Source organism: Nocardia sp. GP40 (assembly GCF_050434125.1).
GTDB lineage: Bacteria > Actinomycetota > Actinomycetes > Mycobacteriales > Mycobacteriaceae > Nocardia > Nocardia albiluteola.
This window is the reverse complement of sequence record NZ_JBNPVW010000007.1, coordinates 55,394-113,064: the sequence shown is the minus strand read 5'-3', so window position 1 is coordinate 113,064 and position 57,671 is coordinate 55,394. Positions and strand designations below refer to the sequence as shown.

The window sequence follows — 57,671 nt, the reverse complement described above, 5'->3', positions numbered from 1 at the left end:
CTGGTCCGTGCAAATGACCCGCGTGTAGAACTCAGCAGCGTGGGCTGGATCGTCGGTGTCTACGACGACGGCGCATTCGTCGCCGCAGGTTTCGACCCGGACCTGCGGGCGGCCGTCGCAGCCGCCTTCGAGTCGCTCAGAACAGGCACAGCAATCGGCTCCGACCCGGAGACCCGACAAACACTCGAGGCCACTTTCGAACGGCCAGGATCCGGGCCGAATCGACCGTGACGCCGGAGCGAGAGGCGCCGGAAACCCTCGGCAACTCGCCCCGTCCCCGGGGAGCCGCGCCGACGCGTCCTTGCTCTCGTCGATCACAACCCAGTGAGCCGACCTCATCGCTGTTCGTGCTCGTCGGTGATCGAGCCGCCCGACCGATCGAACTCGTCGACGCTGCTCCCGCTGCGATCCGGCTGGAGTGGGTACCGGGCATGCACGGCTCGAGAGAAGCCGCACAGGAAGGGAGGCCGTCTTCTGGCTATCGACGATGTGATGCTCGTTCACGCCCTGGACTACGCCTCTGCCGGATTCCCGGTGCTGCCGCTGGCTCGACGCGGCAAGGTGCCGGTCACCGCCCACGGCAAAAACGACGCCACTACCGACCCCGACGCCATCCGCGCATGGTGGAGTGCTTATCCGTTGCGCAATATCGGCATCAGGCCACCCGAGGGCGTCTTGGTCCTGGATGTGGATCCTCGCGCCGGAGGCAATCTTGAGACCCTCGGTCCGCTGCCCGAAACCTGGACCGCCGTGACCGGCGGGGGAGGCTGGCACCTCTGGTTCCGCTGCCCGGGGCGGATTCGAGGACGCTTGGGCAACACCTCCGGGGTCGACATCAAATCGCACACCGGCTATGTCGTCGTTCCACCGAGCATCCACCCGTCCGGAACCGCGTACACCTGGCTCAACCACACGCGAATCCAGGCGCTACCCGAACGCCTGAAGTTCAGAGCGCAGATCCGGTTCCCGGACACCACCCGTCTGTTCCGTCACGACGGTGTCCGCGATGGTGAGGGCCTTGTCGGGTACGTGCGGCGCGCCCAGCCAGGTCATCGCAACCAGGCTCTGTTCTGGGCGGCCTCGCGCGCGTATCGCGAGCGCGCGAACCAGAAACTCCTCGATGACCTCGTCGCCGCAGCATCGGACATCGGACTGCCGCACAACGAGATCCACCGCACGATGCGCTCAGCGCAACAGCGATCCCACTGAAACCCGCCACCCTCCGTCTGTGCACCACCGAGCGTCTCGACTGGAGAGTCCCGGCGCGTCTGGAGAGATCATGTCCCGCATCACCACCGATCGCGATCCGCACGGCCGACTGTTCGTCAGGGCCCGGTCGCGGTACGCAGATGGCCATGTTGTCGTGCTCGAGGACGGCCAGGTCGTCCTCACCGGCGACTTCGCCGAACCCACATTGCCCGCGGCTGTGCTGGATCTGCTCATCGAGACCCTGCGCGACACCAGGCGCTACGTCACCGCACCGCAGATCCCCGACGACGCGGTACTCCTGGCGCGATGTGTCACCGACGACAGTGTCTGGGCGACAAGCGAAGACTTCGCCGACCCTGAGCTCGCCGAGGAACTCGCCGGGGCGCCGTCTCGCCCGAGCGCCGATATCGCCGTCACCGTCCAAGGCGCGGACCGCACGCTGGTCGCCGCCTACACCGTGCACACCAATCCGCTGTCTCCGATCGGAGAAGATCCCGTCGATGTGCTCGAACGACATGGATGGCGCGTGGTGACCGATCGTGGCCTGGACGAATGGGGCTACCGACATCTGGTGGTCGAACGGTCCGTCGCCTCGGCCGACAACTGACCCGGCCCACCACGATCGCATCCCGTAAATACAGCCGGGGCACACATCCGACAACGTGAATTCCTCGCCACGCCAACCGAATCGGTGAACCGCGTCGAGCCCACTGGGCAGCGGTGCCCAGTGGGCTCGCGCGCTGTGATCCATTCGTACCCGCCATTGATTACCGCAACGTCCGATCCCGACCTCAACGGCTTCGCGCCTGCCCGCCGCGACCAGATCGTATGGGCCCGGTGCGGCGGGCTGAAGAAAGCCGTGATCGGTAATCATGCTGTACAACACCGTATTTCACCACAGAACAACATCGAGGACAGGACATGCATCATGGCGATCGAGTTCATGGCCGTGCCGCCGGATCTGTACCGTGCGGCCGAACCCGAGGCGGGCACCGTGTTGCCGCCGGCGACCGGCCGGTACAAACGGCAGCGCCCGACCGAGCAGTTCGACCCGAACTGGGAATTTCTGTTGACCGGCCGCGCATCCACGACAGCGGTCGTGGCGTGTGTGACCAACCGCTGGGTCGATGTCCCCGAGCGGGTATGGCCCGAGATCCTGCGGCTGTACTGCCCGAAAGCATGGGCGATGCTTGCCGGTGCCGGCGTCTCGTTCGAATCCTGGCAGGTAGGGTACTGCCCCGCTCCGCTGCGCGGCCAGGTCTCCGCAACCGCCAATATGGAACTGGGCGGCTACGCGGTCTTCGTCGTCATGGATCTCCCCGACCTGGAGACTTTCCTCGTCGATGCCTTCGGTCAGCTGCCTCACTTCGGCTTCTAGCCACCGACCGTGGCAACTCGCCACGCTCTCACACCACCAGTTCCGAACGTCGCGGCGGATCCGTCGCACGCACACAGGCGGTACCCCTCATGGCACAGATCCCGAACAGTGGTGACCGGGTCCGGATCACCGGCCGATTGGACGACCCCCTGCCCTTGGAGATCGGGGAGGAGGGCACCGTCACCGCCGTCGTCGCTCATTCCTGGGGGACCCAGATCTTCGTCTCCTGGGACAGCGGCCGTCACCTCATTCTGGTCGAAACCGACCCCTTCGACGTGCTGTGATCTGGACTTTTCCGCCGACCTCGGATCCCGTCGAACGCGCCTGATCCGGTGAAAGACCCAGTGCCTCAAAGGGGAAGGAGCCCGTGCGATGACCGGGGCCAGAACGCGCCGCGCGCGCCGGGTGGCCGAGGCAATACCATTGGCCTCCGCGTTGCGTGCGCACGGCGCCGAGTGTGACAGCAGTCCGATGACTCGCCGCGCCAGCTCCCAGGAGTGGTTCGAGCTCACCACGCCGCTGACCGTCGATGACCGAGGTGACACCCCCACCGCGGAATCGAACTTCGCCGTCGCCGAATCCCGCATCAACGCCGCCTCCGCGTTCGGCGTCGCCTATCGATACGACCTGTGGCCTGGTGGAACCCTCCGCACTCTCGTAGTCCGCGCCGACGATGCCGGCGCGCTGCGTGCACTCGATGCCGTGATCACCGCCCTGGAAAACTATCCCGTCCTCGATGACCAGGATCTTTCGCGGCGCGAGTGGGACCAGAACCATCCCGACGGTGGCGAGCGCGAATGCCACGCCGACCACGACTGCCGATGCAGCTACAGGACCCACCAGCACAGCGTGGACGTCCGCGAGGATGGTTGTGCCTATCCCTGGTGCAGCGCCTGCTACCAGGATGTCCAGGACTGGAACCCCGACCGCTTCGACCATCGCGACCCACGACCGGAACAGGAACACCGGGCCTTCGGCGAGGCGTATCTGCTGTCCTTCGCGTAACCCGTTCCGCTGCAACACAATAAGGAGCATGCCAGGTGACTCTCACGCATGATCCCGCGTTCGATCGGTGGCTGGAGGCCCTCGCCGCCGCCGCCGATGCCACGACCGGTCATGACGTTCAACAGCACCTTGCTCACGCCCACCGCGTCGCCGAAGTACACGCTGCGCGCGCATCCAGGCACTGGGCGCAACTGTGCCGCTCCCTTCTCCAACGATCCGGATCCCACCCGGACGATGTGCTCGCTCCTGAGACCACAGGGTCACGCATTCCCGGGTGCGGGTCATGACCAGCTACGGTTCCCGCCGGGCGGCTGAACCCGAGTATCGGCTGGTTGCCTCGACGACCGGTGCGGTGTTCGGTTGCCGGATGGTTCCGGGATGGCTTCCACCGCAACCATGGCATGCCCATCACGGGCCGCGGGCATTGACTGTGCTGAGCGACCGAGGCCACGGCTACCGCAGCGCCCATCGCCGCGCGGCGGCGACATGGTCGGGGTTCGGCATCCCGCGCAGGTCCGTAAATACGTGACCGAATCGACCTGCTCGCTCGATGGCGTCCTGCAGGTGCGCACCTTCTGGCGGCCGACCGTGCCCGTCGACCGTGACTGGTGGCCCGAGTGCTGACCCACCACACGCCTGGCAACTCTCCAGCGACCGTCACTCTCGCCGTGCCAGGCCACCGACTTGCTCCATCGCTTCGCCCGCCCGATGCGAGATCTGTTCGATCGCATACCGATCCGGGTGATCTGCGAGCAAGTCGGTCCACGGGTGTCTTCCCGGCGCGGCCATCACCCCGGTAGCCGAGGCGGTGGCACTGGACATCCGCACCGTAGAAGACCCAGTTCCGGCCCCGGCTCCTGCCGTCGTCGTACGAGGCACGCACATCCCGGAGTCCGGCTGGCCGAAAACTCGCTCCGGCCGCGCTGGGACCGTCGGGGTGGTGATCGGTCCAGCCTGCGCGCCGCCGCGCCTGACTCCGACGTACCACTGTGCTGCCCCACCGGACCCTCGCTCATCGCTCGGATGAGACCCGAAAGGTTCGCTCCATGAACACAATTCAGCACCTGTCCTGGTGGGCGCGACTGCTGACCGGCATCGTTCTGGTCCTCGTTGCCCTCATCGCCGAACTGGTCAACGATATGCGCGACGACGACTCGGCCCTTCTGACCGTCTTCAGCGTCGTCGGCGGAATTGCCGGGGTCACGATATTGCTCTCGCTGCTCGTCTAGCTGCTGGCTGGCGGTAAACATGTTGTGCTGCAACACCTTCGCACCGCCAGTCTCGTGTGTGGGGGCTCAAGTGATGCCCGGGGATCGTTGCTTGCACGCCAGGGGAGACGGAGCGTCGGCGCCACGGAAGGTGCGCTCGACCTCGAGATCGCCCCTGGTGCAACGACCTCACCGCCACTGGCTGTGGGACCACTTGCCGTGGCGGCCGAATCCCTGGACATGCCAACACTTTCGGGATGTTATGGAAGCCGTGCTGCCACCGCCAGCGAGGCGGGCGGCCCGCCACTGATCCTCATCCCGTTAGGAGCGACGGCCATGTCCAAACACGCCGAAGATCGGTCCGCCGTGCCGGCCCCGTTACAGATTCCGTCCCGGTCGACGCGTTATGCCGTGGTGACGAACATCTACCACAACACCTCACCCTCGGCAGTGACCGACGGCTATTCCGCTGACACCGACCAGGTCGCCGAGGTCTACTCCTATTACCAGCACGATGTCCCCAACAGTGTGTCCGACCTGGACATCGCAGAGCAGATCATCGAGACGTTCGGTGTCGTGCCCGATCCCACCGACCGAGCAACCGATCATCGCCTCGCCAACTACGTCGATCGCGGCAACCGCCCGCTCGCACGCGGCGACGTGATCGCCATCGATCACCGCTATTACGCCCTGACCGGCAGCGGCACGGGTCTCACTCCGATCGCCCGCCCCCGCACCGCACCTGCGGGACAACCGCTGCCACCGGGAACCACGCAACTGTAAGGCCAGATCCGCTCTGCGGCTCCACCCCCTCACCCGCCCCACACCGTCCCACACCGGCGTCCCACTCCGCGCCCGACTGCCATCTTCCACGGGGATGCTCGCCGAAGGACCCAGGGCTGTTCACGGAATCTTCAGACCCCCCAAACACCGTCGCGACCGCGGTCCGCCACGTCCGCATCCGGCAGCGCAACAAAACAACCGGCTGGCCCGGGACCGTCTCACTCCTCCATCCCCGGTGACGTACGACTTCGCCGCGGAACGTCATCATCAGCGCACGAACATCGAGGAGACGGTCCCGGGCCGACCGGGCTATGCGCCGGAATATTGATCGCGGCCGGTCTTCGCTTTGAGCGCACCCGCAGTACGGTGGCACTCTCGGCGATGCCGGTGCCCCGCCGCATCAGCCTGCACATCATCGGCGCCCGCGGGCGTAAATGATCGCCAATGTCGCACGGGTCCAACGCTATTGACGGCGCAATCGGTCAACGTGAGGCTGATCCTCGGTAACCGACCGGCAGTCCGGACGCGGTCTGCGGCCCGAGAACAGTGCGGCCGCGCATGCTTTCGGCCATTCGCCGTCACCTGAGCACGGAGGAAGTATTCTCATGGGTGTTCGCCTGTACCCCGCGACATCTCGCGAAATCGACGTCTATTACCGACCCGACAGCGGCGATCTGGAGTTCGTCCAGAACGACAATGTCCGGCTCGTTCTCCCCGCCGTCGCCCCTGTCAACGACCTGGCCGGGGCCGTGGATCTCGTCGCGGACCTGGGCTGGCGTCAGACCACCGAGTTCGTGTGGAGTGCCCAAGACCACGACTATGTCGCGTCGGTGATCCGTCACGCTGGTGCCGATCTCGATCTACCACGGCTTCTGCACCGAGTCGCTGACGTCGACATCGACGCCTACCGTAACTTCTACACCGAGTGATCCGAGAGTTTCTATCCCCTAACGGAATTCGTCGATCACTATCGTTCCCGGTCCGCTTATCCTGCTACAGCTGATCAGAACAACACCAGCCAGCCTGCACTCGGGCCACCCGCTCATGCTGGCAGTCCCCAGCGGGCGCGGCCATGGAAGTATCCTGATTTCTGAATTACCGGATCATTTGTCCACCAACAGAAGTCAGTCCGTGGTATCGACACCCGGCGAGCGGTTCTGCCGTGCCGATCCTCGAGTGCGCTCGATCCGCAGCGCACCCGCGCAGTTCACCGCATTGTGAATCCACCGCCACAGCGGCCCGTACCCGCGACGGGGACCGCGAATTCGATGAGACCGCTCCCCGGGGGCGATGGCCGGAGAGTGGATCGTTTTCCACACCGCCCGACGGCACGCAGTGAACACGCCTGCGCTGCCGGACTTCCGATACGACACCCCGATCCTTTACGGGCCGAATCACCCTCCGGTCTCCCGGGAGATCCGGCGCCACCGTCGCCGAGTGTTCTCCCTATACCAGCTCTCTCGTTCATAGCCGAGTATCGCCGAAATATCCACGCAAAACCCACAATTCCGGCCCCCGGGCAGCGGCACCCTGCCCGCCGCCTCAACAACACCCTCCGGTATCGATCGCTGCCGGGCTGCGGTCGGCGGATCGGGTTGTGGCCTGAAATCCCGAGGCGCATATTCTTCGTCAAGGAGCCATCTGATGGGGCACCGCCCGAAATTCGATGTCGATGCCGTCTACACCGCTGTGATGGGTGTGGTGGCGCGCGACCCCGATCATCGCGATGCCTACCTTGCAGCGGGACACTCGCCCCGCTACCAAGTGCACGGTGCACCGAGCTGCTTTGTGGCTGCCGTTCTCACCGAAATGGGTTGCTCGGCAGGGGTTCTGCGAGAACTGGATCATGAAGCGGGCCACGGAAAGCACCGTGGGCCTGTCGAGTTCGGGTCGTCTCGTCACCGATATCTGCAACGATTCACCCCGCCCGCGCGGGCCCTGCTGGATTCGTTGCAACGTCACCAGGACACCGGAGTGACGTGGAGGACCGCTGCCGATCGTGCGTGCGGGCCAACCCTGCACTGGCGCGACGCTCGCCATCACCCCTTCGGCCGGCCGTGGATACCGCAAGACTCCGACCAGATATCCGTTCGGTGGCCGCTGCCTGCCCAGAACCCGTACCTTTCGCGCCTTTAGCGCCACAGCGAACCGAATAACCGACGCCCCTCCCATCGAGGTCGGTGCCACCGCCGTTGAACCAAGATGCCCGCCGTCGCCGGTACTAACGGGGCCGGTCCAGTGGTCCCTGTGTGTATTCCCCTTCTGTTGTTGCTGTTTCCGTTCTCATTACTCGGGAGTTGTTGTGACCGTTGCTGTTTCACCTGTCGCCGCCAGCTCGGCGGTACCCGCGTCTACTGACGCGGTCATGCGTGCGATCGTGTCCGAGCTGTCGGATCGGTTCTATGAGCGTGGGGAGGTGGTCCGTGCGGTTGTCGTGGCTGTGCTGGCCCGGCAGCACTCGTTCCTGCTCGGCCCGCCTGGCACCGGGAAATCCGAGTTGTGCCGTGCGCTGACTCAGCGGATCACCGGTGCTCGCCAGTGGGAGATGCTGTTGTCGAAATTCACCTCGCCCAGCAAAATGTTCGGGCCCATCGACGTCGGCGCGCTGGCCCAGGGCCAGTACCGGCAGATCCTGGACGACCACGCCGCCACCGCCCATATCGCATTCGTCGACGAAATCTTCAAGTGCGGCGTGGGTGCGTTGAATGAGACGTTGTCGTGGCTCAACGAGCGCCGCTATTCCCCGGAATCGGGTGGGGCGCCGATCGAGTGCCCGTTGATCTCCGCGGTGACCGCCTCCAACGAGCTGCCCGACGGCGAGGAGACTGCCGCGATCTGGGACCGGCTCAGTGTCCGCATCCAAGTCGATTACCTGCAAACCGAGTCTACGTTCATCGACTTGCTCAAGGCCGAGCAGTCCGGGTCCGGACCTGTCACCACGGTTGATCTGGACGCGCTGTTGCACGCGGTTCGCATCGAGGTACCCGCGGTAGCGGTGCCCGACGCGATTTTCGAGACTGTCGCGAGGTTGCGTGCCACGCTGCGCGAGGATGGCATCGTCGTGTCGGATCGACGCTGGAAACAGAGCGTCGGGTTGTTGCGGGCTTCGGCGTGGCTGGCCGGGCGTGACCGTGTCGAGGACACCGATCTGATCATCCTGACGCATGTGTTGTGGTCCACGCTCACTGAACGGCAAACCGTCGCCGAGCGCGTCCTGGAGGCGGTCAATCCCGACGAGCGTGAGGCGTTGACCGCCGAAGAGGCGATCACCGAGCTCGGCCGCGAGTTCGACCAGAAACACGCCGACCTGTCCCCGGACGACCTGTGCGTGTGGGTGATCAAGGAGGCCAACAGCAAACTCAACTCCCTGAAAACGACGCTGGCGGATCTGCATACCCGTGCAAGCTCCGCGGCGCGCTCCACCGGCACCATCGACCGGGTCGAGTCCATTCGCGCGGATCTGCACGCACGAATGATGTCCCAGCTACTCAACGCCCCCACTCAGGCGAACGGGACACAGCCGTGAGCGCGCCGCAATCGCAGCCGCACACGACGGTCGGTGAGCTCGCGGGGCGGGCAGCACGCTGGCTCGGGCTGGGCCACCCCGCCCCGCAGTATCGCCACGCCGTGGTCGGGGACCGGCTCGACGAACACACCTGGACCCAGACCCGCGATGAAGCCCATGCACTGGGCGTGCTGGAGAACCGGATCAGCGACGGTCACACCCACCCCGGCGACCTGCTGCACGATTTGTTCCTGGCCGCCTACAAGGCCCAGCCCCGTATTCGTGATGCCGAGGACATGCTGATGTCCCGGCTGCCCAATCACGCGGTCGTGTCCTCGATCACCGAGACTCCCGAATGGCGAACTCTGCACCGGCACACCGTCGGTGACCGGCATGCCGCCGCGATGGCCGTGCTGGCCCACGCCGACGCCTTGGGATCGTGGTTGGCAGACAGTGACCAGGCGCAATCGGTTGCCGATGACGCGGACCGGCATGCCCGCGAGGCTCAGGACGCCACCGATGCGGTCACCGCCGCGTTCGACGACGCGGCCGCGGGACGGGATCTGTCCGACCCGGTCCCGGATCAGCAGGTCGACGCTGTCGATCAGGCCATCGCCGATGCGTCCGCCGCCGCCCGGACAGCGGCCGACGCGGCCGCAGACGCGCAGCACGCTGCTGCCGAGGTCGGGGCCGCGCTGCGGGCGGACCTGCGGGCTGCGGCCGATAAGGCCGCCCAGGACGCTGCCGCCGAGCACGCCTTGATGGCGGCGTGGAATATCGCTGACGAGCAGTTGGAACGGATGTCGTTTCGGGAGCGGACCGCGTTGGCGCAGCGGCTGCAGTCCGGGCGTTTGGGCGAGTTCGCCGATCTGATCGGCCGGTTCCGGGTTTTGGCCGCGGGCATCTGGGCGCGCCGTAGCAGCCACGGCCACGACGAGGTCATCGGTGTCACCCTCGGCGATGACCTGTCACGGCTGATCCCGTCCGAGCTGGCCGCGATCGGGGTGCCCGCGCTGCGGGCGGTGTTCGCCGCCAAATATGCCGAACAGCAACTCGCGACCTATCAGACCATCGGCCCGCAGCCCGAGAGCCGGGGAGCGATCATCGCGTGCATCGACTGTTCCCCCTCGATGCACCAGCGTCACCCCGGTCCCGGCGGCCGGGAAGTGACCCGCGAAGCGTGGGCCAAAGCCTGCGGGCTGGCGCTGCTGGACCAGGCCCGCCGCCAGCGCCGCGATTTCGTCGCCATCATGTTCGCCGCCACCGACGACGTCTCGGTCTACCGATTTCCCGCCAGCGACGACCCGCTCCTGGACCAGGTGCTGGCGTTTGCCGACCATCCCACCGGCCACGGCACCGACTTCCGGGCTCCCTTGGAACGGGCCGCGGACATTCTCGCCGGCCAATACAACCGCGACGGTACCGCCAAAGGCGACATCGTGCTGATCACCGACGGCGAAGACCACCTCGCCGACACCTGGCTCTCCGCGTGGCGAGATCGCAAGACCCGCTTGGGATTCCGCACCTTCGCCATCGCCATCGACACTGCCCCGACCGACACGCTGACCGCCCTGGCCGACCATCTCACCCTCGTCGACGACCTCGTCCCCGCAGCCGCGGACGAGGTGTTCGCCTTCCTGTAACCCCGCAGAGCTCTGGCCCGCAGAGCCTCGAGAAGGGAAAACACCACCGTGACCGCTCTCGCGCCCTTCTACGTCGCGCCCGCCGTCAATCACGATCCGCTGGCCGCCTACACCGACCAGACCAGCCGCAACCCGCTCCTGGGGTACATCGTGGTCTACAGCGTGTTCCGCGGCCAGATCACCCTGGCCGACGCGACCGCGCAGTTCCAGGATCTGGGTTTGAACACCGACCTGTTGCCCGGACCGCTGCGCCCGGACGATGCGTTCCTGCGTGTCACCGGCGCCGACGGCATCCGCGACACCTACCGGTTGGACACGCTGCGTGACGACGGCACCGATGCCCCTGTATCCGGTGCGCCGAGCCCGGCCGGTCCCGTGCGGTCGGCCAGCCTGATGATCCGTCCCGTGCGCCGCGACAGCCAGCGCATCGTGCGCCACATCGTGCGTGAACTGCGCGACGAATCCGCCGCCACCCTCGCCTACGACACCCACCTGGGTGAAGTCGTCTTCGAACGGGACAGCGCATCGAGCATGTCCGGCCAACTGGTGATCCGCCTGGACCACGCCGCGATCGCCGAACTCGCGCCCGCCGAACAGCAGCGTGTGCACGCTCTCGTGCCCGCGATTCAGGAGCAGCACCGGTGGCAGTGCGAGTATCTGGGGGCCGACCGGATCCGCACCCTGCTGCGGGACTACATGCACCGGCTCGACGCGGTGCCGGTACGTCCCTCCGGCGGCGTGTATTTCATCACCGCCGACCACGCGGCCACTCTCGAGGGTTTGCACGAGTTCATCGAGGGCATTGGGCACCACAGCACGTTCGCCCGCATCCCGCTGCCCGACGAGACCGAGATGCGTCAGCTGATCATCACCTCGTTCATCGCCTCCTCCAAGGACGCCCTCCAGAAGCTGTCCGCGGACATCGCCGCCGCCCAGCGCACCGCCGTCACCGACAACAAGCGCAAGGCCCTGTTCGACCGGTTCCGCACCCTCAAACACCAGGCCGCCGACTACTCCCAACGGCTCGAGACCAGCCTCGGCGACACCAGCTCATCGCTCGATCTGGTCGAAACCCAGCTCACCGCCCTGCTGCAATCGCAGTAACCGGCACCGCACCGCCGACTCGGGCCCGCCACCAAGCGGGCCCGCCGCCCACCGACACCGCCGTCCGCTCCACCCGTGACGAGTGAGCTGCCCACCCACCAGCCGCCCGCTCGCCACGTGCGTCGACACCGATGGCGGTGTCGGTAACGGTCACGGACCCGGCGATGTGAACCACAGTGCCTCAGTCCATGTAATTCACAGTTGCACAGAGGATGTGATGACCGTCCAGACGAGCGTTCGACATCATCCAGCGCCCCGGCCGCACGATCGCGCACCGAGCCACCGCGGCGACACCGACTCGCGTCGTGCGGTGACCGAGGTGCTGCGGGGCCATATCGATGAGTCCTCGGCGGTCATCGATCGCGACCACCCGTACGGGTTCACCCGAACCACGATGTTGTCGTGGGTGGACAAGGGCCGCAACGGATTCGACCGCTACTACACGCGCAGCCTCAACCCGTACACCCGGCAGTGGAACACCGCGCGGCGCAACTTCACCGCGCCGCGCGTCTTTCTGGTCCGCCGGCACACCCCGCGCGTTGTCCCGCAGATGTTTTCGATGCACCGGTGGACCTCGTGGCCGGCGTTCTACACCTCGGGGATCTGGCCCCTGCTGAGCACCGCCGAACGACAAGACATCGCGCACATACTCCACACGGCCCCGATCTGGAACCCGATGCGCGAATCGGACTGGGACCCGATCGTGGCCGCGGTCCGCTACGGGCACCTGGCCACTGCGCACGAATGGAACCGCGGTCTGCCCCAATGGAGTATGACTCCCCTCGAATTCGGCAGCCTTCGCGCCTACATCGGCATGAACGGCCCCGACCTACGCCTGCGCGGCTGGTGGACCCTGCGCCCACCGCGCACACCATCCGCCTCCCGCGTGCCCTCGCCGCACCGATGACACGCCACCGCCTTCCGGCAGGCCTGCGTCCACACATGCCACCTCGTCCGGGTGAGGAATTGTGATGCTTCCGTTCCGTCGCCGTGCGCGAGATCGTTTCCATACCAGAGGTTCTCGCACACTTCGCCGTGTCCAGCACACGGGGCGCCGCGCTCAGCGGCTGGCCGATGTCGAGCGCGCGAGCCTGCTCGTCGTCATCGCCAGGATGTTCCCCTCGGTCATCGCCTACAACGATCCCGCCGCGCGCGGCTGGGCCGTGCTGTATGTGAACACTCCGCACGGCCAGATCAGCTACCACATTCACCACCGCGATGTTGCGATGTTCCGGGCCGCCGCCGTGCCGATCGTGCTCGCCGCGGATCCTCGAGCGATCTGGGACCACACCGGCAGACACACGCATAGCCGGCGTCTGCAAAACCCTCGCGCTCGCGATCGCACCAGGACACCTCGACATGCGTGGCATCGCGCACGCCGCCGATCCACTCGATGCCCCGGCGATCGGCCATGCCTGGCACCCGGCGGTGTTGGTGACCGGCCAACGACCGGGCATCGCCGCCGATCATGACACCGATATCCGCCTGAGTAACGGCCTGCGGATCGTGGCCAGCCACGACGCATTCGTCCTGTCCACCACCGACGGCCGCCGCCTGTCATTTCTGGACAACGTCGATATCGACGACACCCACGAATTTCTCGATTTCACACTGGATCCGGCCTGACCACCAGCGCGGTCAGTGCCCCGACACCAGATCACCAGAGGTATCTCGAGCACGAATCGCCTCGGGCAACCCACCGCAGCTGGCCCTCGTGGCGCCGACGCCGATCACGGTCTGCCTCACATCGTCCTGCTCGCTGGGGCCCACGCCCGTGTTCGAGCACTCAGCCAGCATGTACCCCGTCCGTCCTTCCGCCAGGAGTACGCCATGAGCGCCACACATGGTGCATCGCAATCGATCCCGTCCACGGTCTCCCCGGATGACCGGACCCCACCCGCACCCCTGAGCACCGAAGAGAAAGAGGAGCTGATGATGCTGGTCAAGACTCCCGACCTCACCCCTGCGCAAATCGAACGCATGATCGACCTATCCAGGCGTCATACAGCGGCCGCGATGACCACGATCCGGGACCGCTGACGCTCCTGGAACCTTCGATGCCACCGCACAGTCGAAGTACAGGTGACACCCCCGCAGAATTGTGTCGGTTGGTCGTGGACCGAGCGGGTTCGCCGAAACAACCAGTCTATGCCTGTACCCCGAGAGGAAACGCCGATCCCGCCGCGATCCGCACCATAGGATCCGGCAGCCCGCGCCCAACTCCGCGGCGTCCTGAACAATTCGGTCTCCGGAGGGAAGCAACGACTCCGATGGCCGAAATATCAACGGCCGGAACGTCATCCCGCGTCACGAGCGAATCAGCCCGGGGCTCCAAACCCGCGATGTGTTCGCTGTACCGCCTATTCACACCGACCTGGAGTAATTCTCATGCCTCACTTGTTCACTGCGTCCTGGATCGATGACTCCGAGGATGTCTGCGCGTTGGCGGACGGGGTCTTCGACGCGTGGGTCGAGGTGAAGTCCGACGCGGCGTACGGGTTTCTCCGGTCCTCCCGGCACACCTCCGAATCGCCTGGCCGGCTGTCGTTCCGGGCATGCCTGACCGAGACGCTGCGGGACGGCACCCGGGAGACGACAGAGGTCGCCGCGATGCGCAGCCGCGATCGGCTCGACGATTCGCCGTCGGGATGGCTCACGGTGGATGTGCACCGCAGCGGGCAGGATCTGCACGAGTATCTTCCGTCGCCGTGGCTGGTGCAAGAGTTGATCGCGCGCGGTGTGCGGCCACGGTTCGCGGGTGATCCGCTGTCGGTGTCGCCGATCATGGTCCGTGGCCGCGACGGGGGAGAAGCCTTGGCGGCGCGGGTGACCGAGTTCGAGCGCCGGATCCCGGTGGTCGTGCTCAGCAGCGAGCCCGAGTTGTTCGCGCGGTTACGGCGCGAACGCAGCAACCTGGCCGACATCGCCGCGGACACCGCGCGGTCGTGCGCGGGATTGGCGGCCGTGATTCTGGTCGATGAGGCCGCGCGCGCCCAGTTCAACGATGCCCTCGGGCCCGGCATGGCCCTCGCTCCGGGCGGGCTGCGGGTGTTCCGGCCCGACGCGGACCCTGCCGTGGACGCCGATGCGCGCCGGCACCCGCACCGCCGGGCCGAGACCTGGTATCCCCACCCGGCCGCAGCGCCCGGTTTCGTCGGTCGGCTGCTGGCCGCGGATGCTCTGATCGCCGCCCGCGCCACGGTCACGGTCTGAGTACCCGATCCGTTGCCGCCCGCCGCGCCCGCAGGCCGGTCCTGGGATGTGAGGATCGGAGTGAATCATCGTGATTCCGGCCGAGGTTCCCTTGGCGCTGCTGGCGCTCGGCGCCCTCGTCGCGGTCGTGGTTCTGGCCAGATTGCTGCGCGAGGACACCAGTAGGTGTGGTTGCGGCGCCGACACGCGCAGTCGATGCGGCGATCCTGTCGACGATCGCGATCGCGTGGTCATCGTGATCGTGCCGCACTGCGCCGCAGCGGGCCTCTGCGTCGTCGTCATGGCCGCGCCGGCACCGACTACCACCTGACCGGCGCCTATTCCGGTGTCCGGCCCTGTCTCCTATTCCGGGAAGGCACTGTTCATGGTTACCCTCGAAGAGCTGTACGAGACCGCCCGTCGCTGCCTGGACCCCGCGCCGTCGCCGCAGCCCATTCTCGCCGCCTCAGCGGTGGCCGATCTGATGGATGCCCTGCTCTGGCATGTCGCCTGGTCCGATCACCGCGACATCGATCGAGCCGGTCCCGCGCGCTCACGGCGCGGAGATATGGTGGATCCCGCGGCCGTGGTCGCAGTGATCGCGCGGGTGCTGATCCGCAGCGGGGTCACTCTCGGGCGGGCCGACGGCACCGTCATCGACGAGGTCGACCTCCACCTCGTTCGAGACCTCCCGATCCCGGCACGCCCCGCGGTGGCCGGGCAGTATGTCGTGGCGCGGGGCCGTCCGATCGCCGGGCACGCCGAGCCCGGCGACACGGTGCACTTCCTGGCACCCGACTGTCTCGACGAGGCCCCGTACCTGGTCCTGGAATCTTTTGAGGCTTCCCTGGCCGTCACCGCCGACGGCGGCGAGCCGCCGCTACTGCATTGCCTGGACCTGTACCGGTTGCGTGAACTGGACTCCGACCGGGAAATCCTCAGTGATCTCGCGGGCCGCGGGTGGGCTCACGCCGAGCTGTCCGCGCTTGCCGCCGATACCGACTTCTTCACCCTGGGCCGTAGTGCGCACACGCACGGCATGCCCCCGGTTCCGGTGCTCGATGCCAACGTCGTGCGCGCCTACAGCAGCCTGGTGCCCGCGCTCGGGGACTCCTTCGCGGCGCAACTCAAACATGACTGGCTCGACGGGTGGAGGTGGGGCGAGATGCTCAATCCGGGCTCGAGTCACCGGTGAGGATGCCCAACACGACCGGATCGTTGCGTCACCACTGGTTGTGGGGCCACTGACAGTGGTGGCCAAACCCCTAGACACGCAAGTGGTTTCAGCGATCTGATGGAGGCCTGGTTGTCGTCGCCGAGGCGGTGCACAGCCCGCCATCCTCCCTCGACGAACTGGAGTGACTCACCGTGTCCGACCACCTCGATTTCGGCTATCCCTTGGTCCCGGACCCGCACGGGGGCCTCCGCTCGGAGGTGACCGGGCACCGGGACGCGGCGTTGCGTCAGCTGCGCCTGGCCGGTGCCGGGGACGATGCGGCGTCCCGGCTCAGCGCTGCGACAGTTCATGCCCTGACCGCGTTGACGCTGCTGATCGCCGACGATCTCGAACCGAGCGACACCGACGCCACGATGCCCACGCCGACGATCATGCCGCGCAGCTCGCGGTACTCGGTGACCGTGTCGGTGTTCCACAACACGAACCCGGCCCCCGCGAGCACCGGCTATGCAGCCCACGGCGACGAGGTCATCGAGGTCTACGGCTACAGCGATCGCGATGTTCCCGACAGCGTGTCCGATCGCGACATCGTGGGGCGGGTGATCGGCTTGTTCGGCAGCCAGGCCGACCCGGTCGCGTATGGCGCCGATCACCGTGTCGCGAACTACCTCGATCGCGGCAACCGTGCCTTGGCGTGCGGCGACGTGATCGCGGTCGATCACCGCTACTACACCCTCACTGCCACCGGTCTTGCGCCGATCGGTCACCCCCACATGGCAGTTCCTGGATTGCCCCTGCCGACCGGCACCACACAGCTGTGAGCCGCGACGACCAGCGTAGGGCTGCGTGCTGCGGCCTCCTTCCGGAGAGATTCCGCGTGTGCTGGCTTTGCCCATATCAGGACCGCACCCTGGCCGACTATCTGACCGAGGTCGAGACGATCGTGGCCAATAAAGGCTGGCATATCCAGAGCATCACCGAGAGCCCGAACTCGTTCCCCATTGCCTACACCGTTGGGTTGACCCTCCAGCACCGGCCCGAACTCGTCATCACCGGCCTGCCAAACGGGCGTGCCGCGGACATCCTCACCGCGGCTGTCCAGTTGCCCGCCACGCTGACCGCTCCTGGACTACGGATGATGGTCGCGGGGCAGCCGGTGGAAACGGTCGCGGTTCTGACTCCCACACCCGGGTTGTTCGTCGCCGAAGCGCTCTACGGCCCGAACATCGAGGCCGTGCAGCTGGTTCACCCGAACCGCGATGGATCCTGGCCCTGGGACCCGCGATACTCGGGCCACCAGCCTCTGCTGGGTCTGCCGGCGCACTGACCGCTCCCACCACACCACTTGGTGCCCACGAGAAGGGACACCTATAGCCCCCTCGAGCATTGCCCTGACATCGTCGCGGTCTCCCGCCCTGCACGCCCGTGGGTTCCCGGTGATCGAGACCGCCGTCCTGGCCGGGCTGCCTCAGCGGGGGTGAATCTCGGTCGATGACCTCGCCGACGGGCTCGAACGATCCGCCCGCTCAGTGCTTGTGGTGTGGGACGAGCCCGATGGTGGTCTTTCGGGCCGAGGACCGGGACCGCCACGGCACCCTCCTCGGTGAGCCCAACTACGTCTGTAACGCGCTGTCCCGTCGGTGGCCGATGCGGTGGACACCCTCGCCGCGATCGCGTTCCACCAGAGCGCCCAGCCACGATTCCGTGCGGACACCACACCGACCTCGACGATCTCACCGCCCAGCTTCAGCATGCCGTGCGCTGACCCGTCTTCCGCTCGTCCCTTGATGAGAAGTATTCACCCACACCGCAAGTCGCGATCCGCATCGCGTGACCGCACCGCATCGTGTCCGGCACGGGACGACCGTCATTCGGTCCACGCCGTCGGGCGCAGCATCGGCGCGAATATCGGCCCGAGCGGGTGATTCTGATTCGAGGGAGTCCGAGATCGTGAATGTCATCGACTGTTTCCGTGGCGAGTTCTTTCTTGTCGAACTTCGCTGTGCACCCGGCTGTCTACGACGGGGGGGAATCGGTTCCGACTTTCCTGCGTCCTGATCCCGAGTACCTGGGGCGGACCGCATCTGGTCCGCCCCAGCAGGGTGTGCCCTGGCGAAGCCGAACACACGGTGCGGCCCGCTGGAGGACCAACACGACGTCGTCACCGGCTCCCGCCTGCGCGGATGATCCAGTTTTCTCCCCAGACGCCACTGTCGAATGAGGTCCAATGAGTGTCCAGGACACCGGCCGTCGCGGCCATCACGTCACCATCGATCTCAGTCCCGCACCGCACACGCTGGAGCTGAGGCTTTGCGGGGCTGGCCTTTTCAGTATCGACGCGCCCATCAAGACCAAACCCACCACCGAACCCGAGTTCCGCACCTGGCTCACCGAGGTTCTCACCGAGCATCTCGGTCACATCGTCGACCATCTCGCCACGATCTACCGCTGTGCTCAGGACAGTCCCGGCATTGAGCCACCCTTCTGAAGCCGGTCGAAGTATTACGTGGCTCTTGATCACTGTCAGTGCCTTCCTTATCGGCGTCCGACCCTCGGAATTAGTTGTGCCCGAAGCACACTGGCGTGATCACGACAACAGCGGACTATCGCCCCGCGATCCCGTACTGCGTCCGCAACGCATCACCGCGGACCTGCGGTGACCACGATCCGCCGTCTCGTGTCGTAGCTGCCAGATAGCTATTACGGCAGCCGGGCAGGTCCCAGCGGTAACGCTGTGATCCACAAGCGATCGCGCAGTGTGCGTATTCGCCGTCCTGGGCACCGTGATTCCCCTTGTTCGTCCCATCGCGGCGCGTTCCCTTGCGGACCGGCCGTGTGAGTTCGTCGCACCGATTTCCGGCGCGAATCCCCTTGTGCCGAAACATTATTGAAGGAGTGCTGTCATGGCTGAAGATACCTACATCACAATCATCGGGAACCTGACTGCGGATCCGGAGCTCCGGTTCACCCCCAGTGGTCAGGCCGTCACGAATTTCACTGTCGCGCAGACGCCGCGGATTTTCGACCGTACCACCAATTCGTGGCGGGACGGTGAGGCGCTGTTCATGCGGTGCAACATCTGGCGCGAGGCCGCGGAGAACGTTGCCGAGACCCTCGTGCGCGGCGCGCGGGTCATCGTCACCGGCAAGCTGGTCTCGCGGACGTGGGAGACCCGCGAGGGTGAGAAGCGCACCACCGTTGAGCTTCAGGTCATCGAGATGGGCCCGTCGTTGCGGTTCGCGACCGCGCAGGTCACCAAGATCACCCGCAACGGCGCATCGGCACAGTCGGCTCCGGCCGCAAGCGATGATCCGTGGCAGAACGGGAACGCCGCGCAGAGCCCCGTGCTCGCCGGAGTGGGAGCCCGAGCTCAGGACGACGAACCGCCGTTCTGATCGGCCCGCTGCCGACCCCTGGATGCTGGGCCCGCTCCCGCGAGAGCGGGCCCAGCGCCAAGCGCTGTGGTCGCGACTTCTCCTGGGGCTCGTTGCTTCCCTGCGTCGTTCGGCTCTGTGACAGACAAGGGAGGTGGTTGTGGAGGCCGGGCTGTTCGGCCGGCCGCTCGACCAGCCAGCCCGAGGGCTACCGGGTCACGGTGCCACGCCCGAGGGTCCGCGCCCGGCGCAACCGCATTTCCCGGCGCGACGCCCCAGCCTCCCGCTCACGTCGTGTGGTGTGCGCGGAAATCCGGCCGCGCACGCCCCGGCGCGTTCCCTCCAGCGCGGCACCACGACCCGGCCCAACGCCCCTCGGCTGGTCGAGCGACCAGCCGCCCATCCCTCCGGTATCTGCGTGTGCCGGAGGGGAGTTCGCTTTCCGTAGAAAGGACCTTTCCGATGTCGCAGTCCATGACGCTGACCGAAGCCATCACCGCCGCAGGCGGCCTGTTCGACGCCGGTGATCCGGCCGCTGCCCGCCGCCAATTCGCCCAGGCCATCGCCGAGATCGCCGCACCCGACGAAATCGCCCTGATGATGCAGATGGTGCGGATCTTCGAAGGCGACTTCTACGCCGTCGCACTGACCGACCTGCGCACCATGTGGAGTTCGCGCCCGCACGATCGGCACCTGCTCGAGCTGTGTGTCCCGCACAGCGACCCGCAGCTGTACTGCCCGCCCGCGTACACACCTCGCACGGTCCCGACCGAAGAATCCAGCGAACCGGTGACCACCGCGCGGGAGTCCGACTGGTTCGACGACACCGACCCGTCCGCCGGACCGCGGCGAGTGCGGCTCCAGCATCGGGACGAGTTCTACCGTCGGCCCAGCAAGGCCACCAAGGACGCCGCGTCGACCGACTCGCAGCGACTCGAGGCCCTGCGTGCTGCTCGGCGGCCGTGGGTCGAGGAGCGGCGGGAGGTACTCGAGTACTTCGCCACCCGCTACATGCAGGACGACGACCCGGAGCACCTGCCGGTGCGTGACGACACCGACACACCGGCGACCAAGCCCGCCTACGCGGTTCAGCGCGACGTGCCGGTGGGCTACGGGATCGACTTCGACAAGGCGGCCATGTACCCGGTCATCGGGTGGCGGTGCGTGTCATGCTTCCTCGAACGCGCCGTCGCCGACGCGCACCCGCTCGATCCTCGCACCGGTGAGCGCCGCAGCGACGACGGCCTGTGCGACAGCTGCCGCGACGCCGCGATGCCCGGCATCCCGGCACTGGATCCCGGATACAGCTGGGACGACGAGGTTCTGGCGTTCTGCTGCCACCTCACGCTCACCTACCCGGCCGCAGCGAAGGCGCTGCTGCGTGAGCAGTACCGGCGCTCACCACAGCATGTGCGGGACGTGATCGAGGCCTGGGTCCTTGCCCACCCGGAACCGATGAACAACTGGGACCCGTCCGGCTCGGCCCAGGCCGACGACGATCACCCGGCCGTGGACGAGTCGTTGCTGACCCCCGCAGCCTGACCTGCTCACCCCGTCCGGCCGTCCCGCACCCTCGGGACGGCCGGACGGCCCGCGGCTTTGAACCAGCCGCTACGACACCGAACCCACACCAGAAGGGGACCCGCCCATGGACATCACCGGTAACGCTCCCGCCGCGCCCGAATCTTCTTCTGCGACAGGAGGGATCGTCTGGTACGACTCCCAGACTCGCACTCTCACGCTGTGGCTGGACGAGGAACGCACCGACACCGATGTCGTACCGCAGGACACTCCAGAAGCGGTCGATGCCGTGCTCGCCCACCGCGGCTGGGCCCGGCACAGCGGCTTCGCGTTCGCTGCCGACTCCGACACCGTCCGCTACGCCGCCATCGGCCCGATCCCCGACTCGGCTCCCACCGGGCCCATCAGTTCGGCGACATCGTCTCCGGCGGCTGCCCGGTGAGCGCCGCACCCGAGGTGGCCGAACCTGAGCCCACCGAACTCGCCGTCGAGGCCGCCCTGCGCCGCGCCCACCGAGCGCTCGGCGACGCGGCCTACCTGATCACGACCGCCAACGGGCAGGACGTTGCCCGGGTATACGGGTGGTTGTTGGACAACGCATTCCAAGCGGTGGAAACCCTGCTGGTCGTCCGCGCGGGCGATCGCGCGCGCACCGCCGCCCGGTTCGGGCCCACAGCCCGATAGCCGCCTTGGGCCGTTAGGTGTGTCGGCGCGGCAAGCACGAAGGCTTGCCACTCGTAACCTTCCGGGTTCGCGTGGCCGGTCAAGACCGCGCCGACACCGCGTCCGATCGGCACAGGGACAGTAACAACCCGCGACCGGACGCTCACCGCCACTGTAGACGCCGCACTCCAGGGGCGTCCCGGACCAGCCGGGAACACCGGAACCTGGCCGCGTTCTTCTCGGACGCGCGTCCCGCGCACGCTCGTCCGCAGACGCGTCGTCCGATGCTCTCGGCGCACGAGGCGCATCGACCCGGCATCGTCATTGGACGCGTACCGCCCGCGGCACACCCGAGCACACCACCGATGCAAGGACGCGGCCGGTGCGCGTCAAAGCTATCGGTTTTCATTGTCGGATCAGTATTCGAAGCGAGGAGTTTGCAATGGTGGCGTATCGCGGGAAAACCGATTGCACATCCAGCCGATGCAAACGAATCCGGTACAGCGCCCCGGATGGCTCGATGATTTCCCGATGTTTCGACTGGCACTGCTGCTACTGCCACGGCCTCGCTGACGCTCTGGGCGTGTGTTTCGACCGCTGCTCCCGTTACCAAACCGCCGAACAGCAATTCGTGGCCACGGTCGAGCTCGTCCATGCTCCTGATGCCGTCAGCGCGACACCTATTCCTCGCCGGGTTCGTATTCTGTTGAATCACCGTCATGCCAGGATCTACGGGTACCGGGCTTCCGATGTGCTGCGCGAAGTGCATTCCTACGACGAGGACCCGAGCCCCGGCACTGTCGATGATCCGTCGCTGCCCGCTGATTTACCGCTGATTCGGCGGAGTTTCGAGCGATTCAATATCGGCACCGATCGACATGCGCATCAGTATTTCCGTGCACGAAATCGGTCACTGTCCATCGGCGACGTTATCGCGATCGACGACCGCTACTATGCCTGCACGGAAACCGAATGGATCCCGATCGGCACACCCGCGAATATCGTCGCACTTGAGCTGTACCCGTAGTCCAGGCGATTCGTTGAGCCATTGCGACGACGGCACAGTCCGGCCACTGCCTGCGCGAAAATGTCAGGTCAGGACATGGTTCGTGCCGCTGCGCGGGCGTAGCCGCCCGCGTCCGACGCCTGCGGCGTCGTGCCCGTTCGGGGCGCGCCCGCATTGTGTCGATGCCGCCCCTCCAGCTCAAGTTTTCATCGCGGCCCGCGCCCGGCGCACACGAATTTCCCGGCGCGACGTTCTCCCCGCCGCCTCACGTCGACCTGTGATCGCGGGAAATTCGCATGCGCACGCCCCGGCGCGTTCCGCCACGAAAACTTGACCCCGGAGCCTCTGCGGCACCGGGCGCAGGCGCTAACCGGGCAGGACGGGGGCCTGCCCGTCATGGGCGCAGCCGCGCCCCGAACGGGCAAAACAGCCCGCTCACCTCAGCGTGTGAACACCCGGAAAAGCCGAAATTCAGACCGTTCACCAATGGCGTAATTCACGCGAAATTCATTCATTCCCGACGTCGAATATCAATTATTCTCGCCGATTACAGACTAGAATCGAAGCTGAATAAAGCAATCCGGGAAGGTCAAGCCCGGATTGCACGCCGAAACAGTAACCGGAGGGTCTGAAACCATGCCCGTCGCAGTAACCGCACCTGCGGAACAAACACCGACCGTCGCAGAGATAACGCATATCGCCGATCTCGTCGGAGCAGGCCAGATAGCGCGCGCACGAGAAATTGCAGGCGAAACACTGGACCGGGTGAGCCCCGCGCAACGCTGGGTAATAACCCACTGCGTACGCATCCTCGAAATGTACCCGTACGTCACTGCCCGCCGTAAACTCGTCTCCCTCGCGCGGATGAACCCCGCCGACGCCGCACTCATCGCACAGTGCACACCCACCCAAGACCCGCGTACCTACCGCCCGGACGCAGCCACCCCCAAGGACGCAGCCCCGGACGCACCGGTCCGGACGCGCTACACGACGCCCCGACAGGCCACCGCCCGCGACGCGCGTCGTATCCGGGGAGACGCCCAGGCCGGAGCGTACTTGGCCGAACGCGGCCCCGAGCCCACCGAGAACCGGATACCCGACGAACCACCCGCCGGATATCAACACGATTTCGATTATCTGGCCGCCCACGAAATACGCGGGTTGCCGTGCGTGTGCTGCTTCTGCGAACGCTCGCAACGCGACAAACAGAAGAAAGACGGACTGTGCGGCGAATGCCGTTCCCGCCGCCGCCCCGGATTCCTGACCATGGCCCACGGCCGACCCGTCCCGGTGACCACACTCGAGGAGTACTTAGCCGCGTGGTGCATCACCATCGCGATACGCCACCCCAAGCCCGCACGGGGAATCTTGCGCCACCGCTGGCAGCTCTCGAGCCCCAGCGCCCGAGCCGTCATCGCAGACGCAGCCCAGACCTACCTACCGCCCCAGGAGACCGCCGCGCCACCCCGGCCCACGCCCGAACCCGCCCCAACCGTCATGCTCAACACCCAGGACTCAGGGGGTGAGGAGAACCCCCGGGGGCCGGGCGGAATATCTTCCGACACCGATATTCTCGCCCGAAACGACGGATTCATCGACGAAATCCGAGACCGCACGCTCACCGTCGAGATTCCCGCCAGCGCGCCGCAGTCCCAGCCCGCCGCCGCGTAGGCCGCACGGTCCGGCGGACTCGCGCGCGTCGACCCCCGCCGGACCGAAAGCCGACACCCACCCGCACCCCCCAACCCACACGCCCACCACTCACCAGCCCAGACCACACCGACCATTCATACGCACCCAAACACACTCATCTCTCACCCCATCCACACCCAATTTTTTTCACCACATACCTCTTGCATTCAGGTCACGAAACAGTAACGTCCGCAACAGGTTTCGCCCGGACGAAACCGTTTACGCAGGTCCGAAGCGCGACGAATTACGGATGATCACCACTGGTCGTGGGGCCACTGACAGTGGCGGCCAAATGCGTAGACGTGCACCATATTTCGCGCCTGTCATGAATCTGTAGACAGCAGAATTCCTCGCTTGCATCGCTCGGCACAACCGGCCCTGCGGCCGGCGCTGAGCCGTGCGGTGAAGCGCCGCAACCACATCGACACACCGTCCTTCCGATGGTGGTGCAACCCCGCTGATTACCGGCTCATCGCCCCGACGGCAGCACCATGTGCTCCGGCGCCGGATCGTGTCGGTTGCGATCGGGCGGGACGAAATCCCCAGTGCACCAGGGGTGCGTGGTCATGACCGCGACCATCCACAAGCTGGTGGCCGGATCCGGATACACGTATCTGACCAAGCAGGTGGCCAAGAACGACGCGACCACTCTGGGGAAAACCTCCCTCGACGACTACTACTCCGCGCGCGGGGAGTCGCCCGGGCAGTGGATGGGGGCCGGGCTGGCCGCGCTCGGGATCGAGCCGGGCGCGGAGGTGACCGAGGCCCAGATGCGGGCGCTGTTCGGCGAGGGACGCCACCCCAACGCCGACGCCATGCAGAAGGCGATCCTCGAGGAGCAACTCGACCTCGGCGCCGATCGCGAACTCGCTCGCGCGGTGGCGTTGAAGGCCACCGAGCTCGGCCTGCCGTATCGGATCCCGAAGCCCAACAGCGAATTCCGCAAAAACTGCGCCGTTGCATACGGCGAATACAACCAGGCACGCGACATGCCCTGGGAGGCGCGGATCGACGATGCGGAGCGCGCGCGGATCCGCACCGAAATCGCCCGGGAGATGTTCACCGCCGAATTCGAGCGCCCACCCGCGAACGATCGCGAGTTGTCCGGGTGGGTCGCACGGAACTCCCGCAACGTTCCCACCGCGGTCGCCGGGTTCGATATCACCTTTTCCCCGGTCAAGAGCGTCTCGACCCTGTGGGCCGTGGCGCCACGCAAGATAGCTCAGACGATCGAGGCCGCGCATCACGCCGCCGTCCGCGATGCCCTGGCCTATCTCGAGAAACACGTCGCCCGCACCCGCCTCGGCGCCAACGGCGTAGCCCAGGTCGACGTGGAAGGCCTGGTAGTGGCCGCATTCGATCACCGCGACAGTCGTGCCGGAGATCCCGATCTGCACACGCATTTCGTCATCGCCAATCGGGTCATGACCGCCGATGGGCTGTGGCGCACCCTGGACGGCCGCATGCTGTATCGGTCGCTGGTCACGGTGTCGGAGATCTACAACACCCGCCTGGAAATGCACCTGCAGTCCACGCTGGGCCTGGAATTCGCCGAACGCCCCAACGGCGATCCTCGCAAACGCGCGGTTCGCGAAATCGTCGGTGTCGCACCGGAACTGAACCGCCGCTGGTCGCGCCGCGACGAGGTGATCGTGGCCAGGCTGGGGGAACTGTCCACGGCATTTCAGCTCGAACACGGACGTGAACCCACCGCCGAGGAAAGCTACCGCCTGTCCCAACGCGCGATCCTGGAAACCCGCGACCCGAAACACGACCCCCGCAGCCTGGCCGAGCAACGCGCCGCGTGGCGGGCCGAAGCCCGGGAACTGCTCGGCGGCGACGAAGGCATCGCCGCCATGGTCGCCGCGGCCCTGCACCCCACCCGGGCGCCACGACCGGTGATCACACCGCAATGGATCGCTGCCCTCGCCGACGAGGTGATCGACACGGTGTCGCTGTCGCGGGCGACGTGGCAGGCCACCCACGTCCGCTCGGAAGTGGAGCGACGCGTCCGCGGCCAGATCGCCCCCGACGAATGGGACACGGTGACCACGGACGTCATGGCCGCCGCGCTGCATCCGGATCGGTCGATACCCCGGCGCGAACCGGACCTGTTCGAGGACCCCGAACCGCTCCAGCGGCGCTCCGGCGCCTCCGTGTTCACCGTCGAGGGCGCCACCCAGTACACGTGCGCCGCGGTACTGGACGCCGAGTACCGCCTCGTCGCCGCCGCGAAACAGTCCGGCGGGCGCACCCTGTCCCGGACCACGGTCGATATCGCATTGCTCGAGTTCGACATCAACAACAACCCCGACAACACCGACGACCGCAAACTCACCGCCGGACAAATCGACCTCGTGCGCGGATTCGCTCTGTCCGGCAAGCGATTCGAACTCGCCATCGCCCCAGCCGGCACCGGAAAAACCACCGCGATGCAAGTGCTGGCCAACGCCTGGCGGTCCGAGGGCGGCCGCGTGCTGGGCCTGGCGCCCACCGCCAGCGCCGCGGCGGTCCTTGGCCAGGACATCCACGCCCCGGTCAACACCATCGACAAACTCACCCACACCCTCGATGCCGTGCTCGCCGACGGGGGTGCCAACACTGTTGTGCCGCAATGGATGTACGACATCGGGACCGGCACCTTGGTCATCATCGACGAGATCGGCAAAGCCGGCACCCGCCACCTCGACCACGCCGTCACCTGGCTCCTCTCGCGCGGTGCCACGGTCCGGGGGATCGGGGACGACCAACAGTTGACCTCCGTCGCGGCCGGCGGTGTCGTACGCGATATCGCCGAAACCGTCGGCGCGCTGAGCCTCTCGCACGTGATCCGGTTTCCCGACCGCACCGAAGGCGCCGCCTCGCTCGCGCTACGTGAGGGCGACCCCGCCGCGATCGCGTTCTACCTGGACAAACAACGCGTCCACAGCGGTGACACCGCCACCGTCGCCGACCTGGCCTACACCGCCTGGAACCGTGACCGCGCCGCGGGCAAGGACGCAGTGATGCTCGCACCCACCCACGAGCTGGTACAGCAGCTCAACCAACGCGCCCGCACCGACCGGCTCGCCGCCGACCACACCAACCCCGCACCTGAGCAGGAGGTGCATCTGGCCGACGGGCTCCATGCCTCGGTCGGCGATGTCATCTGCACCCGCAGAAACGACTCGCGGTTACAGCTGGCCGGAAACGACTACGTCCGCAACGGCTACCGGTGGCGGGTACTCGAGATCCACGCCGACGGCAGCCTCACCGCCTCCCACCTCGCCTCGCACCGCCGGGTCCGGCTCCCGTCCGGCTACCTCACCACCGACACCACCCTGGGCTACGCCTCGACCATCGACACCGCCCAAGGCGTCACCGCCGGCACCTGCCACGCCGTATTCACCCCGTCCATGTCCCGCAACCAGCTGTATGTCGCTGCGACCCGCGGTAAACACGCCAACTGCTGGTATGTGGCGACCACCCAGGACGGGACCGAGTTGTCGCTGCTCACCGATATCGCTGCCGCTCCACCTACCGCGGTGGACATCCTCATCGAGATCCTGGGCCGGGACGGATCCCAGAAATCGGCCACCACCCGACAACGCGACGCATTCAACCCCCACACCCGCCTCGGCCCACTCACCGACGCCTACACCCACGCGCTCGGCACCGCCGCAGAACACACCGCAGGACCCGAGACCATGGCCGCGATCGACACCGGCGCCGAAACCCTCCACCCCGGCCTGACCGGCGCGAAAGCCTGGCCGACCTTGCGCAAACATCTGGCCCTCCTGGCCATCGACGGTCGTGACCCTGTCGCGGAGCTGGCCGCCGCGATCGCCGAGCGCCCACTGGAAGACGACCCCGACAACCCCGCCAGGGACCCGGCCGCGGTCCTGGACTGGCGATTGGACGAAACCGGCGCCCACAGCGCGAAACCCGGGCCGCTCCCGTGGCTGCCCGGCATCCCCGACGCCCTACGCTCGGACCCCCTGTTCGGGCCCAGCCTCACCCGCCGCGCCGCACGCATCGGCGAACTCGCCGACCACATCGGCCGCGACGCCGCCGCATGGACATCCGCCACAGCTCCACTCTGGGCCAGGCCCCTAGCGGAGCACCATCTGGCCCTGCTCGCCGACCTTGCGGTCTGGCGCGCGGCCCACCGGGTCGCCGATATCGACCGACGCCCGACCGGCCCAGACCGCTACCGCATCGTCGAACGCCGCCACCAACGTCGCCTCGACCAGCGCGTCACCCAGATCCTGGGCGGCCTCAACCGTGGCGCGGCCCGATGGACACCCACCGCCGAGCAGATCGACAACAGGATCAGCGCCGACCCCTTCTGGCCGGTCTTCGCCGAGCGCCTCGATCTCGCCGACCGCGCCGGCCTGGACGTCGAGGCACTCCTGCACCACGCCGCCGCCCAGGCGCCGTTGCCCGACGAACTTCCGGCCGCCGCGTTGTGGTGGCGCCTACACGACCGGATCGGGGCCGCCAGCCTCGACACCACCACTCCAGCAGGGCAGCGTCTGCGGCCCGAATGGGCCAGCTGCCTGCCGACGCTCCTGGGACCCGACACCGCCGAGCACGTCATGAACTCCGCGGCGTGGCCGCACCTGGTCGCCGCCGTCGAGGAAGCGGACCCCGAGACCTGGCCACCGGAAACACTGCTGGCCACCGCCGTGGACCTGCTGACAAGCAACCAACCCGGCGACCTGAGCCAGCTGCGCCCCGACGAGATCGCCACCGCCGTGGCCTGGCGGGTGGAAGCCATCCACCGCCACACCGACCTCGGGCCCGACACGCTACCGCCCGAACCGGTCGACCCCGAACTCGCTGAACCCGAGCCCGAACTCGTCGACATCCTCGTCGAACCCGAACCGCAACGCCCACAGCACACTGCTCCCAACACCGCAGACACCGCCCCGCACACCCGGCCACTGCCGCCCACACTCCCGGACGATCCCGAGCCGGCACCGACCAACCCACTGCGGCAGATGCCCACCGCCGACCTGACAGAACACATTCGACAACTACAGTCCAGAATCGCCGCGGCCCACAGCGGCACGACAACCAGCGCCATGCCGAAAGCGGCGACCGCAGCCGAGCAGTACGAAACCCGCCGGGCCAATCTCGATCGCGCCCATCACACGATCCTCGCCGCTCGCGGCGCCGCGGAGGCCCGACGCGCGGCAGATACCGCAGTCACCGCAGCCCGGGACCGCATCGAGCAACTACGCGCCGAGGCGGCCACCGGCCGGCGCAGCACGCGGCACGCTGCCACGGCCGCGCTCGAAGAAGCGCTCGACACCCTACGCAGATCAGAGACCGTCGCAACGACAGCACGGACCGCGCACACCGAAGCCCACCGTGTCGCCGTACTCGCCGCAGGCCCACCCAGCGAATGGGACCGGATCGTGCGCGAGGCCACCGACCCACAACACCGCGCGGCAGTTCTCGCCGCCGCCCACCTCACCGACGCACAACACCGCGAGCATCAACGCCGCAGCAAGCAACGTGCTACCGACGACCTCACCCGCCTGGAACAACAACTCGCACAAGCCCACACCGAACAACAACGACGCAACGCCCTATCCTCCGAGCAACGTGCCGCCGAAGACCGGGATCGCCACCCGGCGGCCCCCCAGGACCCGCCACCGCTCACACCGCCGACCGCAGACCCCTCCATCCCACCCGACCGTGCCGACGACCTTGAGCTCTGACCCACCCACGGCGGACCAATCTGCGGTAACCGCCAGTCACCGGCGCCAACTCACATATCGGCCTGAACGCTTTGCGACTCCAGCACAGCCGCGAGCTTGCGTGCCTCGCGCGGGCTCAGATCGAAACCGGGGTGGTCACTGATCGTCACGTCAAGATGAGCAGGTCCAGGACAGTCCTCAGCAGTCTGCGACCACGCCGCCAGCCGCACCGTCAATACGTCGGGAACATCCGATCGTGCGCTGCAACTCAATTCCAGAACCGCTGGTGGCCCGTAATGCATCAGCCCGTCCAGAGGATCTTCCGGCAGAACGGTGTGCCCGACACACCAACTCGGGCAGCGAAGAATCCTCACCTGACCACGCCTTCCAAAACCCCGTGCAAGACCGGCGTCGGCGCACGTCAACAACTTTCGTACGCAGGGTAACATTGTCCCGCGACCGGCCCAGGCCCTCAAAAATCCGGGCCGCTGCTAGGGCGTGTTTTAGAAGTGGTGAGGGCGGGCTGGTGCCCGCCCTCACCCGTGTCGTAGCCATTGGTTGATGGCAGCGATGTGCAGGACGGCTTGGTAGCGGACGGCGAGTTTGTCGAATCGTGTTGCCACGGCACGGTTCTCCTTCAACTGACCGATCCCGCACTCAACCGCGTGACGAGCCTTGTACCGCTCGGCGTCGAACACCGGTGGCCGCCCACCGGCAGAACCCTTCTTCTTCCGATTGGCGGCCTGGTCCGTCTTGACCGGGATCGTCGCGGTGATCGCTCGCCGGCGCAGATAGGAGCGGTTGGCGCGCGAGCTGTATGCCTTGTCCGCGAGGGCTTCCTCCGGGCGAGTCCGCGGCCGCCCCTTGCCCAGGCGGGGCACCGAAATCGCTTCGAGCACTGCGGTGAATTGCGGGCAGTCCGCCCGCTGCCCGGCCGTCAGCAGCAGCGACAGCACCTTGCGGCCCTGCTCGCACGCCAGATGAGTCTTGGTGGTCCACCCACCGCGGGACCGCCCCAGCGCGTGATCGGCAGGCTCGGTATCGACCCCGCCGGGCGGCTCGACCTGCCGGTCACCGTCGTGACGAGCCCCAGCCGCGTGCCGATGCGCCCGCACGATGGTGGAGTCCACACTCACCCGCCAGACGATGCGGCCGGTGGCATCGGCGAACGCCTGCAGCATCTTCCAGATCAACGCCCACACTCCCGCACGCTGCCAGCGACGGAACAGCCCGTAGATCGTCTGCCAGCAGCCATACCGTGCGGGCACGTCCCGCCACGGGGTCCCGCACCGGACTCGCCACCGGATACCATCGATGAGCTGCCGTTTCGTCCATTTCGGCGGGCGTCCCGCCTTCTTACCGCGGGGCAACAGCGGCACCAGGCGCTCCCACTGGGCGTCGGTCAGGTCCGCTCGCCCCGCTACAGCTACGCTGCTCACGAGGTCTCCGGTATTCGTTCTGCTTGGTCGCTGAACTACTTACCGGAGACCTCACTCGTATCCGGCTACCGACACACCAACGCCGACAACATCATTCAATCAACACACACTGGTGTGCGCCGCGCAGCGGCGCACACCAGCCACTCACTTCTAAAACACGGGCTAGTGCCAACACTCGCAACCCGGCGCCATCTGCGCAGACCTCGGCACGCGGCAGGAAGTTGGCTTGGTGAGGCGGTATTCAGTGCTTTACGCGGACGGCCGCTCGCCGCTGCAGTTGACTAATCTAATCGACTTGTCCCGGCCTATGCGCTGCCCGGGGGCACGCCAGACCGAGAATATCCGGAATATTCGGGTGGGGCACTCGACGCAGAGTCACTCGCATCGGGCGCCGAACGCGGTCACGAACACGGCGGCATACAGCGGCAGCAGCCGCGCCTGGGGGTTGGTCGGTGCGGGTGCCGCGTGCGGTGCTCATCACGATTTTTTGGTGCGCGGCAGCGGGTTCGGTAGCCAACGCGGTGAGCAGGATGTGCAGCGGGGTGCCGGCGATGAAGTCGATCAGCTTGCGCAGCAGCAGTCGGGTGAGGACATACTCGGTCAGGTAACTGCGCTCGCCGCAGTCCAAGCCGCCTACCACTTTGCGACTCTGACCCTCATGCACCCGAAACGATGAAGTCAGCCAAAGGTCAAGATATTGCTCGACGACCCCGGAGCCGGCGTCGGTAGTCCTGCAAGCCTCAAGTCAGCACGGGATGATTGGGTGGAGCCGATACCGGACGATGCCGCGATCCCTCCGGCCATCGACCCGCTCGCAACCCCGGACAGGTTTTCGCCATCGGCCAGCATTCCGCCGACCAAGGCGATCTATTGGAGTGGTTGCGTTAGTCGGTTCGCTTGCGCTGCTGTTGTACCTGCGGTGGCGGAGGCAACGGTGACGTCACTGGGGCCAGTTCTGTCAATCCCCTCGAAGCGTGGAGGGTTCCTTTATGCGGCCTCGTCTCGTGACAGGGCTGCGGCGGCCGCTGCGCGAACGGCGGCCATGTGGGTCTCGTAGTTGATCGGGGACATGCCGCCGCAGAGGCTGTGGCGGCGGATCGGGTTGTAGAACCCGGTGATCCAGGTGACGATCTTCAGCGCCGCCTCGGTGCGGGTGCGGAAGCGGTGACGGTGCACGAACTCGACCTTCAGCAGCGAGTTGAACGATTCCGCGGGCGAGTTGTCCAGGGCCGAGGCGACCCGGCCCATCGACTGCACGATCCCCAGCCGCCGGCACAGGGCGTTCGTCGCCGAAGCGGTGTATTCGCTGCCGCGGTCGGAGTGGAAGATCACCCCGTCGATCGTGTCGAACCCGCCTCGGGTCGCCGATGCCATTCGTAGTGCCGCGCACGTTAATTCGGCATCATGGTGGGCGCTGGTGGCGTAGCCGAGCAGGCGGCCGGAGAACCGGTCCTCCACCGTCGCGAGATACAGTTTCCCCTCGGCGGTGGGGATTTCGGTCACATCGCCGCACCACAGCACGTCCGCGGCGATGGCGGTGAACTGCCGGCGCACCAGATCCGGCGCCGCGGCCCGCTTCCCCTGCCGGGTCGTGGAACCGCGTGGCCGTTTGACTATCCTTGCCACCCAACCTTTTTCAGCCATGATCTTGGCTACGGTGTTGTCGGACACCTGCCAGTCGTGGTCGCGCAGTTCGTCGCCGATGCGGGGGCTGCCGTAGGTGGCGCCGGAGTCGTCGAACACCTTCTTGATCGCTGCGGTCAAGTCCCCGCGGCGCTGCTGCCTCGGTGTCGGCTCCCGTTCGTTCCACTTGTAGAACAGTAAGAATGATCACGAGTCGGCCGGGCGGGCGTGACCCGTTGTAGAACCGGCCCGCAGGGTGCCCTGACGTGGATCCGTCCGTCCGCCCGGCCGACTCGCTCACCGCGCCGGTCGACGCGGACGGGTCGTGGCCCGATAGGGGCTTGCTCGATGCTCATTACTGTTCTGCCCGGTCCTCGCCCACGTCGCAGCGCGCACTGTCGATTTCAGGAGGATGTGTGCAGCAGGGTCATCAGGCCGAGGCGACGGTCAGCAACGTCGGCGGCGTGGACACCCACAAGGACCACCACGTGGCCGCGGTTGTCGATCCAGTGGGGCGCCCGGTGGCCACCGAGTCGTTCCGCAACGATCGCAGCGGACACCAACAGCTGGCGGCCTGGCTGACTTCGCACGGACCGGTTGTGCGGGTCGGGGTGGAAGGAACCGGTTCCTACGGCGCCGAGCTGTCTCGCACACTGCGCCAGTCCGGGCTGGCGGTGATCGAGGTCAATCGACCCAACCGGCAACGTCGTCGACGACACGGCAAGAACGACACCATCGATGCGATCGGCGCGGCCATGGCGGTGCTGTCCAGGGAGGCGACTGCCATCCCGAAGCTTGCCGACGGGCCCGTCGAGTCGCTTCGCATGGTGCGACTGGCCAGGCGCAGTGCCGTCAAAGCCCGCACCCAGGCCCTGAATCAGTTCCAGGCGATCCTCGACACCGCCGCATCCGCAGTGCGCGAAGAACTTTCGGGCCTGTCGGTTGCTCGAGCAGTCGAACGAGCCGCCCAGTTCCGGCCCGGCAATCTCACCGACCCCCGCGACAGCGCCCGCTGGGTGCTGGCGCGACTCGCGCGGCGAATCCAGCACCTGAACACCGAGATCGGCGAGTTCGACACCGAGCAACGTCGGCTCGTCTCAGCGGCCTCGGCAGGCCGCGATCTACTCGCTCGACCCGGCATCGGGCCGGAAACAGCCGCTGCTCTGCTTTGCGTTGCCGGCGACAACCCCGACCGGATGCACAGCGAAGCGTCATTCGCCGCGCTGTGCGGTGTTTCACCTGTCGAGGCGTCCTCGGGCCGCAGCAACCGTCACCGGCTCAATCTCGGCGGCGACCGCCGCGCTAATAACGCCCTGTGGTGGATCGTGATCACCCGCATCCGGACCGATCAGCAAACGCGGTCCTTTCTCCAACGTCGCACTGCCGCAGGCAAATCTAAGAAAGACACCATCCGCGTCCTCAAACGCTACGTCGCCAGAGAGGTCTACCGCACGATCCGGCGTGCCACCGCCGGTTCGTTTGCCAATCCGGCGCAGGTCGCACCTTGACACGACATAGGGGCATCCACGACTCGCACACCTCCAGGGCGCGGCACGTCACAGCATGCGGGACACCGTGTTCGGTCCTCTGGGAGGCGATGAACCGGGCCACGCTCACCTGGTCGCCTCCTTCACCCACAGGACCACCGATCGTTTGAGCACGTCGCGCTCCATCGCCAGCTCGGCGTTCTCCCGCCGCAACCGCAGCAGTTCCTCGCGCTCGGACTCGCTGACCCGACCACCGGCCTCAGCGGCCCGCTGCTGCCGGTCCCGGGCCACCCAGGTCGTCAGCGTGCCCTCGTTGACCCCCAGCTCACGGGCCACCTGCGCGACCGGACGCCCGGTCTCCCGCACGATCCGGACCGCGCCCTCCCGGAACTCCTGATCGAACTTCCGTCTCTTCTCCGCCATCTGGCCTTTCCTTTATGGTCAGGCCTCCACGGTACGAGGGGAATCACAGTTCTTCAGCCATGAGGCATGGCAGCGGAGGAGATCGCTCACTTGACGTTGGATCCCCCAATCGTCCAGGTCGTCCGGGGCGAGGCCGGCATCCAGAAGTGCTTCGCGGTCGATGGAGTCATCCATGATCCGTTGGACGCGGGACGATTGCTGACGGTGACGTAGGCGATGTGACTGAGCTCTGAGTGTCCTCAACAGATTGCCTTTGTCGCGGCTCTGGTTGACGCGCGCGACGAAAAAGTGCTGCTAGTGCGTGAATGATCTCTGGCCGCCTCTCGGGAGGAGCGCCCCGTAAGGCAACGACACTCACGATGACCATGGCGACAGCGAACGACATAGCGCCGCAAGCCGAAACAAGTGCGACCGTTGTACCAGCGTCCATCCGAAGTTGGTGCCTCTCTCTGGTCGAGAGGGCATCGGCTAGCCTCAGCTCGACCAGATCGTAATCTGGTTGAACCAAGGTCCAGCCGACGACTCCAGATTGGCCCTTTTTAGGGGTTACCAACCCGGCAACGGGATCTTGAAAGTACGACTTTCAGTCCGCAGCAGTATCCTTTGAGGAACGCATCGCATCCAGTCGCAGGAATTGATATGTGAGCACTTGCTCCTAAAGACTCTGGGACAATCCCCTGAGTCAGCCTCTGCGAGGAGAGTACGCGCATACTCCACAAACCACAAACCATGACTCGCTGCTGGCGGCCACATGTGGCTGGGTGTCGCTGTAGGACAGCGGGTTCGAGGTTCCTTGAGGTGGGGGTTGCATCGGCAGTTTGAGAGAGGGAAGGATGCGCTCCGGGCGGCCCGTTGATGCGGTGGCCGGGGCGGATATCGCCACTCCGTTCTCGACGCTAGTGTCGTGATGGCCATCGCCATGCTGCGGGATTCCGGCAGTGGAACAATGGAATTCGTCATCGGTTCCAGGCCGGGATCGTTCGGCGGTAGTCGACGCGTGGTCGGATGGGGAGGGACGTGGCATGAACGAGGTGCCGGGGTTCGTCGGAACGCATACGCCACGCAATGCATACTCCGGTGCGGTCGAACTAGCCGCGGCCCGGAATGCCTTGGAGCGGTGGGGATGTGCGGTAGTGACCTGCCTGCTTCCGTGGGAGGTTCGGTTCGCGGTGGCCGAGGAGGCTATCAGACTCGTGGAGCGGGCGGGGATTCGCCGGGACTTGGTGGTTGCCGAGACCGGGGCGACGCCGAGGCGGATGCGGAACGTGACACGGGCGCAGATCGTGGAGCGCGGTTCGGTGATTCCGCAGTTGTATGAGTCAGCTGCGGTCACCTCGGTGGTTGAGCAAGTGGTGAGACGCGCGGTGTTCCGATGTCCGTACGAGCCAGAGCAGTTCGTGATCACTCGATTGGAGGCAGCTGGGGATACACACGGATGGCATTGGGACGATTACAGTTTCGCGCTGGTGTGGGTTGCCGAGTGCCCGCCCGAGGACGACGGTGGTTTCGTCGAATATGTGCCGGATACTGTGTGGGACAAGCGGAGTCCGGACGTTGAGACGATTCTCGTGGGACAGTCGGTACATCGGCTCGCGGTGGGCGCGGGCGAGGTGTATCTGATGAGGACGAACACGACCCTGCATCGGGTGTATCCGATCCGGCGGGGGCGGCGGACGATTGTGAACATGGCGTTCGCGGTGGCCGAGGAATTGTGCGCGGAGGTTTCGCACGAGACGATGGACACTCTGTGGGCGACATCCGGAATCGAGTGAACGGAGCTGGTCAGTGCAACAGGTCGAGGTGATCTCGATCGACGGGATTCGACTGGAGGCCGCGGTCGATACGGCAGCCGGGCCGGTCCGGCGTGGCGTCGTGGTGCTGGTCCACGGGATCACGGTCGATATGAACGAGGGCGGTGGCATGTTCGTGCGGCTGGCGGGCCAGCTGGCCGTGGCGGGGTTCGACGTGGTGCGGTTCTCGTTCAGGGGGCACGGCGGCAGCGGAGGGACACAGCGGGGGGTCACGATCGCGGGAGAGTGCCTGGACGTGCAGGCGGTGATCGAGTGGGTTCGCGCGCGTTACGCGGGACCGCTGTCGATCGTGGCGGCAAGTTTCGGAGCCGTATCCGCGTTGCTGTCACTGTCGTGGCTAGAGGAGCAGTTGCGCACTTTGGTGTTGTGGAACCCGGTGCTGGACCTTCGGCGAACCTTTCTCGATCCTGAACTGCCTTGGGGGTTGAGTAATTTTGGGTTGAAGCAGCAGAAGCATCTGCAGGACAACGGGTTCCTGGTAGTTGATGGCGAATTTGAGCTTGGGCGTGTACTTTTCGGTGAGTTCGAGGTGTACCAGCCAGCCGAGGAATTAAAGTACGCCGAGTTTCCTGCGTTGGTGGTACACGGCGACCGGGATGCTGCGGTGTCGTATCCGATCGCCGCCGACGTGGCGCAGAGCCGACGGAATACGGTGTTGCATACGGTGGCGGGTTCAGATCACGGGTTCGATTCGCGGGAACGTGAGGACGAGGCGATCTCGGTGACGGTCGCCTGGCTGATCGAGCGGTCGGCTCCTGCGTCGTGAATCTTGCCGGGTTGTATGGTCCGGTGCAGTTCGGCACCGACGTGATCGTGGGCGAGCAGTGCGTGTTCGGGTATCCGAGGGAAGCGCGGATCCGCGCGGCCCAGCAGGGATGCGCAACGGCTGGCGATTCGGTCATGGTCGGAGATCGGTCGGTGCTGTTCAACCAGATCACGATCTACGAGGGGACGGTCATAGCCGCAGACTGCGTGTTGGAGGACCGTGCACGGTTGGGCTACGGCTGCGAGATCGGAGAGCGCACACGGCTGGTCCACGGCGCCTACCTTTGCGACCGGGTGCAGGTCGGCGCCGAGGCGTGTGTGGCCGGATTCGTCTGTGACGCTGCGGTGATCGGCGATCGTTCGACGGTGATGGGTGAGCTCGTGCACGAATACACGCGCCCGGATCTGGGCTGGTGGGGTGTCGACGAGGCGTCCCCGGTCGTCGAGGCGGACTCGGTGGTGGGATTCGGTGCCCGGGTAGTCGGCGGGGTGCGGATCGGCCCATGCAGCTACGTCGCTGCGGGTGCGATCGTCACGAAAGATGTTCCGCCGCAGCATATTGTGACCGGGACCAATATGCTGACCCCGATCGCGCAGTGGCGTGGGGAACGACTCGGCCCGCTGATCGGACACTGGATGTCTCGGCACACTGGGGACAGTTGATCACGCCTTACGGTTCGACGAAGTCGGATGCCTCGGTGTCACTGCCAGCCTCGGACTTCGGTCGCTGCGTGACCAGCGGCGGATCGAAGGCCAAGGCTGTCAAGTGTGGCGGGAATCGCGCATGGACATCTGGGCGAGGGTGCGGGTGGTACATCGCGGGCAGGAACTCATCGACCGGGATGACGGCCTCAGTGAGGCCCATGGCCAGCAGGTCGGATAATGCCGGGCGTGTGAGGAGGTAGCCGTAGCTGCAGTGGCTGTAGCCGGGATTTGCGAACCCGGGCAGCGATGCGGGCTGGTCGGGTTCGAGGGGGTAGCGGCCGAGGTAGAGCAGATCGAATGGGACGCTGCGCTGTTCGAGTTCGCTCAAGCCGTCCAGGAGGCGGTCCAGGAAGCATGATTCGAGGACTGCGTCATCTTCCAGGATCGCGACGTACGAGGCTGTGGTGTGTTCGGCGGCGTGCATCCAGCAGGCCAAATGTGTGAGGGTGCAACCTATTTCACCGTATTTCAGGGGCCGGTTCCACCAGGGATTGTCGGAGTCGATCTGCCAGTCGAACAGTTTGACGCCTGCGGCTTGGAGCGCGGGGAGGGTGAGGTCGTGTCCGTCGACGGTGAGGCCGAGGTCCGAGGTGTATCGCACTGGCAGGTTGGCCGGTAGCTGGGCCTGGATCCAGGCGCGGCGGTCCGGGCGGCGTGGCAGATTCACGACATAGGTCGCGATGTCCTCGGGCCGGGTCACCGGGTGGTGGCCGTTGAGCGGGTGCCGGCGAGGTGGCGTTTGGTGTTGTCGACGAGGACTCCCCAGTTCTGGCCCACTGCCCGGGATATCAGGAGCAGGGGCTCGACGGCGTCGAGGGCGGCGACATCGGTAATACCGCCGACGCGGCGGGCCTCGGTCACCAGGACGAAGTCGTCGTTGCCGACATGGTCGGTGATGTAGTGGGCGTTGGCGGGCCCGTCCTTGCCGTCGAGCAGGCAGCGGGCCGCGCCGAGTACTCCGAGGGTGAGGCAGCCGCCGAGCAGGAACACCGCGGTGCCCTGCACGGTCAGGCGGGTGAATACGACCAGATCCTCGATCAGTTCGTTGCGGGCGGTCCATCGGGGAGCCAGGACCAGGTCGTCCAGCTCGGGCAGTACCAGCGGGTCGTCCTGGCCCAGCTGGTGCGGTTCGAAGTGAAATGGTAACTGCGGCAGGAACTCCCGATATTTGGCGTTCCAGGGCGGCCCGCCGATCACCACGAGGCCGTCGGCGTGGGTGTCGTAGTGTTCCGAGGGTGCGAAGTCGCGGACCACGACGGTCGGGGTGAGCTGCGCCAGGCGGGTGCGGACGAAGATCAGGGTATCTAGATCCGCGAATTTCGCGTATCGCAGGTAGTTGCGGTCGGCCGGTGAGGCGTACTCGGGACGCTCATCGTGAGGGATTTCGGAGCAGACGATATCGACCCGAGCCTGCGGTTTGAGCTGCCAGAAATCGCGTAGCACGGCGGCTGGTTCCTGGAGGCGGGCAGCGCCCTTGTGATCCGGTGCGGGCGGCTGCTCTCGGCCAACGGGTGGCGTGAGCAGGAGGTAGGCGAGGGTGTCCAGCGCGCGGGTCGCATGTCGGCGCACGGTCTTGGATGCACATTTCCGCCGGGCCGCCAGCGATTCCTGACGATCGGTGAGGGTGGGAAAGCGATGTTCGGGCAGCAGGTTGAAATCGACCTGCGCGCAGAGGCGTTCGTCGTCGGAGAGCTGGTCGATCGCCGCCTCGATGGTCGAGGTCAGCGCCGCGATCTGTTCCGCGGAACCAGGCTCATACGTGCGACCGTGGCACAGGTAAGCCCGCAGCGGCTCGTCCAGGGCGGTGAGCAACGTGGTCGGGCGGCCGAGGGCGTGCCCTTGGCGCAGCCTGACCAGGCACTCCTTCACGTGATCGATCGTCGGCGGGCTGAGGGCCATCTGTCCAGAATATGTCCACCCGCTGCGGGGTGTGACGCCGACTTCCCGTCCTGGACACGCGGTGCGATGTCCAGCATCTGTCCGGCTGTCCACACATTCGACCGGTAGTAGGGATGGCCAGCGTGGTGGCAGCGCTGGAGACTCAGGATGTACTGCCACCTGAAACATGTTTGGAGGGAGGGAAAGTCATGGACGAGATTGCCGCTGTCGTCGTCGAGGACTACGAGTCGCCAGGGGTCGAGACCAAGCTCATCATCAGCCGTCAATGCAACTGACGAACGCCAGGGCCGGGTGGCGCCGGTGACGATCCGCAATATGCAGCTAACGGAGATGAGTGAGTTGAAGATTCAGTGGGCGAACCAGCGCGATTTCCACACGCTGCTGCGGCGATCCGATGCTGAAGACAAACCGGTGCTGCTGGACCTGCACTCCCCGGAGTGCTCTGGTTGCGTAACCAATGATCGAACCATCTACTCTGATCCCGAGATCGCTTGCACCGTAATGGAACACACGTTCCCGGTCCGGGTAGTTACGACCGATCCAGACCGGGCTAGTACCGATATCATCAACAACCACATATACATCTGGTCGCCGACGATCCAGTTGCTCGCACCCGACCAGACTCGGTACCACGAATGGAATGGCGCACCGCGCCGGACCCGGCTGTCCGTGGGCTATCAGTCCGTCTTTCATGACACCCCGGGGCACCTGACACCGGAAACATTCAAAGCTCAGTTCCTTGTTGCCCGTGCCAAAGCGGCACTCCGCACCAAGAAGTACGGCACGGCGATCAGCCTGTTCGATGATGCGATCGCTCGCTACCCTCGTGATCGGGTCACGGTCGAGGAGGCCACTCGTTGGAGAAAGGCCGCTTTGAGCGGTGGTTTCATCGAGTCCACGTGGGACCGGCATCACCAGGTGACGACTTCCCCGTTGGCTGCGGCGGTTGAGCGCTTCGCCCAGACAGTCGCGGTACTGCCCGACAGTGTTCTCATGCAGGACTGGATCGGTAAGCCCGGAGCGGGTGACTGGCAATGGTATTCGGATTGCCTTCGCGAAGTCGTGTTGCAGGCGTACCAAGAGCTCTGCGACTTCGCTGTCACCGCCGAACGTGAACGGGCAAGGCACGGGCCGCAATTCAACGACACGCACCGCCTGTTGGGCCAGCATCGTTTTGCCTATCGCGAATTCCAGTCCCTGTTTGTCGGCGTGCCGGACGCATTGCTGGACCGCACTCCGTTGCGTTCGGAGCGGTCGATCCGCGAGAACCTCGCGCACATGGTGATGGCGGAGTGGTGGGCGTACCGGCCGCAGATCCTGCATGCGCTGGATCGAGGGCGCAAGGGCCTGCCGCCGGAGGTGGTTCCGGCTTCGGATACCGTTGCCCAGCACGGCGAGCCGCCGGGCAGCCATGAAAGCCTGCACGAGCTGCTGGCGCTCTACGAACGTCTTCACCTGTGCAACACCCGAGACTTCTCGCACATCTCCGAGGACGAGCTCGGAATCCGTTCGGCCTGGTGGGAACTGGGCCCTGTCGAACTGCGGTTCCGGCTCGAGCGGTACATCTGGCACCCTCGCGACCACGCGGTCTCGATCGACAAGATCCTCGACGCGTCCGGCCACCGGCACACCGCCAACCACCGCTTCGCCGCCCGCCTGTTCAGCGGACTGGGAACCGCCGAAGCCACTCTGATCGGAGCCGACGGATTCCTCACCGACCGACTCGATTCCCTGACCGCCGCGATCAACGACCGCGCAAACGAAGCCGCACAACTGCTCGGGCAAGTGACCGACATCAAACCGGGCATCGGGTAGTCGACCTTCCCAGCCAGGTGCGCTGCGCCCAGCACCGAACGAAACCAACGCGAGGACGACAATGGCTCCCGATCTACCCCAGCCCTACACCTACCAGCGACAAACCGTGTCCGAACCCGACTATCGAAGATATCCGGGTTGGTCGAAAACTGCTGAGCAGGAATGGAATTCGCCGCAGTGGCAGCGTGCCCATTGCGTCAAGAACATCCGGCAACTCCGCGAGGTCACCGGCGAGCTGCTCAGCGATGCCTTTCTCACGGACCTCGAACGCGACCAACGCGAACGCGCGACCATGTCCATGCTGATCACACCCCACATGATCAACACGATCGCCGCCGGTGCGCCGATCCGTGGGCCCGGGAGTCTCACCAACGCGTTCTATCGAGATCCGGTCCGCCGCTACATGCTTCCCGTCTTCTCCGACCGGCGCACCGATTTCCCTTCCCACCCCAACGCCCAGCGGGACTCGCTCCACGAGCGAGACATGTGGGTCGTTGAGGGGTTGACCCACCGGTATCCGACGAAGGTGTTGGCGGAGGTGGTGTCCACCTGCCCGCAGTATTGCGGGCACTGCACCCGGATGGATCTGGTCGGCAATTCCACCCCGCAGATCGGCAAGAACGGGTTCACTCTGCGCCCGCGCGCACGCCTGGAGGCGATGCTGGCCTACCTGCGGGCATCACCGACCGTGCGGGATGTCGTGGTCTCGGGTGGCGACCTGGCCAACATGCCCTGGCCACGACTCGAAGCGTTCATCGCCGCGCTTCTGGACATCGACTCCATCCGCGATATCCGGCTGGCGAGCAAGGCATTGGTCGGTCTACCCCAACACTGGGCCGAGGATCGTGTGGTCGCCGGCATCACCCGGCTGGCCCGCACTGCGCACGATCGCGGCGTCCAGCTGTCCCTGCACACCCACGCCAACGTGGCACAGCAAATCACCCCCAGCGTCTCCGCCGCCGCACGCGGTCTGCTCGATGCGGGACTGCGGCACATCCGCAACCAGGCGGTGCTGCTGCGGTCGATCAACGACACCCCCACAGCGCAACTCGACTTGAGCTTCGCCTTACTCGACGAGGCCGCAGTGATGCCGTACTACATCTACCTGTGCGACATGATCCCCTTCAGCGAGCACTGGCGGATCTCGCTGGCCCAGGCCCAAGCCCTGCAACTGGCCATCATGGGGTACCTGCCGGGATTCGCCACTCCCAGGATCGTCTGCGACGTACCCATGATCGGCAAACGCTGGGTACACCAGACCGCCCACTACGACCGGATACGCGGAATCTCCTACTGGTCCAAGAACTATCGCACCATCACCGACGCCGCCGACCCCGAGGCGTTGAGCCGGTTGTACGTCTACTACGACCCCATCCACTCCCTTCCGCCCGAGGGGCGGCAATGGTGGGCCGAGCATGATCACCCCCGCCCCGGCGCCATGCCACGCCGGCAACTCGCATCGTGATACCCGAGCCCAGGATGGCAAGCCCCGAACCGGGGCCGCGGCCGGTAGCATCGTCGCCCGTGACGCTGCACCTCTTCGACACCGCCACGCGGAGCCTGCGGAAATTCGTCCCCCTGATCCCCGGCCGGGCGACGATCTACCTGTGCGGTGCCACCGTGCAGAGCGAGCCCCACATCGGACACGTACGCAGCGGTGTCGCCTTCGACGTTCTCCGACGCTGGCTGCAGGCCAACGACTTCGAGGTCACCTTCGTCCGCAACGTCACCGACATCAACGACAAGATCCTGGACAAGGCCCGCGAGGCCGGACGACCGTGGTGGGAATGGGCAGCCACCTACGAACGCGCCTTCGACCACGCTTATCACACCCTCGGCATACTGCCCCCCGCGGTCCAGCCCCGAGCGACCGGGCACATCACCCAGATCATCGAGCTCACACAGCGGCTCATCGACACCGGCCACGCCTACGCCGCCGAGGGGAACGTGTACTTCGACGTGCACAGCTTTCCCGAATACGGTGCACTCGCGCGCCTGGACCCCGAGGACTTACAGCAAGGCGAAAGCCTGGGCCAGGGCAAACGAGTCCCTCTGGATTTCACCCTCTGGAAAGCGCGCAAGCCCGGCGAACCCACGTGGCCTTCACCATGGGGACCAGGCCGCCCCGGATGGCACGTGGAATGCTCGGCCATGGCCACCACTTATCTCGGCGCCGAGTTCGACATCCACTGCGGCGGAATGGATCTGCTGTTCCCACACCACGAGAACGAAGTCGCCCAGTCCCGTGCCGCCGGTGACGGATTCGCCCGCTACTGGCTACACAACGGATGGGTCAGCCTCGGCGGAGAGAAAATGTCCAAATCATTGGGCAACGTGCTGTCCGTGCCAAACGTCCTCAAACAAGTTCGGGCCGTGGAACTTCGCTACTACCTGGGCAGCGCACAATACCGGTCGATGCTCGAATACTCCGAGCAGGCACTCGATGATGCCGCCGCCGCCTACCAACGGCTGGAAAGCTTCGTCCGCAAGGTCAACGAGACCGCCGGTCCCGTGCCGATGGGCAAATGGACCGACGGGTTCGCCTCCGCACTGAACGACGACCTCGCCATCCCCAAAGCGCTCGCCGAAATCCACAACGTAGTAACGGACGGCAACAAGGCCCTCGCCCGCCAGGACACGGCCGCAGCAGCCGATGCGGCCGCCCAGGTGCGCGGAATGCTAGACATCCTGGGACTCGACCCGCTCGACCAGCATTGGGACCGCCGCACGACCACGGCAACCGCTCACCAGGCCCTTACTGTTCTGGTAGCCGCCCAACTCGAACAACGGTCCTCAGCGCGGGCCATCCAAGACTGGCCCGCCGCCGATCGGGTGCGCGACCGCCTAACCGCCGCCAACATCGACGTGACCGACACCCCAGAAGGTCCGACCTGGACACTCCAACAGAAGTAAGAGAACCCTCGACGCCGAAACCGCAGACGCCCCTCTATCCCAGCGGCGGGTGGCTTCCCTAGCGACTACCGTCAGCGGCATCTGAAACGGTTGCCTGCCGACAAAAGTGTTGATGGCCCAGGGCTTTTCAAGACCTGGGCCATCAACAAGCCATAAATCACGTTCCGGTTCAGCGGATGACGAACTGATCGTCCGCAATACCTTTCGCGAAGGCATCCCACTCGTCGGGAGTGAAGGTCAACTTGGCACTCTGGCTGCAGACTGTTGCCCCGCCGTCAGCCTGCACCCTGATATTGAGGACATCCTCAGGTCCGCCGGTGTCGTTCAGGGCTATGTCGCCTGATACCTTGGCCAGGGCCAGATCGAGGATCGCGGGCCAACTGTTGGCAGGTATCTCGATGACGGGCTGAGCGTCCGGATCGTTCGCTGGGTTCCGGAGGTACTTGCTGTCACGCATGAACACCATCACGCCAGCGAATTTGACCTCAACACAGTTGCCACCGTTGTTGCCGCTGAAAGTACTCGTCCTCCATCCGTTGGCGGGATGGGTGTTGGTGGTCATTTCCGCTCCAGTTTCTTGATCTTCGAGACTCGGCTCGAGATTGCATGGGCGGTGTCGTCCGTCGACAGTGCCTTGGTCATGAGCCGATCCGCTGCCAGCGTGTACAAGTCTACGTCGGCGCGTTCTTGTAGGTAGAGCGCGCCGGTGTGGTGCTCGATGTACGCGATGCCGCGCGCTTCAGTGAAGTTGAGCAGGGTGAAGGAGCCGGGTAATCCTTCGTGGGCGCCGACCTGGGTCGGGATAACGCGGATGTCGACATTGTCGAGTGTCATCATCGCGAGTAGGTGTTCGAGTTGTTCGATCATCACGGCGGGACCGCCGATCGGCCTGTCCAGAACAACTTCTTCGATAACCGCGCGAAGTTTCAGTGGTGTCTCGGTGTTAGCCAGGCGCTGCCGGTCGATACGCACTCGCACGGCTTGGGCGACATCCATCGGGGGAATGTGCAGACTGTCGCCGAGGAGTGCGGCAGCGTGTGCCGGCGTCTGCAGCTGCCCTGGAATGAAGTTTTCGGTGTACTCGAACTGCTCTGTAGCCAGGCGTTCGAGACCGACGAACAACTTGAACCAATTCGGCAGCACGTCATCGTGCCTGGTCGACACGGTGCCGTGGTCGGCTCGTACCGCGAGCGAGACCGTAAGCTCCACTTGCTCGGGCTTTGCGCGGTAGTACCGCATCAGCTCGCCGACTTCGTCGGGAGCCTGCGCGGTCTTGCCGCTCTCCATGTAGCTCAGCTTCGCCGATGTGCAGCCGATCTCCTTGGCTGCCGCTAACTGGGTGATCCTTGCGTTCTCTCTCGCGGTCTTGAGGTCGTGGCCAACCAGGAAGCGTAAGGCTGACGCATCTTGAGGCTCCTCGTGCATGTGTTCCTTCCTCACCTCTGTCGATGCCTCCGCACAAACTACCGCATCGACTTCAATCCAAAGTCTAGCGCGAAAGTCTTCTTTAAGTTTAAATAGAGATCTGAAGCCAACAGTTGGTCCAGCTTTCACGATGGCCAGTCTGGAAGTAGGTCGAGATGGCGGTACATGTAGTCGGTGGGTCGTTGATGACCAGCGACCAGACCGAGCATCAAGCAAAGAGCGTCGGCGACGGCGGCTGGGTCGTGTCCTATCTGCCAGGCCGGACTCTGACGATGGACCAGGCAGCAGCAGCAATTCAGGCCGCCGAATCCGTCGCGTCGGTCAGTGCTCTAGCCAGGCAAGTTGGGCTCACCGCACTGGAGACAGTGGGGATGGCGCTACAGTCACCGCCCTGGCAAAACGATCGAAACCCGCACCGCCTTCTGCGGGCTGTCGCGGCGGCGATGACGCGCGGATCCGATGCCGTCGGAGGGCCTCGGACAACACGATGACTCTCGATATCGTCACCTGCGAACTCGCGGTGCAACGAACGCAATCTGCCTCTCCAGCACCTCGGTATCGGTTGCGAGATCCCCTTCCGAGGTTCCGCATTCTTTCCGCGCAACTACACGGCTCCTCCGGCTGCCGCAGGTCGGCGATGAAGGAATTCACACGGATCAACTCATGGCTGTACTGGAGCAACGCCACGGGAAAGGGATACTGCACGCGATGATCAGCATGATTCGGCCCTGGACAGGAGTCGAAGTGAGATCGCTGCGCCAGGCGCGGCGGATGAGCCTGGTCGATTTCGCCGCACATCTGGGGGTCGATACGCGGCTGATATCGAAGTGGGAGGCTGGCGGCGCGACGCTCCAGCCTCGGCCAATGAATCAAGCCGCTTTGGATACCTCCTTGTCGCGGTTGTCCGCCGAAGAGTCTGTGCGGTTCGCTGGATTGGTGTCTCCGGACGCACTGGGGGAGGCCCACGACGCCGATGCCGATGCCGCCCTCCCCTCGACTCGGCTACGCCACCCGGTCGATGGTAAGTGGATCACCTGGATCCCTGAAGGCGTCTTTCTGTCCGGGCCGCAAGACCAGCCCGAATGGGTGCCCGGATTCTGGATCGATACCTATCCGACCACCAACGCCGACTATGCGAGGTTCATCGCGGCGACCGGGCACACGCCACCCCAGCATTGGCAGGATGGACGCGTGCCGCCAGGGACCGCCGACCACCCGGTGGTGTGGGTGACCCACGCCGATGCCGCCGCCTACGCCAACTGGGCAGGCAAACGGCTCCCCACCAGCCTTCAGTGGGAAAAAGCAGCACGAGGCAGCCGCGGAAACACTTGGCCGTGGGGGAATTCGGCGACCCCACGCAAAGCGAACGTCCGCGGCTCCGGGCCAAGCACGACGACAGCAGTCGACGAGTACAAATCTGGCGCCTCGCCCTATGGCATCTACGATATGTGCGGGAACGTGTGGGAATGGCTGAGCACCGAGACCATTCCGGGCCGTTTCGAGCTCAAGGGCGGTTCTTTCATCTCGCAATTCGACCGTGCAGCACCAGCGGCCGGTAACGACGCCGATCGGTTGATGCATGATGATGACACCGGATTTCGTTGTGTCACTGACGATGTGACCGAATGAACCGCGGGCTGATGCAGTCTTCGTTGGGCGCCTCAGATCTTCTCCGGCGGTATGGACTCGTAGTCCTTGCGCAGGGTGTGAACCAGCTCATGCTCGACCGGCCACCGTATGTCATCGATCCGGGATACTGCTCGGACTCCGATAGCCGCGTTGGTTGCGACAGCACCGACGAATTCGCCGAGCCGGGACAGAGTGATTGGTTCGGTGACGATGTTCTCATCACGGGTTTGGGCGAGCAGCCGCATGGTGGTGCCAATGAGTGCATCAGCGTGCGGCCATACCAACTGGCCCTCGGCGGTGATGAATCCGATATTGCTGGTGGCGATTTCGCTAACCAGGCCGTCGGGCTGACAGAACAAGACATCGTCGAATCCGGCCCGCTTGGCGATAGCTCGGTGGTACATGGCACCGAACAGGCCAACGTGTTTCACGCGGGCCAGATCGCGGGCGTAGACCATTGATTGCAGAGCGATCGGTGTCGACGGGACGGGCGGGGCCGGGCGCATGGTGACCAGTACGCGAGGATTCGCGGATGCGCCCGGGTTGCCGAGGTCGATGTCCGGGTCGTAGACAGTGACGCGCACGGTAACCGGCGCGGTGACTTCGCGTAGTGCGTGCCGGATGTGCTTGCGGACGAGGTCAGGATCAAGGTCGGCGGCGAAAACCTGGTGGCAGTCGCGGGTCAGCCGATCCAGATGCAGCGAAAGGCCCCGGGTCGAACCGCGTTCCACGCGCATCGAAGTGAAGTGCCCGAAGTTGACCAGCCCCAGAGGAGCCAGGTCATCGACTGTGACCGGCGCACCGTTGAGTTCCAAGCCATGGTGTTCCATGCCGCCAGTGTTTCACTGCCGGGCGGTCTGGCAGAAGCCGGTCGGCGGCGAAGTTCGGTGATAGGGCAGTGCGATTCGGTGCCGGGGCAGTTCCGAGATCACAAGTCTGTGTCAATGCTGAAGTGCATGACAAACGCGCACGAGCACAAGTGGATTCCCACCCCACCCGCGCTACTGTCCGCTGGCCGGCGGCCACCACGGTGTGCGAGCGGGCCGGTGCGCCGCAGGAGGTGGGCATGAGCACCTCCTCGGCGAACTGTGAACGCCTGCCGGACTGGCATGAGCTGACTGCGGCATTCAGCCGAAGCTGGAGCGGGAGCGATGCGCATCCCGTTCTGATGTGCGCGTGCCGGTTGGGACGGCTACATCGGCGACGGCGCCCACGCCGCCGCACCGTGGCGGCCCGTCGCCGCAGGGTGCTGATCGAAGCGATCGACACATGGGCATCGGAGTGTCTGCGCAGCGGTGGGCGTTCTGGGCAGATCGGCGCGTGTGTCGATCGGATGGCTGCGGCGTTCGCGGCGGCACAGCAGTCGTTGCGTAGTAGCGAGCCGATCACCGGGCCGGTACATGCGGCGTTCACCAACGCAGCGTCCCTGATTGCCGACTGGACCGAGATCACTGCCGAGGCCGCCCCACGTTCTTACAAGGGTGATGAGCAAGCAATCCGCAACGAGCACTTTTCGATCGCGCGAGTTGGTCATAGTGGCGAGTCAGGGACTCGCCGCGACTGGCGGTCATCGGCGTGCTGGACGGAGTCGCGACGGCGATCATGCTGCAGATACTGCACTGAACCAGACTTGTTCTGCCGCTTCACCGTCCGCACGAACACGACTGCAGACCATACGGTTGAACCGCAGTTGGCCCAGGAACTACACGCCGAACACGGGAGCTGTGAGCGCGATGCTGGTGGCCGCCGGCGCCGTCGCGGCGGCGTCATGACCATGCGCCGCGGCGAGATCGCCGACGATTCGGAATTCATGCACTGGGTCATGGAGGCCGGATGCCCATGATCGACGACATTTGTTGGTACCCAGACGTTGTGAAGGCCTGGAACGGCATCGTCGCGGACATCGCAGCCATGCATCACACCGACCTGGACGTCGCGGACCTGCCGAACACCAGGGCGGCGCGGGTGGTGGTGGCGCGGGAGCACGAGCAGTACACCGGGTCGGTGCGTGCGCGCGGCGCGTTGTGGTACCTGCGTACTCGCCGCAAGTTCGGTGAGTTACCGCGCGAGGGCATCGCGCTGGCACCGGCCAGCGAATCGGACGCTGCGGCGTGGGCCTGGGCAGCGAAAACAACGCACACACCGGCGATGCTGGTCATGCCACCGAGCGATGAGGCTTTGCTGGCGATGCTGCGTGGCGACGGTGTCACGGTGCAGGTCACCCCGGGCCGCGAGGTCTGCGCGTGCCGCGATGCCTACGCCCGAGCGGTGCGGGCGCTGGTGCCCGATCCGGCGGACTCGATGTTCGCCGCGGGCGTGGGGACGTGGGTGCGGTGCATCAACCAGCTGCTCTGGAACGTGGACACCGTCATCATTCCCGGCGGCGTGGACGGGCTGCTACTGGGCACGCTCACCGCCGCCCACAAATACGGCATCAAGACCGTGCTCGCCACGCCGGAGGGAACTGCGATTCCCCCAGCCGCACTACAGATCCTGACCGATGGAACCGATGGCACCACCTTTCCCGGCATGAAGCCCGACGGCCGCCGCGTGCGGCTGGACTCGGTCACGGTCTCGGCCAGCGATATCCAGGACGCGGGCGCGATCCTGCGACACCACGGGCTCCAGGTCACCCAGGAGGCAGCGCTTGCGTTGGCGGCCCTGACCAGCCGACACGACTCTCCAGGGCACTGCTACCGGGCCGAGCCCAAGGAGATAGTGGCCGCACTGATGGCCGGTCCACCCACAGGATCCTCTGCCCCGCACCCGGAAACTGCTGCGCGAGAAGCAAACTCGCGCAACACAACGTCGGAGGCAGTGACGATATCTGAACAACTGCGAAACGAGAGAGACACAGCAATATGGCGCGTGGATATGTGAAGTGGTTCGACGACAGCAAGGGATTCGGTTTCATCGCTCAGTTCGACCCTGGCCAGCCCGATGTGTATGTGCATCACTCCCGGATCATCGATCAGGGGCTTGGGCACACGACTCTGGTAGAGGGACTGCACGTGGAGTTCGAGGTCGATCACAGCCCATTGAAAGGGCCGCAGGCCATCGAGGTCCGGTGCGTCGTCGACGCGGACGCCGCCGGTTATGGGCCACGAGGTCGCGGGGAGATCGGTCCGGATGTGTTCGCGTACACAGGAAGTGGTGAACGCCGTGGCTGAAGGGCGCATCATGATGTGTGGAGGGCTCGGCACCGGCCGGCTGTTCTGTCTGCTCTTCGAGCCTGAGGATCCGGTCACCGAGTTCACGAGCGGCTGGAAGGCTGACGTCCTCGCCCCGCGACTCGACACTGCAGACCATCACCTTCGTGTGGTCGAAGGGATCCACTCTCTAGGAGCGACATCGTGAGCAGGGCAACGAGTCTGGCGATATCCGATAGACCGCAAAGGCCGGGGGTTCACCGGGCCCGGACACCGATTGCCAGAAGGCGGTGGTGGTTGGCGCCGCTGTTGTCGTGTCTGGCGATGCTCCCGCTTCTACCGGTGGGGATCGGGGCCTTCGTGTTGGCTTTGCTGGAAACCAGGGCATGCGGCGATCCGGGAGTCGCCTGCACCGGCGACCTGGCCCGTCATATCGGGGCAACGATGGAAATAGCCGCACTGTTCTTCACGATCACGCAGTGGCCGTGCGCGTATTGGCTGCCCACCCCGCAGCGGGTGGTGATGGCGTGCGTACCGCCCGTCCTGACCGCCCTGGGCGCCGTGGTCGTGGTGTGAACCCACCCGGCACTACGCCGTGGAATCACCCCGAACGAAGCAACTGAGGGCCGTCGAGGCCTGGGCTTCGAACACCGATGGGTCCGTGCCTAGACGGTTGCTCACGTCAGATTTCCTGTCCGAGAACGTTATTGAGATGGAATCCATGAACTTCAAATCCCAATGCGACGCCGCAGGCGTGCGCGTGCGCCGGTCGCTGGCCGAGACGGTCGCGCCGATGGAACGCTCGCCAGAAGAACCGCACTCGTTGCCCGAAGCGCAGTCGGGCGCGAACGTGGCGTTGTCCACCCAGGACGATGACCTCGGCGCGCAGGGCTGTACGCGTTTGAGCTTCGTGCGGCACGCGCAGGCCCTGTCGAATGTCGACGGGGTGATCCGGGGCGAGACCACCTGCGGTGGGCTGACCGAGCAGGGACGCGAGCAGGCTGGTTGCCTGGCCCGCCGGCTCGAACTGGACCAGTGCGACGACCCGGTCACGCAGGTGTATTCCACGCCCCTGGCGCGGGCGGTCGAGACCGCCGAACCCGTCGCGCAGATCCTGGGCCTGCGCCTGCAATACCTGCCTCAGTGGCGGTACGCCAACTACGGTGCGGCGGAAGGTAAAACATGGCGGGAGGTCTACCGCGACTATCCTGACATCCATCCCGCGTTGCACCCGGACCGGCCGATCGCCGAGGGCGCCGAGACCATGATCGCGTTCCGGGCCGCCACCAGCGCGGCGATCACCGAACTGACGCGACGGCACCCTGGCGAGCACATCCTGTTGTTCGGATCCACCGAGAATTTCATGGCTGCCGAGGAAATCCTGCTGGATCTGCCCCCGGATGCCCGCACCCGATCGAAGATCGCGATCGATCACACCGGCATCATGACCTTCGATCTGGTGCCCGCCCCGTGGTCCCCGACAGGTCGGCGGGCAGTCTTGGTGCGGCACAACGATTCTAGCCACTTGCCTCTGCCACAGCGCCGCAGCCGGTTCCGCAGCACAGGGCCGGTCGGCTCATGAACCAGCCAATATCCCAACCAGCACGGTCCCGATGAGCAACCGCGACAACGCATTCGGCGATCTGATGCGCAAGCTGCGCGAACGGCGTCATCTTTCGTTCAGGGCTCTCGGCGCGCTGACGATGTATGCGCCGACGTCCCTGCATCATATCGAGAAGGGCGAGCGGCCACCGACCACGGACGTGGCTACACGTCTCGATGACGTTCTGCAGGCCGATGGGGCGCTGCTGGCTGCGGCGGCTGAGGCCGCGTTGCAGCGACTGTTGAACGCTGCAGCACAGGAATCGACCGACCTGGTGCGGTGGGTGAGCGAGGAACCGGTGGTTGGGATCTCCCAAGACGGCTTGGTACGTGATCTGAGCAGCATTGCACGCGATTATGTGCATCGTCCGCCGTTGCCGCTGTTGACCAACCTGCTGCGTTTGCGGGAACAGGCCGCCCAGCAACTCGAACGGGCCCGGCGGCTGCAACGCCGACGTGAACTGGCCTTGCTGGGAGCAGTCGCGGTTCAACTGCTGGGCGAACTCACCGATGATTTGGCGGGTAATTCCGAGGCCGCGATGCGGCACGCGGTGGCCGCTGAGCTGCTGGCTCAGGAGGCTGCGCACCCTGGACTTTGTGCGTGGGTCGCCGGCACGAAGGCCTTGATCGCGGAGTGGTCTCCCGAGCCACACACGGCGCTGGACATTATCGTCGACGCGGCCGAATGGGCACCGCAGGGTGACTACCGGGTCCGGCTGTTCGCGTTGCAGGCGCGGTGTGCTGGTCGGCTCGGCGATATCGGCCTGGCCCGCTCCGCCGCGCTGCGCACCGTGGCCGCCGCCGAGCAGGCGCGCGATACACCCGACGAAGTAACGATGTTCGGCGGCGCATTGACCTTTCCGCACGCGAAGATGGCCTACTACCTGTGCTGCGCGTACCAGTCGATCGGTGACCACCAGCACGCCGAGAGGTGGGCGCAGGACGCCATCGGCCAATACACTTCCGGTCCGCCCGAACACCGCTCCTACGGGGACGAAGCGCTGGCCAGGGTCTCGCTGAGCCTGTCCCGGATCGCCCGCGACGAGTTCGAAGGCGCGCGGGAAATACTCTCGCCGGTCCTGGAACTTCCCACCGAACAGCGGATCACGGCCATCATGGAGGGGATGAATACCGTGACCGCCGCGATCCGCGAGCACCGCCATGCCCAAGCACCCGTCGCCCACGACCTCCACGAAACGATCCGCGGGTACACCGCACACTCGACCGCGGCCCTGCCATGACGAGCCTTGCCGCGCACGACATCCTCACCACCGCATGCGAACAGGCCGGGCTCGATATCCAGGACGCGCGACTGCTGCGCGCCCACAGCAACGCGGTATGGCTCCTTCCGCGCTCGCAGGCCGTGGTCCGGATCGGGCGAAGCCAGCACCGCGGCTTGCGGTTTCAGGCGGGCCTGACGCTGACGCGATGGCTGGCCGCGCACGACATCCCGGTGACCGAGCCGCTGATGGACCAGTCCGTCGACGTCAACGACGCCACCGTCACGGTGTGGCGTTACTACCCGCAGGAACAGCGCGGTGAACCACCGATGCGGGACCTCGGCGCCATCCTGCGCCGGCTCCACGCACTGCCGGCCCCGCCGCTGGAGCTGCACCCGTATCCGCCGTTGTCCGGGCTGACCACCATCCTCGGCTCGGACGCCGCGCGCGGAGTCCTGGCACCGGATGATCTGGCCTGGTTGTCCGACCGCGCCACCGAACTGCTCGACCGCTACCACGGACTCGAGTCCGTCTTGGGTGTCGGGACGATTCATGGCGATGCGTATGCGGGAAACTGCTTGTGGGACGGTGATAATCGAGTTGTGCTGGGCGACTGGGACGAAGCGAGTATCGGCCCCCGCGAGCTGGACCTGATCCCCAGCTGCCACGATCACCTCCGATTCGGCGCCCCCGAGGACGATCTCGCGCAGTTCTTCCGCGCGTACGGTCTCGACCTCGAAGAGTTCCGCACCTGGCCCGCGTTCACCGTGCTGACCTCGATGCGCGACCTGCACACCCTGACCGGCTACATCCGCCGCGCGGCCGGTGAGGACACCGCCGCAGCCCGCGAACTCCACCGCCGCCTGGGCATGCTGCGCAACCCTGGCGCCGGCACCGAGCCTTGGCACGGCATGTAGCCCTACCAGCGTTGCGCATCTCGGTCACGGTCCGCTGGATTGTGGCCGAGATGCGCAGTGCACTGTCCCCGGGCCACCGCGGCACAGGAAGATTCGCCGCTGTCGGTTTGGTCGGCGAAATCATTGCTCCCGCACGGTAGTCCGTGCTCGGCCGCCGCGTGCACATCGGTCTGATCATCTCGCGATGGCCGTGTGCCGTCCGCCGCGGCTTCGGGTCTTCCATGTCACGTCACCGCCACTCGGTGGCGAAAGCGATTTTTGGCGCTGACCTGCGTACCCATGAACTGGACAAGCGATTGGGTACACGCACCCTATTGTGCGGCGTTGCTCGGCTTGCCGAAAATGGTTCCAGCACCAGTTATTTCGCCCCATCGCGAATGCTCATCACCTCAGCGAACCGAGCTGTGCAGGTCGGCGCCGTACCCCTTGCAGGATCGCCCTGTATTGCGTGGCGATTGCTGGTGCCTCGAGACATGGGAGGTAATCGAATGTGCATGACCAAGTCGCTGTCATACATGCCCGCCAGGGAACGCGACATGATGGCTGTGAGCGACTGCGCGACACCGCCCGCTCCGGAGATCACCACTGTGCAAGCACATGTCATGCGGACTCAGCACGCGGGCCATCCCAGCAGCTGCATACGCAAACTGGCACGCTCCCGGGAAGAGAACGGGGCTCGCCACGAAATCCCCTACGCCCCACCACGATCCGCGAGCAACTCCACAGCGGCGACCAACCCGGGCTCCGAGGCTGAACAGGCGGGGACGGTATGACCGCCACCAGTATTGCGCAGAGCTGGCCGGACTCGCTGGCGTTGATCGGCGCGGTGTCGAATGCGCTGCGCGGAAACTGCAGCCCCGTCGACGCGCATCCGGCGCTGAGCGTGGCGTGCGGGATGGCGCTGCTGTACAGGGAGCGCCGCGAGAACGCCCAGTGGTGCAGCGCCCCGCCGGCCGCGGTCAATTGGGACCAGGCCGACGCGCCTGCGGATACCAACCCGCCCGAGCTGCGTTGGTGCGCTGAGTTCGACCGGATCGCGGCCACAGCGTTTGACCTGGGCCCGGCTCGGCCGGGTGTGCTGGCCGCACGAGTCGTGTACTGGACCGTCTGGGAGAACATCGCCTGCGTGGTGAGCGCGACCCGCGCCTACGACGACTGCCTTACTCGCTTGAAGCTGGCGAACACCCTCGGCGAGCACGCCTACCTCTAACCAACCACCGATCTTTCCTCGCAGCCGGTCGCCCGACCGACCGGCTTGATTCGTCGTGCCCCGAGCACGTCACTTTCCTTGCCCGGAGGCACATTTGACCACCCCAACGCACCCGCCGGGAACCGGCACATGCCCGTTCGCTGCCCCTTCGCACACCGACGCTGAGCAGGTGGTGCAGCTGTACGGGTCTGAGTTCTTCGCCGATCCGCACCGGACGTATCAGCGGATGCATCTCGACCGCGAGCTTGTGGTTCCGGTGGAGATCGGGCCCGGGAACACAGCGACTGCTGTGATCGGGTTCGTGCATGCCCGCGAGGTCCTCGACGATCCCCTGCACTACCCTTCCGACCCAGTAGCGGGGCAGTCCGAGCACCGGGATCGGCCGGATCTGGCTCAGGCCACTGGCGCTGATCACGCGCGGTTGCGCCGAACGGTTCGAGAGTGCCTTGAGCGCACGGATCAGCACGAACTACGCGCCACGGTCGGTGAATTCGCCGCGTTGCTGATCGCCACATTCTCCTTGGAAGGCTCCGCCGATCTCGTCGGTGAATTCGCGATTCCACTTGTCGTGTACACATTCTCGCGGATGTTGGGCGTTCCGCCCGACATGTGGCACCAGGCCGACATCGCGGTCAGGACCCTGCGCACCACGGGAGACACGAGCGCGCTGACCCAGCTCGTCTGGTCGGCAGTGGAGTCCGCCCGGATGACCCCGGGGGCAGATGTGGCCTCGTGGTTGTGCAGGCACCCCGAAACCCTGGACGACTACGAGGTGGTTCAGCAGGTGCAGTTGCTGTACACGAGCGGCTGCCTGGCGACCATCGATCTGATCGCCAACACCCTGATGCTGGCGATGACCGACGAGGTGTTCTGCGAGGACGTGATGTGCGGATCGCTGAGCTTGCGGGACGCGCTCGAGCACGTACTGGCCGTCGAACCGCCACGCCCGACCCTGCGCCCACGGTTTCCCCCGAACCTGCAGATCCGCGATGGCGTCCATCTGTACCCGAACCAGCCGGTACTCCTCAGCGTGGCCGGCTGCGCCGCCGATCCGGTCATGGCCACCGACCACACCAGAAAGGTCGGCAACCGGTCCCATCTGGCGTGGGGCGGCGGTCAGCACAAATGCCCGGACGCGGCGGCGGCGATGGCGATGCTCATCGCCGAGGAAGCCCTGAACCTGTTGCTGGAATCCCTCCCCGACATGAAGCGGGCACCCGGCACGCGGATCGAGTGGCTACACACCTTGTATCACCGTGCGCTGGTTGCCCTTTCGGTCACATTCGCACCGACACCACCGCTTCCGCACCCTTAAGCACCCAGGAGACCACCGCTGTGCTGCCGAACTCCATTCCCACCCCCTCGGACACAGATTCGAAGCCGAAGCCGATCGAGGACGTCTGCGAACGAATCCGGATCCACAACCGGGAATTCGCTGATGACCCCCACAAGGTCTACGCCTGGATGCGCGCTCAGAGCCCGCTGGTCCCGG

57 protein-coding genes and 1 pseudogene (2 of these 58 running past the window's edge) are annotated in these 57,671 nt (G+C 65.8%); 49 read left to right on the top strand and 9 right to left on the bottom strand.

The window, feature by feature from the left end:
- The 29 genes from ABH933_RS22255 to mobF form a co-directional block, all read left to right on the top strand.
- Positions 1–231 carry the final stretch of a hypothetical protein gene (locus tag ABH933_RS22255; RefSeq protein ID WP_429455077.1) on the top strand. It extends 240 nt beyond the left edge of the window, so only the last 231 of its 471 coding nucleotides appear in the window; its start codon lies off the left edge, out of view; it ends in the stop codon at positions 229–231.
- A 261-nt stretch (positions 232–492) separates the two neighbouring features.
- Positions 493–1,209, top strand: coding sequence for a bifunctional DNA primase/polymerase (locus tag ABH933_RS22250; protein ID WP_429420113.1), 717 nt, complete (start codon positions 493–495; stop codon positions 1,207–1,209).
- 70 nt (positions 1,210–1,279) lie between these two features.
- Positions 1,280–1,816: a hypothetical protein gene (locus tag ABH933_RS22245; protein WP_429420115.1), complete on the top strand. Its 537-nt coding sequence runs from the start codon at positions 1,280–1,282 to the stop codon at positions 1,814–1,816.
- Positions 1,817–2,137: 321 nt separating this feature from the next.
- A complete protein-coding gene (locus tag ABH933_RS22240) occupies positions 2,138–2,587 on the top strand; it encodes a hypothetical protein (protein WP_429420117.1) in 450 nt (149 codons plus the stop codon).
- Between the two features lie 89 nt (positions 2,588–2,676).
- Complete coding sequence (locus tag ABH933_RS22235) at positions 2,677–2,871, top strand: DUF4314 domain-containing protein (RefSeq protein WP_429420119.1); 195 nt, start codon at positions 2,677–2,679, stop codon at positions 2,869–2,871.
- Between the two features lie 88 nt (positions 2,872–2,959).
- Positions 2,960–3,592, top strand: coding sequence for a hypothetical protein (locus ABH933_RS22230; RefSeq protein WP_429420120.1), 633 nt, complete (start codon positions 2,960–2,962; stop codon positions 3,590–3,592).
- Positions 3,593–4,078: 486 nt separating this feature from the next.
- On the top strand, positions 4,079–4,216 hold the full coding sequence (locus tag ABH933_RS22225) for a hypothetical protein (protein WP_429420122.1): 138 nt from the start codon (positions 4,079–4,081) through the stop codon (positions 4,214–4,216).
- A 422-nt stretch (positions 4,217–4,638) separates the two neighbouring features.
- Positions 4,639–4,821 (top strand): hypothetical protein, encoded by a 183-nt coding sequence (locus ABH933_RS22220; protein WP_429420124.1) that lies wholly within the window; start codon positions 4,639–4,641, stop codon positions 4,819–4,821.
- 315 nt (positions 4,822–5,136) lie between these two features.
- On the top strand, positions 5,137–5,583 hold the full coding sequence (locus ABH933_RS22215; RefSeq protein WP_429420126.1) for a hypothetical protein: 447 nt from the start codon (positions 5,137–5,139) through the stop codon (positions 5,581–5,583).
- A 605-nt stretch (positions 5,584–6,188) separates the two neighbouring features.
- Positions 6,189–6,512, top strand: a complete 324-nt coding sequence (locus tag ABH933_RS22210; RefSeq protein ID WP_429420128.1) for a hypothetical protein — start codon at positions 6,189–6,191, stop codon at positions 6,510–6,512.
- Between the two features lie 1,436 nt (positions 6,513–7,948).
- The gene (locus ABH933_RS22205) at positions 7,949–9,109 is read left to right on the top strand and encodes an AAA family ATPase (protein WP_429420130.1); all 1,161 of its coding nucleotides are present in this window, start codon (positions 7,949–7,951) and stop codon (positions 9,107–9,109) included.
- Positions 9,106–10,731, top strand: a complete 1,626-nt coding sequence (locus tag ABH933_RS22200) for a VWA domain-containing protein (RefSeq protein WP_429420131.1) — start codon at positions 9,106–9,108, stop codon at positions 10,729–10,731. The genes ABH933_RS22205 and ABH933_RS22200 overlap by 4 nt, the downstream gene beginning before the upstream one ends.
- 48 nt (positions 10,732–10,779) lie before the next feature.
- A complete protein-coding gene (locus ABH933_RS22195; RefSeq protein ID WP_429420133.1) occupies positions 10,780–11,835 on the top strand; it encodes a DUF6744 family protein in 1,056 nt (351 codons plus the stop codon).
- Between the two features lie 310 nt (positions 11,836–12,145).
- Complete coding sequence (locus ABH933_RS22190) at positions 12,146–12,742, top strand: hypothetical protein (RefSeq protein WP_429420135.1); 597 nt, start codon at positions 12,146–12,148, stop codon at positions 12,740–12,742.
- A gap of 452 nt (positions 12,743–13,194) precedes the next feature.
- Positions 13,195–13,461, top strand: a complete 267-nt coding sequence (locus ABH933_RS22185; RefSeq protein ID WP_429420137.1) for a hypothetical protein — start codon at positions 13,195–13,197, stop codon at positions 13,459–13,461.
- Positions 13,462–13,665: 204 nt separating this feature from the next.
- Positions 13,666–13,875, top strand: a complete 210-nt coding sequence (locus ABH933_RS22180) for a hypothetical protein (protein WP_429420139.1) — start codon at positions 13,666–13,668, stop codon at positions 13,873–13,875.
- A gap of 357 nt (positions 13,876–14,232) precedes the next feature.
- The gene (locus ABH933_RS22175) at positions 14,233–15,048 is read left to right on the top strand and encodes a hypothetical protein (RefSeq protein WP_429420141.1); all 816 of its coding nucleotides are present in this window, start codon (positions 14,233–14,235) and stop codon (positions 15,046–15,048) included.
- A 70-nt stretch (positions 15,049–15,118) separates the two neighbouring features.
- Positions 15,119–15,358 (top strand): hypothetical protein, encoded by a 240-nt coding sequence (locus ABH933_RS22170; RefSeq protein WP_429420143.1) that lies wholly within the window; start codon positions 15,119–15,121, stop codon positions 15,356–15,358.
- 54 nt (positions 15,359–15,412) lie between these two features.
- Positions 15,413–16,222: a hypothetical protein gene (locus ABH933_RS22165; protein ID WP_429420145.1), complete on the top strand. Its 810-nt coding sequence runs from the start codon at positions 15,413–15,415 to the stop codon at positions 16,220–16,222.
- Positions 16,223–16,395: 173 nt separating this feature from the next.
- Complete coding sequence (locus ABH933_RS22160) at positions 16,396–17,025, top strand: hypothetical protein (protein WP_429420148.1); 630 nt, start codon at positions 16,396–16,398, stop codon at positions 17,023–17,025.
- A 56-nt stretch (positions 17,026–17,081) separates the two neighbouring features.
- On the top strand, positions 17,082–17,531 hold the full coding sequence (locus ABH933_RS22155; RefSeq protein ID WP_429420150.1) for a DUF4262 domain-containing protein: 450 nt from the start codon (positions 17,082–17,084) through the stop codon (positions 17,529–17,531).
- 900 nt (positions 17,532–18,431) lie between these two features.
- Positions 18,432–18,692, top strand: coding sequence for a hypothetical protein (locus ABH933_RS22150; RefSeq protein WP_429420152.1), 261 nt, complete (start codon positions 18,432–18,434; stop codon positions 18,690–18,692).
- Positions 18,693–19,107: 415 nt separating this feature from the next.
- Positions 19,108–19,599, top strand: coding sequence for a single-stranded DNA-binding protein (locus tag ABH933_RS22145; RefSeq protein WP_429420154.1), 492 nt, complete (start codon positions 19,108–19,110; stop codon positions 19,597–19,599).
- A 441-nt stretch (positions 19,600–20,040) separates the two neighbouring features.
- Positions 20,041–21,120, top strand: coding sequence for a hypothetical protein (locus ABH933_RS22140; RefSeq protein WP_429420156.1), 1,080 nt, complete (start codon positions 20,041–20,043; stop codon positions 21,118–21,120).
- A gap of 106 nt (positions 21,121–21,226) precedes the next feature.
- Positions 21,227–21,541 carry a hypothetical protein gene (locus tag ABH933_RS22135; protein ID WP_429420158.1) on the top strand — a complete coding sequence of 105 codons (315 nt, stop codon included), beginning with the start codon at positions 21,227–21,229 and terminating at the stop codon, positions 21,539–21,541.
- Positions 21,538–21,783 (top strand): hypothetical protein, encoded by a 246-nt coding sequence (locus ABH933_RS22130; protein ID WP_429420160.1) that lies wholly within the window; start codon positions 21,538–21,540, stop codon positions 21,781–21,783. The genes ABH933_RS22135 and ABH933_RS22130 overlap by 4 nt, the downstream gene beginning before the upstream one ends.
- A gap of 361 nt (positions 21,784–22,144) precedes the next feature.
- On the top strand, positions 22,145–22,789 hold the full coding sequence (locus tag ABH933_RS22125) for a hypothetical protein (RefSeq protein ID WP_429420162.1): 645 nt from the start codon (positions 22,145–22,147) through the stop codon (positions 22,787–22,789).
- 744 nt (positions 22,790–23,533) lie between these two features.
- A complete protein-coding gene (locus ABH933_RS22120) occupies positions 23,534–24,439 on the top strand; it encodes a hypothetical protein (RefSeq protein ID WP_429420163.1) in 906 nt (301 codons plus the stop codon).
- A gap of 587 nt (positions 24,440–25,026) precedes the next feature.
- Positions 25,027–30,168, top strand: a complete 5,142-nt coding sequence (gene mobF / locus ABH933_RS22115) for a MobF family relaxase (RefSeq protein WP_429420165.1) — start codon at positions 25,027–25,029, stop codon at positions 30,166–30,168.
- Positions 30,169–30,218: 50 nt separating this feature from the next.
- On the opposite strand, the gene ABH933_RS22110 is transcribed toward mobF, so the two are convergent.
- From ABH933_RS22110 to ABH933_RS22100, 3 genes are all read right to left on the bottom strand, one after another.
- Positions 30,219–30,521 (bottom strand): DUF6907 domain-containing protein, encoded by a 303-nt coding sequence (locus tag ABH933_RS22110; RefSeq protein WP_429420166.1) that lies wholly within the window; start codon positions 30,519–30,521, stop codon positions 30,219–30,221.
- Between the two features lie 162 nt (positions 30,522–30,683).
- Positions 30,684–31,586, bottom strand: coding sequence for an IS5 family transposase (locus ABH933_RS22105; protein ID WP_429420168.1), 903 nt, complete (start codon positions 31,584–31,586; stop codon positions 30,684–30,686).
- A gap of 987 nt (positions 31,587–32,573) precedes the next feature.
- A complete protein-coding gene (locus ABH933_RS22100; RefSeq protein WP_429420210.1) occupies positions 32,574–33,407 on the bottom strand; it encodes an IS3 family transposase in 834 nt (277 codons plus the stop codon).
- Between the two features lie 218 nt (positions 33,408–33,625).
- Between ABH933_RS22100 and ABH933_RS22095 the strand changes: the two genes are divergently transcribed.
- Entirely contained in the window at positions 33,626–34,717 is a 1,092-nt protein-coding gene (locus ABH933_RS22095) for an IS110 family transposase (RefSeq protein ID WP_429429386.1), read from the top strand.
- Between the two features lie 105 nt (positions 34,718–34,822).
- On the opposite strand, the gene ABH933_RS22090 is transcribed toward ABH933_RS22095, so the two are convergent.
- Positions 34,823–35,119 (bottom strand): transposase, encoded by a 297-nt coding sequence (locus ABH933_RS22090; RefSeq protein ID WP_429428432.1) that lies wholly within the window; start codon positions 35,117–35,119, stop codon positions 34,823–34,825.
- A 90-nt stretch (positions 35,120–35,209) separates the two neighbouring features.
- On the opposite strand from ABH933_RS22090, the gene ABH933_RS22085 reads away from it, so the two are divergent.
- From ABH933_RS22085 to ABH933_RS22070, 4 genes are all read left to right on the top strand, one after another.
- Positions 35,210–35,332: a hypothetical protein gene (locus ABH933_RS22085; protein ID WP_429428434.1), complete on the top strand. Its 123-nt coding sequence runs from the start codon at positions 35,210–35,212 to the stop codon at positions 35,330–35,332.
- An 809-nt stretch (positions 35,333–36,141) separates the two neighbouring features.
- Positions 36,142–36,891: a HalD/BesD family halogenase gene (locus ABH933_RS22080; protein ID WP_429428436.1), complete on the top strand. Its 750-nt coding sequence runs from the start codon at positions 36,142–36,144 to the stop codon at positions 36,889–36,891.
- A 13-nt stretch (positions 36,892–36,904) separates the two neighbouring features.
- Positions 36,905–37,696, top strand: coding sequence for an alpha/beta hydrolase (locus ABH933_RS22075; RefSeq protein WP_429428437.1), 792 nt, complete (start codon positions 36,905–36,907; stop codon positions 37,694–37,696).
- Between the two features lie 23 nt (positions 37,697–37,719).
- Positions 37,720–38,358: an acyltransferase gene (locus tag ABH933_RS22070; RefSeq protein ID WP_429428439.1), complete on the top strand. Its 639-nt coding sequence runs from the start codon at positions 37,720–37,722 to the stop codon at positions 38,356–38,358.
- Positions 38,359–38,365: 7 nt separating this feature from the next.
- Here ABH933_RS22070 and ABH933_RS22065 read toward each other — a convergent pair whose 3' ends face one another.
- Together ABH933_RS22065 and ABH933_RS22060 are read right to left on the bottom strand one after the other, a co-directional pair.
- The gene (locus ABH933_RS22065) at positions 38,366–39,100 is read right to left on the bottom strand and encodes a glycosyltransferase family 25 protein (protein ID WP_429428441.1); all 735 of its coding nucleotides are present in this window, start codon (positions 39,098–39,100) and stop codon (positions 38,366–38,368) included.
- On the bottom strand, positions 39,097–40,299 hold the full coding sequence (locus ABH933_RS22060) for a hypothetical protein (RefSeq protein ID WP_429428443.1): 1,203 nt from the start codon (positions 40,297–40,299) through the stop codon (positions 39,097–39,099). Before ABH933_RS22060 ends, ABH933_RS22065 begins: the two co-directional genes overlap by 4 nt.
- Positions 40,300–40,412: 113 nt before the next feature.
- Between ABH933_RS22060 and ABH933_RS22055 the strand changes: the two genes are divergently transcribed.
- The 4 genes from ABH933_RS22055 to cysS all read left to right on the top strand — a co-directional run bounded on the left by ABH933_RS22055 (position 40,413) and on the right by cysS (position 45,027).
- The gene (locus tag ABH933_RS22055) at positions 40,413–40,574 is read left to right on the top strand and encodes a hypothetical protein (protein WP_429428445.1); all 162 of its coding nucleotides are present in this window, start codon (positions 40,413–40,415) and stop codon (positions 40,572–40,574) included.
- 16 nt (positions 40,575–40,590) lie between these two features.
- Positions 40,591–42,114 carry a DinB family protein gene (locus tag ABH933_RS22050; protein ID WP_429455076.1) on the top strand — a complete coding sequence of 508 codons (1,524 nt, stop codon included), beginning with the start codon at positions 40,591–40,593 and terminating at the stop codon, positions 42,112–42,114.
- A gap of 61 nt (positions 42,115–42,175) precedes the next feature.
- Complete coding sequence (locus ABH933_RS22045; protein ID WP_429428449.1) at positions 42,176–43,579, top strand: KamA family radical SAM protein; 1,404 nt, start codon at positions 42,176–42,178, stop codon at positions 43,577–43,579.
- 59 nt (positions 43,580–43,638) lie between these two features.
- Complete coding sequence (cysS, locus tag ABH933_RS22040; protein ID WP_429428451.1) at positions 43,639–45,027, top strand: cysteine--tRNA ligase; 1,389 nt, start codon at positions 43,639–43,641, stop codon at positions 45,025–45,027.
- 169 nt (positions 45,028–45,196) lie between these two features.
- Here the strand turns inward: cysS and ABH933_RS22035 are convergent, their stop codons facing one another.
- Together ABH933_RS22035 and ABH933_RS22030 are read right to left on the bottom strand one after the other, a co-directional pair.
- Positions 45,197–45,589: a DUF397 domain-containing protein gene (locus tag ABH933_RS22035; RefSeq protein ID WP_429428453.1), complete on the bottom strand. Its 393-nt coding sequence runs from the start codon at positions 45,587–45,589 to the stop codon at positions 45,197–45,199.
- Positions 45,586–46,452, bottom strand: a complete 867-nt coding sequence (locus ABH933_RS22030; RefSeq protein WP_429428455.1) for a helix-turn-helix domain-containing protein — start codon at positions 46,450–46,452, stop codon at positions 45,586–45,588. The genes ABH933_RS22035 and ABH933_RS22030 overlap by 4 nt, the downstream gene beginning before the upstream one ends.
- 663 nt (positions 46,453–47,115) lie before the next feature.
- Here ABH933_RS22030 and ABH933_RS22025 point away from each other — a divergent pair.
- Positions 47,116–48,081 carry an SUMF1/EgtB/PvdO family nonheme iron enzyme gene (locus ABH933_RS22025; protein WP_429428457.1) on the top strand — a complete coding sequence of 322 codons (966 nt, stop codon included), beginning with the start codon at positions 47,116–47,118 and terminating at the stop codon, positions 48,079–48,081.
- A 32-nt stretch (positions 48,082–48,113) separates the two neighbouring features.
- On the opposite strand, the gene ABH933_RS22020 is transcribed toward ABH933_RS22025, so the two are convergent.
- A complete protein-coding gene (locus ABH933_RS22020) occupies positions 48,114–48,911 on the bottom strand; it encodes an aminotransferase class IV family protein (protein WP_429428460.1) in 798 nt (265 codons plus the stop codon).
- 236 nt (positions 48,912–49,147) lie between these two features.
- On the opposite strand from ABH933_RS22020, the gene ABH933_RS22015 reads away from it, so the two are divergent.
- From ABH933_RS22015 to ABH933_RS21970, 10 genes and pseudogenes are all read left to right on the top strand, one after another.
- Positions 49,148–49,924, top strand: coding sequence for a hypothetical protein (locus ABH933_RS22015; RefSeq protein ID WP_429428463.1), 777 nt, complete (start codon positions 49,148–49,150; stop codon positions 49,922–49,924).
- Complete coding sequence (locus tag ABH933_RS22010) at positions 49,915–50,961, top strand: pyridoxal-phosphate dependent enzyme (RefSeq protein ID WP_429428465.1); 1,047 nt, start codon at positions 49,915–49,917, stop codon at positions 50,959–50,961. The genes ABH933_RS22015 and ABH933_RS22010 overlap by 10 nt, the downstream gene beginning before the upstream one ends.
- Positions 50,943–51,155, top strand: a pseudogene (locus ABH933_RS22005) (cold-shock protein); the annotation flags it as partial. The gene ABH933_RS22010 and the pseudogene ABH933_RS22005, both read left to right, overlap by 19 nt.
- Before the next feature lie 399 nt (positions 51,156–51,554).
- Complete coding sequence (locus ABH933_RS22000) at positions 51,555–51,806, top strand: hypothetical protein (RefSeq protein ID WP_429428467.1); 252 nt, start codon at positions 51,555–51,557, stop codon at positions 51,804–51,806.
- Between the two features lie 145 nt (positions 51,807–51,951).
- Positions 51,952–52,812: a histidine phosphatase family protein gene (locus tag ABH933_RS21995; protein ID WP_429428468.1), complete on the top strand. Its 861-nt coding sequence runs from the start codon at positions 51,952–51,954 to the stop codon at positions 52,810–52,812.
- 31 nt (positions 52,813–52,843) lie between these two features.
- The gene (locus ABH933_RS21990; protein ID WP_429428470.1) at positions 52,844–54,073 is read left to right on the top strand and encodes a helix-turn-helix domain-containing protein; all 1,230 of its coding nucleotides are present in this window, start codon (positions 52,844–52,846) and stop codon (positions 54,071–54,073) included.
- Entirely contained in the window at positions 54,070–54,969 is a 900-nt protein-coding gene (locus ABH933_RS21985; protein WP_429428472.1) for a phosphotransferase enzyme family protein, read from the top strand. Before ABH933_RS21990 ends, ABH933_RS21985 begins: the two co-directional genes overlap by 4 nt.
- Before the next feature lie 769 nt (positions 54,970–55,738).
- Complete coding sequence (locus ABH933_RS21980) at positions 55,739–56,179, top strand: hypothetical protein (RefSeq protein ID WP_429428474.1); 441 nt, start codon at positions 55,739–55,741, stop codon at positions 56,177–56,179.
- A 169-nt stretch (positions 56,180–56,348) separates the two neighbouring features.
- A complete protein-coding gene (locus ABH933_RS21975) occupies positions 56,349–57,494 on the top strand; it encodes a hypothetical protein (protein WP_429428476.1) in 1,146 nt (381 codons plus the stop codon).
- A 20-nt stretch (positions 57,495–57,514) separates the two neighbouring features.
- Positions 57,515–57,671: the 5' end (the start) of a cytochrome P450 gene (locus ABH933_RS21970; RefSeq protein ID WP_429428478.1), read on the top strand. Its footprint extends 1,091 nt past the window's final position; only the first 157 of its 1,248 coding nucleotides appear in the window; the start codon lies at positions 57,515–57,517; the stop codon falls past the right edge of the window.

Excerpts from the sequence above, each read along its gene's own strand:
- ABH933_RS22250 (WP_429420113.1), top strand. The coding sequence starts at position 493 with ATGCTCGTTCACGCCCTGGACTACGCCTCTGCCGGATTCCCGGTGCTG.
- ABH933_RS22245 (WP_429420115.1), top strand. The coding sequence starts at position 1,280 with ATGTCCCGCATCACCACCGATCGCGATCCGCACGGCCGACTGTTCGTC.
- ABH933_RS22240 (WP_429420117.1), top strand. The coding sequence starts at position 2,138 with ATGGCGATCGAGTTCATGGCCGTGCCGCCGGATCTGTACCGTGCGGCC.
- ABH933_RS22235 (WP_429420119.1), top strand. The coding sequence starts at position 2,677 with ATGGCACAGATCCCGAACAGTGGTGACCGGGTCCGGATCACCGGCCGA.
- ABH933_RS22230 (WP_429420120.1), top strand. The coding sequence starts at position 2,960 with ATGACCGGGGCCAGAACGCGCCGCGCGCGCCGGGTGGCCGAGGCAATA.
- ABH933_RS22225 (WP_429420122.1), top strand. The coding sequence starts at position 4,079 with ATGGTCGGGGTTCGGCATCCCGCGCAGGTCCGTAAATACGTGACCGAA.
- ABH933_RS22220 (WP_429420124.1), top strand. The coding sequence starts at position 4,639 with ATGAACACAATTCAGCACCTGTCCTGGTGGGCGCGACTGCTGACCGGC.
- ABH933_RS22215 (WP_429420126.1), top strand. The coding sequence starts at position 5,137 with ATGTCCAAACACGCCGAAGATCGGTCCGCCGTGCCGGCCCCGTTACAG.
- ABH933_RS22210 (WP_429420128.1), top strand. The coding sequence starts at position 6,189 with ATGGGTGTTCGCCTGTACCCCGCGACATCTCGCGAAATCGACGTCTAT.
- ABH933_RS22205 (WP_429420130.1), top strand. The coding sequence starts at position 7,949 with ATGCGTGCGATCGTGTCCGAGCTGTCGGATCGGTTCTATGAGCGTGGG.
- ABH933_RS22185 (WP_429420137.1), top strand. The coding sequence starts at position 13,195 with ATGCGTGGCATCGCGCACGCCGCCGATCCACTCGATGCCCCGGCGATC.
- ABH933_RS22180 (WP_429420139.1), top strand. The coding sequence starts at position 13,666 with ATGAGCGCCACACATGGTGCATCGCAATCGATCCCGTCCACGGTCTCC.
- ABH933_RS22165 (WP_429420145.1), top strand. The coding sequence starts at position 15,413 with ATGGTTACCCTCGAAGAGCTGTACGAGACCGCCCGTCGCTGCCTGGAC.
- ABH933_RS22150 (WP_429420152.1), top strand. The coding sequence starts at position 18,432 with ATGAGTGTCCAGGACACCGGCCGTCGCGGCCATCACGTCACCATCGAT.
- ABH933_RS22145 (WP_429420154.1), top strand. The coding sequence starts at position 19,108 with ATGGCTGAAGATACCTACATCACAATCATCGGGAACCTGACTGCGGAT.
- ABH933_RS22140 (WP_429420156.1), top strand. The coding sequence starts at position 20,041 with ATGTCGCAGTCCATGACGCTGACCGAAGCCATCACCGCCGCAGGCGGC.
- ABH933_RS22135 (WP_429420158.1), top strand. The coding sequence starts at position 21,227 with ATGGACATCACCGGTAACGCTCCCGCCGCGCCCGAATCTTCTTCTGCG.
- mobF (WP_429420165.1), top strand. The coding sequence starts at position 25,027 with ATGACCGCGACCATCCACAAGCTGGTGGCCGGATCCGGATACACGTAT.
- ABH933_RS22090 (WP_429428432.1), bottom strand. The coding sequence starts at position 35,119 with ATGGCGGAGAAGAGACGGAAGTTCGATCAGGAGTTCCGGGAGGGCGCG.
- ABH933_RS22080 (WP_429428436.1), top strand. The coding sequence starts at position 36,142 with ATGAACGAGGTGCCGGGGTTCGTCGGAACGCATACGCCACGCAATGCA.
- ABH933_RS22060 (WP_429428443.1), bottom strand. The coding sequence starts at position 40,299 with ATGGCCCTCAGCCCGCCGACGATCGATCACGTGAAGGAGTGCCTGGTC.
- ABH933_RS22055 (WP_429428445.1), top strand. The coding sequence starts at position 40,413 with ATGGCCAGCGTGGTGGCAGCGCTGGAGACTCAGGATGTACTGCCACCT.
- ABH933_RS22045 (WP_429428449.1), top strand. The coding sequence starts at position 42,176 with ATGGCTCCCGATCTACCCCAGCCCTACACCTACCAGCGACAAACCGTG.
- ABH933_RS22035 (WP_429428453.1), bottom strand. The coding sequence starts at position 45,589 with ATGACCACCAACACCCATCCCGCCAACGGATGGAGGACGAGTACTTTC.
- ABH933_RS22030 (WP_429428455.1), bottom strand. The coding sequence starts at position 46,452 with ATGCACGAGGAGCCTCAAGATGCGTCAGCCTTACGCTTCCTGGTTGGC.
- ABH933_RS22025 (WP_429428457.1), top strand. The coding sequence starts at position 47,116 with ATGGCTGTACTGGAGCAACGCCACGGGAAAGGGATACTGCACGCGATG.
- ABH933_RS22020 (WP_429428460.1), bottom strand. The coding sequence starts at position 48,911 with ATGGAACACCATGGCTTGGAACTCAACGGTGCGCCGGTCACAGTCGAT.
- ABH933_RS22015 (WP_429428463.1), top strand. The coding sequence starts at position 49,148 with ATGAGCACCTCCTCGGCGAACTGTGAACGCCTGCCGGACTGGCATGAG.
- ABH933_RS22010 (WP_429428465.1), top strand. The coding sequence starts at position 49,915 with ATGCCCATGATCGACGACATTTGTTGGTACCCAGACGTTGTGAAGGCC.
- ABH933_RS22000 (WP_429428467.1), top strand. The coding sequence starts at position 51,555 with ATGCTCCCGCTTCTACCGGTGGGGATCGGGGCCTTCGTGTTGGCTTTG.
- ABH933_RS21995 (WP_429428468.1), top strand. The coding sequence starts at position 51,952 with ATGAACTTCAAATCCCAATGCGACGCCGCAGGCGTGCGCGTGCGCCGG.
- ABH933_RS21990 (WP_429428470.1), top strand. The coding sequence starts at position 52,844 with ATGAGCAACCGCGACAACGCATTCGGCGATCTGATGCGCAAGCTGCGC.
- ABH933_RS21985 (WP_429428472.1), top strand. The coding sequence starts at position 54,070 with ATGACGAGCCTTGCCGCGCACGACATCCTCACCACCGCATGCGAACAG.
- ABH933_RS21980 (WP_429428474.1), top strand. The coding sequence starts at position 55,739 with ATGACCGCCACCAGTATTGCGCAGAGCTGGCCGGACTCGCTGGCGTTG.